Raw genomic sequence first — 56,395 nt, 5'->3', positions numbered from 1 at the left:
CGCCTTTCTGACTTGGGGGCATTCGGTTGTTCACGAGCGGCAGGCCCGGGTGGTTCACCAGGATTTTCCCGATTTGGCCGTGCGCAAACTTCGGCGAGCGTCGTCGATACTGGGGAAAACAGCCGACCGGGAGGGGATCAGATGGACGCTTGGGACGCGATCTGCGCGCGCCGCAATGTGCGCGAGTATCAGCCGCGCGCGATCACCGACGAGGACCTCACCCGGATCGCCGAAGCCGGCTGGCGCGCGCCGTCGGCCAAAAACCGTCAGCCCTGGGACTTCGTCATCGTCACCGACCGCGCCCAGCTGCAGGAGCTGTCCACGGTCTGGCGGGGCGCCGGCCACATCGCGGCGGCGCCGGCCGCGATCGCGATCGTGGCGCCGGTGCCGCCCGACGAGCGCCGGGTGGTCACCGACAACTACGACATCGGCCAGGCCACCATGGCGATGATGATCGCGGCCACGGACCTGGGGATCGGGACCGGTCACTCGTCGGTGGGGGATCAGGAGAAAGCACGCGCCATCCTGGGCGTTCCCGACGATCACCTGGTGGCTTTCCTGCTCGGGGTGGGCTATCCCGCCGATCGTCCGCTGCGCCCGATCCGCACCCCGAATCGCCGGCCGTTTTCCGAGGTCGTGCATCGCGGCCGGTGGTGAGAGCGTGAAAAACCCTCGGCGACTTGCTCAGTCGTAAGCTGAGGGGCGTGCATGACCATCAGGGCGATTACGGGGTCGACGGGTCCTTTCACAAAGTCTCGGCACGAACCCAGGCGATAGGCATCGGCGCCCAGGCCGCCGCCCTGGCCGTGTGGGCGGGGATCAGCTGGGCGCGCGGGAAGCGGCTCAGGGCGGCGCTGGCCGCGGCGTCGAGCGCCGGCATCGCGGGGAACGCGCTCCTGTACATGTACGCGACGCGGTCCGGGAAATTCGTTGTGTGGGACCGGGTTCTGCGCGATCTGCGGCTCGCCGGCGACGAGACGGTGCTCGACCTCGGGTGTGGGCGTGGCGCGGTGCTGCTGGCCGCGGCCAAGCGGTTGCCGCGGGGCCGCGCGATCGGTGTCGATCTGTGGCAGGCGGACCAGACGGACAACTCGCGGCAGGCCACGCTGGCCAACACGGTCGCCGAAGGCGTCGCCGATCGCGTCGAGGTGCACACCGCCGACATGACCGCGCTGCCGCTGGCCGACGAGAGCGTCGATGTGGTCGTGAGCAACCTGGCCATCCACAACATCGACGGCCACGCCGGCCGGCGACAGGCGCTCGACGAAGCCGTGCGCGTGCTGCGGCCGGGCGGCCGGCTCGCGATCGCGGACCTGTGGGAGACGCGTCAGCACGCCGAGCGGCTGCGCGAACTGGGCTGGCGCAATGTGCGGCGGCGCAACCTCGGCTGGCGGATGTGGTACGGCGGCCCGTGGTTCTCCACGCGGCTGGTCACCGCGACCAAACCGGGCTGAGCGCCGGCGTGCATGCTGGGAGCCATGACGAGAAGCGAACTCACCGAACAGATCGTCGTCGCGCGCCTGGCGAAGGGGCTGACGTGGCAACAGCTGGCCGACGCCGTCGACAGGCCGGTGGTGTGGACCACGGCGGCGCTGCTCGGACAGCACCCGATCCCGGTCGAGCAGGCCAAGGTCCTGGCCGAGATGCTCGGCCTCGACGAGTCGGCGGTGCCCGTGCTGGCCGCGGCGCCCATGCGGGGTGGCCTGCCCACCTCGGTGCCGACCGACCCGACCGTCTACCGCTTCTACGAGGCGCTGCAGGTGTACGGCGGCGCCCTCAAGGAGCTGATTGCCGAACAGTTCGGCGACGGGATCATGAGCGCGATCAACTTCAGCGTCGACGTGCAGAAGATGTCGCACCCGTCCGGTGACCGCGTCGTGGTCACGTTCGACGGGAAATTCCTTCCCTACCAATGGGTTTCGTCGGAGCAATAGATGGGACCCGAGGCAGACGACCCGAAGCCCGTTGATCTCGTGCTTTCCGGCGGGGGCGTCAAATTCATCGGTCTGGTGGGCGCGATCGTCGCGCTGATGGATGCCGGGTATTCGATCAAACGGGTGTCCGGCGTCTCGGCCGGTTCGGTGGTCGCGGCGATCCTGGCGGCCGGCTCCAACGACGGTCAACTGACCGGCGCGCAGGTCAAGGAGCTCGCCTTCTCGGTCCCCCTGCGTAAGTGGCGCGACGCCGGGCCCGTCCCCTACCTCGGGGCGGCCTGGGGGCTGGTCACCGATTCGAGCATGTACCGCGGCGACGTGGCCCACGACTGGATTCGCAGCGAGTTGAAGAACTTCGGGGTCACCTGCTTCGGCGATCTGCACCTCGACGACGACGGCCTGCTCGACGGGCGGCGCGACAAGCTGGTGGTCACCGTCGCCGACCTGACCGCGGCCCAGCTGGTGCGGTTCCCGTGGGACTATCGACGGCTCTACGGCCTGGACCCCGACGAGCAGCCGGTGGCCGACGCGGTGCGCGCCTCGATGGCGATTCCGTTCTTTTACCGCCCGCTCAAGCTCACCGGCGCCGACGGCACGACGTCCACCCTCGTCGACGGCGGCGTGCTGTCGAATTTCCCCATCGACACCTTCGACCGGCCCGACGGCAGGGCGCCGCGCTGGCCGACGTTCGGGGTCACGGTCCTGCCGAGGCTCACCGAAGGCATCGGCGCCGTGATGCCGGCGCTGAAACCGTTGCGCTTCTTCGAACAGACGGCGTTGCTGGAAAGCCTGGTCACCACCATGCTGGCCGGCCACGACCAGACCCATCTCAGCCAACCGTGGGTCGCGGCGCGCGCGATCCCGGTCGAATCGACCGATGTCGGCGTGCTCGACTTCGACATCTCGAGGGGCCGCCTCGAAGAGCTGTACCAGAGCGGCTATGCCGCGGCGCAGGCGTTCCTGTCGACGTGGGACTGGCCGGCATATCTGGACCGGTTCCGGGTAAACCGTCGCCCCGCCGGGTGAAGTGACGGCTCGGCGCGCACGTGCCAGACTGGCGGCGAGGAGGCGAGACGAACGCGGTGGCCGCTGATGGTGGCCACCGCGTTCGCCGTTTCAGTTCATCAACACTTGCGGCGAAAGCTCTTTGAGCATCGCGTTGGCCCAGCGCATCTGGCGCAGGGTCTCGGGATGACAGCGCGAGGCCAGGCCCAGCAGTTCGGAATCCTTGGCCGCCTGGGCGCCCTGGGCCAGCAGCTCCCAATCCAGCGACACCCCCGCCGACAGCCGGTGAATCCGGCGCAGGTCGGCGAGCAGCACCAGGCCCGGCTCCGGCCGGTGCCGCAGCAGCCCGCTGAGCCGGGATTGCCAAAAACCCGTGATCGCGCCGGTGCGGGGATCGGCGGACAGGTGCAGGCCGTAATGGCGGCCGTGCTGCGCCAGTTCGGCGAGGTGATGGCGTGACCACCCGGCCAGGTCCTGCGCCAGGTGGCAGACGTCCTGGTCGCTGTGGTGTCGCGCGGCGACCACGTTGAGTTCGTGGGCCAGTTTGCGTTCGGAGCGGTGCAGTTCGCGCAGCGCCATTTTGAGCTTCACGCCTGACCCCCCATCGGCAGGGCTTCGGCAACCGCCGCGGGCGGCGCGGCAGCGGCGCCGTTCCCACCTACTCGCCGCACCCGGCTTTTCCGCAGCCGGGCGGCGGCCGTCTTGTAGATCGGCTGCTTGGACACCGGATCCCAATCGGTCATCGTGAGCTCGTTACCGGCCCGGTGATGACCGCCTGCTCCGGTGTCCCAGTAGCCGTAATGGAAGGGCACGAACAGCACGCCGTCGCGGATGCCGCAGATGCGCGCGGGGCCCATGACGCAGCCGCGCGGCGTGCTCACCTCGACCAGCTCACCCTCCGCGATGCCCAGCCGGCGCGCGTCGCCCGGCGACACCTCGACCCACACCTCGGGTGCGGCCTGCTGAAGTTGCTGTGCCCGTGCGGTTTTCGTGCGGGTGTGGAAGTGGTAGACGGTGCGGCCGGTGATCAACGCGAACGGGAACTCCGGGCTGGTCGGCTCATGGGGAGGGACGTATTCGGCCGCCTTGATGATCGCCCTGCCGTAGGGGTTCATCGAGCGGTATTCGTCGGGCTGCAGCGGGGCGCCCGTGATCAGGTCCTTGCCGTACGCCTCGCAATAGTCGGGTTTCGCCCAGAACTTCGCGTCGGCGTAGAGCCGTTCGGTGCCGTCGGGATGTTCGGCGTTGCAGGGCCATTGGATGCCGCTGCCGCCGCGCAGCTTCTCGTAACTCAAGCCGGTGTAGTCGCACGGCCGGCCCGCGCTGCATTTCTTCCACGCCTCGAACGCCGACTCGGCATCGGTCCAGGGCGGGAAGGGTTGACCGTCCTTGTCGCGGAAGTCCATCCGGCGCGCGTAGTCCAGGAAGATGTCGAGGTCCGAGCGCGCGGAACCCGGTGCCTGGACCGCCTTTTCGGACAGGTGCACGGTGCGGTCGGCATTGGTGAACGTGCCGGTCTTCTCGGCCCACGCCGCGGCGGGCAACACGACGTCGGCCAGCGCGGCGGTTTCGGTCAGGAAGATGTCCTGCACGACGAGGAAGAGTCGCTCCTGGGAGAAGATGTCGCGGATGCGGGCCAGCTCCGGCAGCGACACCAGAGGATTGGTGGCGGTGACCCACAACATCCGCAGCGTCCCCTCCTCGGCGAAGCGGAACATCTGCATGGCGTGCGTGGGCGGGGCGTAGTGCGGAATCTGCAGGGGCTCGAGGTTCCACAACTCGGCCAACTCGGCGACGTGAGAGTCGTTGGACCAGTTGCGGAAACCGGCCAGATCCCCGTCGGCGCCGCATTCGCGGGTGTTCTCCGCCGTCGGCTGCCCGTTCATCTGCAGCACGCCGCAGCCGGGCTTGCCGAGCATGCCGCGCACCAGGTGAATGTTGTTGACCTGCACGGCCGCCGCGGTGGCCTGGTGCGACTGGTAGAAGCCCTGCAGCACGGTGGACAGCAGCCGCTGCGCCGTGCCCAGCAGCCGGGCGGCATGCCGGATGTCCTCGGCGGGCACGCCGCAGATCTCGGCGACCCGCTCGGGTCCGAACCCTTCGACGCGGCCGCGCAGCTCGTCGAAACCCACTGTGTGCGAGTCGATGTAGTCCTGGTCGATCCAGCCGTTGCCGACGATCTCGTGCAGCAGCCCGTTCATCAACGCGACGTTGGTGCCCGGCAACGGCGCCAGGTGGACGGTGGCGCGCCGGGCGACCGGCGTCAGCCGCGGGTCGACGCAGACGATCGCCGGCGGCGCGCCGCCGTCCAGCCGGTCCAGCATCCGCGCCCACAGCACGGTCTGCGTCTCGGCGACGTTGTGCCCGAACAACGCGATGACGTCGGCATGGTCGACATCGGTGTAGGACCCCGGCTGGCCGTCGCAGCCGAACGATTCCTTCAGCGCCTCGGCCGCCGTCGCGGTGCACAGCCGGGTGTTGCCGTCGACGTGGTTGGTGCCGATCGCCCCGTGCGCGATGGCGCCCTGCGTGTAGTAGGCCTCGAGGAACAACTGCCCGGAGGTGTAGAAGCCGATCGAGCTGGGGCCGTAGCCGTCGAGCAGCCGCTTGCTGCGGTCGACGATCCGCCGCATCGCGGTGTCCCAGTCGCACGGCTTGAGCTCGCCGTGCTCCCTGATCATCGGGGTGGTGAGCCGGTCGGCGGAGGCGTTGGCCTGCCAGCCGAACAAATCCTTGGGGTCGAGCCGGCCATGGTTGACCCGGTCGACGGCGCGCCCGCGCACGCCCACGATCCGGCCGTCCTTGACGGCGATGTCCAGACCGTCGCCGTTGGAGTGCAGCACCGCCGCCGATTGCACCCAGCGATCCACCGACTCGGCGGTGATCCCGTCGGCCAGGTAGGTGTCGACTCGGTCCGGCCATCGGGTGCCCGGCTCATATGGGGTGCGCGTGCCCCAGGGGTCCGCGATGCGATCAATAGCCACAGGCCAGGACTTCCCCGGCAGCGGGCCGCGAAACCACCTGGGCCCGGCGCGCTCAGCGGCTCAGAGCCCGAATTCGGCTTCGATCCCGTCGATTCCGGCGCGGATGGCGGCCAGGGCGTCGGCGCGAGTGCGCAACTTGGTGGCGGCATGCGCGCGCTGATTGAGGCCGGCGAATTCGGTGGCGGCTTCCTCGGCGCGGTCCAGCACCATCTCGGGCAGCACGATCTCATCGATAAAGCCTGCGGCAAGGGCGGTTTCACCGAAAAACGTCTTGGCCAACCCCGCGGCCTGCTGATACCCCGACGGCGTCAGCCGCAGCTTCATGATCTCCAGCGCGGCGTAGGGGATGACCATCCCGATCGCGACCTCGTTGGCCTGGATGTTGTAGGCGTGGGCGGCCACCCGGTGATCGCCCGCCGACAACAGGAACGCCCCCATCGCGATCGCGTGGCCGGTGCACGCCATCACCACCGGCTTCGGAAACGACAGGAGCCGGTAGGCCAACTCGAACCCGCCCCGCAGCATGTCGATCGCGGGCTGCACCTCGCCGGAGGTGAGAATCTTCAGGTCGAAGCCGCCGCTGAACACCCGCTCATTGCCGGTGATCACCAGCGCCCCGGCGTTGTCCCGCTCCGCCTGGTCGATCGCGTCGCCCAGGGCCTGCTGCATGGTCGGGCCCAGCGCGTTGACCTTGCCGTCGTCCATCCTGATGACGGCGATGGAGTCCTTGGTGCTGTAGTGGACCGGGGCGGTCATGGGTGCTCCTGCTCCTCGCCGTCAGGCGGACTGGTTGTGGTGTCTGCCCAGATCGTCTTCGGCGTTACTCCAGCGCAGGCTCACATCGGTGGGTTCGTCGAGTTGGCGGGTGCGCCATCGGTCTTGGGTTTCCCGAACCGCGGCGTTGATCCGTTCGATCTCGCTGCGGAAGACCTCGGGCCGGGTCTCCTTGCTGGCGTAGTGGAAATAGGTCAGCAGGCCGCGCAGCAGCTCCAGCTTTTCCTTCTCCCGCTTGGCGAGGTCATGGGTGGTCATCAACTCGATGCGCTGCACGGGTGGCAGGGCGTCCCAGTCCAGCACCACCTCGGTGTGCAGCGGCGAACGCTCGCGTTGCCAGAGTCGCCGCCGCGGCTGGGCGGGGCGGTCGTAGTAGCTGACGGTCCCGGTGAAACGCGATTCGATGCCGCTGCCGATTTCGGCGCGGTCGAGCGCCGAGTCCCACACCAGGCGCCATTCCTGGCCGGGCGCCAGCACGGGCAGCTCACGGGGCAGACGCAGTTCGACGACGTCGGCGTAGCCGTCGGTGGCGCTTTCGTATTCGGCCACCGTCGGGGGATTGACGAACGAGAACTCGATGTCATAGGCGGCGGTCTGGCCGAAATTGCGGACCACGAGCTCGATCACGTGCCAGTCGGCGGGATGCGGTTCCATGAACACCCCGACGTGCGGGCGGGTTTGCTCCGCCGCCGCGCGGCGATTGCGGCTGATCTGGCGGTTGGTGAAGACCAGGGTGACGACGGCGAGGGCGATCGCCGCCCACGCTGCCCACGCTATCCAGGTGCTGGACCCGACGTGCGTGACCCCATGCCAGCTGTCCTGGATCCAACCCATGGCATACACCCTCCGCTTATATCACAGGGCAGGACGCCGAATGGTCACCATCGAGCGATCAGCCACCCATCAGCATTCGCCATTGGTCAAGGTCTGCCGCCCGGTACACATAGTTGGACCGCTTGACGTCCGACAGCGCGGCACTGGGCTCAGCCGAATACCAATGCCCCGGAAACACCGTCGGGTCACCGGGAAGGGTCGCGAGCCGCTGCAGGCTGCGGTACATCTCGTCGGAGTCGCCGCCGGGGAAGTCGGTGCGCCCGCAGCCCTCCAAGAACAACGTGTCACCGGCGACCAGGCGGCCGTCGAGCAGAAAACACTGGCTGCCCGGGGTGTGGCCGGGGGTGTGCAGCAACTCGATCTCGATGTCGCCGATGCTGACCTTGTCGTGGTTCTCGTGCGCGGTCAGGTCGCCCAGACCGATCCCGGTGACGCGCGAAACCCACAGCGCCTCATGGGTATTGACGTGCACCGGCACGGGTGCCCGTTCCAGCAGTTCGGCCAGGCCCTGCAGCGAGAAGCCCATCATCGATCCGCCCACGTGGTCGGGGTGGTGGTGGGTCACCAGCACCCCGGACAGGCGCATGCCGTCGGCCTCGAGCGTGTCGAGCAGGTCACCGGCGGCGTAGGCCGGGTCGACGACCACGCAATCCCCGGTTTGCCGGTCGCCGATCAGGTACGCGAAGTTGCGCATCTGCGTCGCGAACATGTCGCCGGCGGCGAAGTCGCGGCCGGAGAGCAGTTGACGGAAGTACAGCCGGTCATCTGACACGTGACCAGACTAGGACGCGGATCGCGGCGGGCCGCGGGTAGTCCGCCGCCGCTTCGTTCGCGCCGCCCGGGTTCGGCGCGACACCGCTTCTGAGCACCGGGTTGGGCTCGTTTCCAGTGGGTATGGTTGGCGCATGAAGAAGAAGGTCGAGATCGAGGTCGACCTCGATCTGGTCGATGAGGCGATCCAACGCTTCCGTGTCGCCGACGCGCGCGAGGCAGTCAATCTCGCGTTGCGCACCCTGCTTCGTGAGGGCGCTGCCGCCGAAGAGGACGCCGAGTACGACGAGTTCAGCGACCTCAACGCGTGGCAGCCCCGCCGCTCCGGCGAGAGCGGGTGAGCTGCGGTACTCGTGGTTTGGTGCCGCTGCGAGCCAGGTTGTACCCTCTTTTAGGCCCGCGCGACTGATCGCTTCGGGTGAACGGCCCCCTTAGCTCAGTCGGTAGAGCGTTTCCATGGTAAGGAAAAGGTCAACGGTTCGATTCCGTTAGGGGGCTCGGCGGACGCCGAGCAGGCGTGGCGGCCCCGACCCCAAAACGGGGTGGCCAGAGGCGATGTAGCTCAGTCGGTTAGAGCGAACGACTCATAATCGTTAGGTCGCCGGTTCGAGTCCGGCCATCGCTACAACAGAACAGCACCAGATCTTTTCAAGAATCGAGAGAGAACCGTCATGGCGTCCAGTACCGACGTACGGCCGAAGATCACCTTGGCATGCGAGGTGTGCAAGCACCGCAACTACATCACCAAGAAAAACCGCCGGAACGACCCGGACCGACTGGAGCTGAAGAAGTTCTGCCCCAACTGCGGTAAGCACCAGGCGCATCGGGAGACACGCTAGCGGCGCCCCGCCAGCGTTTATTCCGACTGACTAGGTAGTTTAAGAATCGTGGCGTTAACCGAAAGCATCGTCGGGATGCACTACCGCTACCCCGATCATTACGAGGTGGAGCGGGAGAAGGTCCGCGAGTACGCGGTCGCCGTGAAACACGACGACCCGGCGTTTTTCGAGGAGAAGGCGGCGGCCGAACTCGGCTACAAGGGGCTGCCGGCCCCCCTGACCTTCGTCTGCGTGTTCGGCTACATGGCGCAGACGGCGTTCTTCAAGCACGCCAACGTCGCCGTCCAGGACGCCCAGATCGTTCAGGTCGACCAGGTCCTGAAATTCTTCGCGCCACTCGTCGCCGGGGACAAGCTCTACTGCGACGTCTACGTGGACTCGGTGCGCGTGTCGCACGGCACCCAGATCATCGTCACCAAGAATGTCATCACCAACGCTGCCGGTGACGTCGTGCAAGAGACCTACACGACCCTGGCGGGCCGTGCCGGCGAAGATGGAGAAGAGGGATTTACTGATGCCACTGCGTGAGTTCAGCTCCGTGAAGGTGGGTGACCAGCTTCCGGAGAAGACCTACCCGCTGACCCGGCAGGATCTGGTCAATTACGCGGGCGTATCTGGCGACTTGAACCCCATCCACTGGGACGACGAAATGGCCAAGGTCGTCGGCCTGGACACCGCGATCGCGCACGGCATGCTGACCATGGGCATCGGCGGCGGCTACGTCACCGCCTGGATCGGTGACCCCGGCGCGGTGACCGAGTACAACGTGCGGTTCACCGCCGTGGTGCCGGTGCCCAACGACGGCAAGGGCGCCGAGCTGGTCTTCAGCGGCCGGGTGAAGTCGGCGGACCCGGAGACCAAGTCAGTGACCATCGCGCTCACGGCCACCACCGGCGGCAAGAAGATCTTCGGCAGGGCGATCGCGTCCGCGACACTCGCGTAGGCCCATGGCGCTCAAGACAGACATCAGGGGGATGATCTGGCGCTACCCTGACTACTTCGTCGTGGGGCGGGAACAACTCCGTCAGTTCGCGCTGGCCATCAAAAACCGTCACCCGGCCCACTACGACGAAGACGCCGCCGCCGATCTCGGCCACGACGCGATCGTCGCGCCGCTGACCTTCGGGACCATCTTCGCCAAGCTGGTTCAGCTGGATTTCTTCCGGCACGTCGACATCGGCATGGAGACGCTGGTGATCGTCCAGGTCGATCAGCGGTTCGTGTTCACCAAGCCGATCAAGGCCGGCGACAAGCTGTGGGCCCGCATGGACATCGTTTCGGTGGACGAGCGGTTCGGCGCCGACATCGTCGTCACCAAGAACATCTGCACCAACGAGCACGACGAGGTGGTCCTGGAGGCATACACCACGCTGATGGGTCAGTACGCCGACAACTCCGCGAACCTGCGCTGGGATCCGGACTCCGGCCAGGTCGTCAGAACGGCGTAATTAGTATCTGACTCCTCGTCCGATGTACACTCGGACCTCGGGGTTTTCCCAGCACCAGCGCGCTTTCCGTGAGTCGAGCAATCGGAAGGCGCGCGTGTCATGTAAGCCCCGGTAGGTAAGCGCAGGTTGGCCTGCCAACCGCGAAGGGGCGTAGCTCAACTGGCAGAGCAGCGGTCTCCAAAACCGCAGGTTGCAGGTTCAAGTCCTGTCGCCCCTGCTGAAGACGGACGGGACACCGGATTCGAGCGTCTGGTGACGACGCAGGCCCGCGGCCTGAGGAGGAACCGGACACCAGGACTGTGCCATGGTGGACACTGGAAGACGTGCCGCCACCGATGGGACGGCTCTCGGGGTACTAGCAAACAAAGGAGCGTGCGGTGAGCGACGAAGGCGACGTTGCCAACGACGCCGCAAGCGACGGCACTGACACCACGGACGGCCGCGCGAGCGGCGTCCGGACGGCGGTGGTGGCGCGGCCACAGCGCCCAACCGGTAAGCGGTCCCGCCAGAAGGCGGCCGACGCCGGCGAGGACGCCGACGCCGGGTCGCCGGACGAACTCGAGGTCTCCGGCAAGGAAAAGGCCAAGAAGGGCGCCTCCAAGTCCGGCGGGGCCAAGAAAGCGGCCAAGCTGAAGAAGTCCGCGGACAGTCGGGCCAACCCGTTCGTGCTCGTCTACAACTACCTCAAGCAGGTCGTTGCGGAGATGCGGAAGGTCATCTGGCCCAACCGCAAGCAGATGCTCACGTACACCTCCGTCGTGCTGGCCTTCCTGGCCTTCATGGTGGCGCTGGTCGGCCTGGCGGATTTCGGCCTGACCAAGCTGGTGCTGTTGGTGTTCGGCTGAGCGAGCGACGCCGCTTTCAAAAGTGACGCCGCCTTCAAAGTGACAGAGAGGACTCACACCGTGACTACCTTCGACGGTGACCCGTCCGCGGGTGACGCGGTCGACCTGAAAGAGACCACCGAAGCCTCCGAAGCCGCCGAGGCTTCCGCGGCTGCTGAGGTTTCGGGCGACGCGGCCACCTCGGCGGATTCCGGGGCCACCGACGCGACCACGGACGAGACCACCGACACCGCCGGGGCGCCCGACGAGCCGGCCGAAGAGGCCGACCCGGCCGTCGCGCTCAAGGCGGAACTGCGCAGCAAGCCCGGCGACTGGTATGTCATCCACTCCTACGCGGGATACGAGAACAAGGTCAAAGCCAACCTCGAAACGCGTGTGCAGAACCTCGACGTCGGGGACTACATCTTCCAGGTGGAGGTGCCCACCGAAGAGGTCACCGAGATCAAGAACGGCCAGCGCAAACAGGTCAATCGCAAGGTGCTGCCCGGCTACATCCTGGTGCGCATGGACTTGACCGACGACTCCTGGGCCGCGGTGCGCAACACCCCCGGGGTCACCGGGTTCGTCGGGGCGACCTCGCGACCGTCGGCCCTGACGCTCGACGACGTGGTCAAGTTCCTGCTGCCGCGCGGCGCGACGAAGAAGGCCGCCAAGGGCGCGGCGGCCACCGCCACCGCCGCCGAGGCCGGCGGGCTGGAACGTCCGACCATCGAGGTCGACTACGAGGTCGGCGAATCGGTGACGGTCATGGACGGGCCGTTCGCGACGCTGCCCGCCACGATCAGCGAGGTCAACGGCGAGCAGCAGAAGCTCAAGGTGCTGGTGTCGATCTTCGGCCGCGAAACGCCGGTCGAACTGACCTTCAGCCAAGTCTCCAAGCTCTAAACCGGCGCATCCGCCGGGCACAAACCAGGAAGGAACGAACAACATCTCATGGCCCCGAAGAAGAAAGTCGTCGGGCTGATCAAGCTTCAGATCCAGGCGGGGCAGGCCAACCCGGCGCCGCCGGTCGGGCCCGCGCTCGGTCAGCACGGCGTCAACATCATGGAGTTCTGCAAGGCGTACAACGCCGCCACGGAGAACCAGCGCGGTCAGGTCATCCCGGTCGAGATCACGGTCTACGAGGACCGCAGCTTCACCTTCGCGCTCAAGACCCCGCCCGCCGCCAAGCTGTTGCTCAAGGCCGCCGGTGTCGGCAAGGGCTCGGCCGAGCCGCACAAGACCAAGGTCGCCAAGGTCAGCTGGGATCAGGTCAAGGAGATCGCCGAGACCAAGAAGGCCGACCTGAACGCCAACGACATCGACGCGGCCGCCAAGATCATCGCCGGCACCGCCCGGTCGATGGGCATCACCGTCGAGTAGTACCCCGCATCACCCCGTGGGAGGGCTGGCTTCGGCTCGGTAACCACGACCCAACACCAGATTGGATGAATCAATGAGCAAGAACAGCAAGGCATACCGCGCCGCCGCCGAGAAGGTGGACCGCAACAGCCTGTACTCCCCGCTGGAGGCGGCCAAGCTCGCCAAGGAAACGTCGTCGAGCAAGCAGGACGCCACCGTCGAGGTGGCGATCCGGCTGGGCGTCGACCCGCGCAAGGCGGACCAGATGGTCCGCGGCACGGTGAACCTGCCGCACGGCACCGGCAAGACCGCCCGGGTCGCGGTGTTCGCGGTCGGCGGCAAGGCCGAGCAGGCGCAGGCCGCCGGCGCCGATATCGTCGGCAGCGACGACCTGATCGAGAAGATCCAGGGCGGCTGGCTGGAATTCGACGCCGCGATCGCGACCCCGGACCAGATGGCCAAGGTCGGTCGCATCGCGCGGGTGCTCGGCCCGCGAGGCCTGATGCCGAACCCCAAGACCGGCACCGTCACCCCCGACGTCGCCAAGGCCGTGGCCGACATCAAGGGCGGCAAGATCAACTTCCGCATCGACAAGCAGGCCAACCTGCACTTCGTCATCGGCAAGGCCTCCTTCGACGAGAAGTCCCTGGCCGAGAACTACGGCGCCGCGCTCGACGAGGTGCTGCGGCTCAAGCCGTCCGCGTCGAAGGGCCGCTACCTGAAGAAGATCACGGTGTCGACGACGACGGGCCCGGGCATTCCGGTGGACCCGGCGGTCACCCGCAACTTCTCCGAGGCCTGAGTTTTTCTCGCGGGTGAGCGTCAGCCCCCGCACTCGGCGATGCGGCGACGCAGGAACGCCCGGCCCGGCTCAGACCCGTTGGACTCCAACGCCGTTCGGTACCAGGTGAGCGCATCGGCCGGTCGGCCCGCGCGGCGCAACAGGTCGGCGCGCACGGTCGCGACGAGGTTCGAGCGGGCGAGCCGCGGATCGCCCGCCACGGCGTCCAGGGCCGCCAGCCCGGCGTCGGGACCGTCGCGAAACCCGATCGCCAGCGCGCGATTGGCGGCCACCACCGGCGAACCGGTGATCTGCCACAGCCGGTCATAGGCCGAGCAGATGGCGCTCCAGTCCGTGTGCTCCCAGGACGGGGCCGTGGCATGCAGGGCGGCGATCACCGCCTGGGGCAGATAGGCGCCCGTCGAACCCTGGGCCCGCCGCAACCGCTCGAGCCCGCGGGCGATGCGGGCGCGGTCCCACCGGCGGCGGTCCTGATCCTCGAGCGGCACCAGCATCCCGGACCCGTCCACCCGGGTCGCGCGTCGCGAATCGTGCAGCAGCATCAGGGCGGACAGCGCGTGCGCCTCCGGCTCGGAGGGCAGCAGCGCGCACAGCTCGCCGCCCAGCCGGATCCCTTCGTCGCACAGGTCGTCACGGATGGCCGACGGGCCCGCGGTCGACCAGTAGCCCTCGGTGAACACCGAATACACGCAACCCAGCACGTGCGGGGTGCGCTCGGGCAGCAGCTCGGCGGGCGGGACGCGCAGCGGGATGTTGGCGTGCCGAACCTTGTTCTTGGCGCGCGTGATTCGCTGGCCGATCGCCGCCTCGGTCTGCAACAGAGCGCGGGCGATTTCGACGACGGTCAGGCCGGACACCAGCCGCAGCGTCAGCGCCAGTTGCGATTGCCGGTCCAGCGCCGGGTGCGCGCAGGTGAACATCATCCGCAACTCGTCATCGCGAACCGGATGCGGGTCGGTGTGCTCGGTGCGTGCCCTGATGTCGTCCAGCACGGCGGCCAATTCCTTTCCGGGGCGCACGGATTCGCGGCGCAGGCGATCGCGGGCGCGGTTACGGCCGACGGTCACCAGCCAACCGCCCGGGTTGACGGGTACCCCGTCGCGCGGCCAGGTGCGCAGCGCTTCGGCGCAGGCCTCCTGGACGGCGTCCTCGGCGACGGTGAGGTCACCCGACCACCGCGCGAGCGCGGCCACGGCCGGGCCCCACTCCCGGCGGAAGACGCCGTCCAGGTCGGCCATCTGCCTACAGGCCGGAGACCCCCGCCAGCTGGCGCAGGTGCACTGCCGAGGCGGGGATCATCGAGCCGATCTTGACGGCCTCGTCACGGTCGGCGGCGCTCAACAGGTAGATCCCGGTGGCGATTTCGGCGCCCTCCGCGTACGGCCCGTCGGTGATGAGGACCTCGCCGTCGCGCACCCGCACGGTCGTCGCCGTGGTCCGGTCGTGCAGCGCGGCGCCGCCGATCACGTGATCGCCGGCGGCGGCGTGCAGATCGACGTGCTTGGCCGCCACCGCCTCCCACTCCGGGGTGCCCGGTGTGTGCGCGGATTCGGGGGGCTCCAGCAGCAGTGCGAGCCAGTCGTTGCCGGTGAGCGCGCGGGACGGCTCGACGGCGTGGACCACCGGCCACAGCTCCACCGCCCCGAACGCGGCGACCGGGACGTCGCGCGCCAGCGCAAGCGCCTCGTCGAGGTTTTCGGCTTCGAAGATGTAATAGCCGCATGCCACCTCGGCGGCCTCGGCGAAGGGGCCGTCGGTGACCGTCGGCGCGTCGGGACCGCCGGTGATGGCCACTGCGGCCGCGGCGGGCGCCAGCGCGTCACCGGCCTTGATCGCCGGCCCGGCCTTGGCGTGAAAGGTCTCGAATGCCGCCATCGCGGCGGCGGCATCGTCGGGCGTACGGTCCTGCTCCTTGCTGATCAACAAGGCGAAGTACTGCATGGTCGTCACCTCCGGTAAGTGAGCGAAGCCGTCTGCTCCACTCTCTACCTACTCGACGAACCGCGCAGCGCCGATCCGACAGGCGCCGCGGAATTCAGGCGGCCGCGCCGGGCTTGAGGTAGGTCACCAGGCTGACGTCGAGCATCTCCTCGGTGAAGTAGTGCTCGCAGCCGCGCAGGTATTTGATGTAGCGGTTGTAGACCTCTTCGGAAGTGACCTCGATGGCCTTGTCCCGGTTCGACTCGAGCGTGTCACCCCAGATGTGCAGGGTCTTGATGTAGTGCGGCCGCAACGAAAGAGGTTCGGGCACAACGAAACCGGCCTTCTCGCCGTGATCGACCATCATCTGGGTGGAGGGCAGCCGGCCGCCGGGGAAGATCTCGGTGACGATGAACTTGATGAACCGCGCCGTCTCGAAGCTCAGCTTCTTGCCCCGCGCGGCCAGGTCGTACGGGTGGTAGCTGACGCTGCTCTGGACGGTCATGCGGCCGTCGGCGGGCATGATCTCGTAGGTCCGCTTGAAGAAGTCGTCGTAGTTCTCGTGGCCGAAGTGCTCGAAGGCCTCGATCGACACGATGCGGTCGACCGGCTCGGAGAAGTCCTCCCAGTTCTGCAGCCGCACCTCCCGCGAGCGACCGGTGTCGATGGACCCGAGCAACGCCTCGGCGCGGGCGTGCTGGTTCTTGGACAGCGTCAGGCCGATGACGTTGACGTCGAACCGCTCGACGGCGCGCTTCATGGTGCTGCCCCACCCGCAGCCGATGTCGAGCAGGGTCATGCCGGGCTTGAGGTCAAGCTTGTCGAGGTTGAGGTCGATCTTCGCGTACTGGGCCTCTTCCAGGGTCATGTCGTCGCGCTCGAAGTAGGCGCAACTGTAGATCCGCGACGGATCCTGGAACAGGCCGAAGAACTCGTCGGAGACGTCGTAATGCGCCTGAATGTCTTCCGAGCGCGTCCGCGTCTTCGTCGGGCCAGTCGGTTGCTCAGCCATTTTCGTCCTGTTCTCCTGGATGACGTTCGCTGCCCCTGGTTGCGCGCGCATCGAGGCGTCCGGTTGAGCAGCAACGATACCCAACGGCGAGGCATCGTCTCCTAAGGGTGCGAGCGCGCGTCGCGGGCCCGACCGCGCAGCCAAACTCTACTTTCCGCCGACGCTACTTGGTGAGCGTGTACTGGGCCACGTTGGAGATCCCTTTGCGGAAGAGGTTCGCGCAGCCCGTCAGGTAGCGCATGAACCGGTCGTAGACCTCTTGGGACTGCAGGGCGATCGCGCGCTCGCGATTGGCCTCGAGGTTGGCCGCCCACGTGTCCAGCGTCCGGGCGTAGTGCGGCTGCAGGTATTGCGCCTGCTCGAGGGTGAACCCGCTGGCTCGCGAAAGGTCGACGATGTCGGCTTCGCCGCACATCTGCCCGCCGGGAAAGATTTCCTTGCCGAGGAAGTGCAGGAAACGCAGGTCCGACATCGTGATTTTGATGCCGACTTCTTTCCAGTGCGATTGCGGGTAGGTGAAGATGCTGTGCATCAGCATCCGGCTGTCGTTGGGGAGGGTTTCGTAGGCCCAGTCCCAGAACGCGGGCCAGCGTTCCTTTTTGAACGCGTCGAAGGCCTCGAAGCTGATGATCCGGTCGACGTGCTCGTCGAACTCTTCCCACCCCTGCAGCCGGGCCTCGGCCCGCCGCGTCGTCGGGATCTCGGCCAGCCTGGCCTTGGTGCGCGCGTAGTGGTTGCGGCTGAGCGTGATGCCGATGACATTCACGTCGTATTTCTCCAGCGCCCGGACCACGGCCCCACCCCAGCCGCACCCGACGTCGAGCACCGTCATGCCCGGCTCCAGGTTCAGCTTGTCCAGCCCCAGGTCCAGCTTGGCGAGCTGCGCCTCGGCCAGCGTCATGTCATCGTCTTTGAAATAGGCGCAGGTGTACACCATGTTGGGGTCGAGGAACAACGCGAAGAAGTCGTCCGAAATGTCGTAGGTCGCCTGCGACTCTTCGTAATACGGCTCCAGCTTGACCATCGCTACACCCATCCTCCTTCGACAACCGTACAACCCGCCGCCTTGGACTGAAAATGCGGGGAAACGTTTCGGCAGAATGCTTTTTGGCTCAGCACGCCCTAGCGAAATTGTTTGTCAGCACGCCGACCACCTGGTCCCACAACTGCTGTGGCAGATCATGACCCATCCCGTCGAATAACACCAATCGGGCGCCGTCGATGGCGCGGGCCACCGCGCGGCCCCCGAAGGGCCGCATCAACTTGTCCGCCCGGCCGTGGATCACCACGGTGGGAGCGACGGTGCCCCGGTTGTAGCGCCGCAGGCTCCCGCTGCCCAGCACGGCGGCGAAGTGCCGCGCCACGCCCTGCGGGTAGTAGTTGCGGTCGTACCCCTCGGCGGCCTCGGCGCGGGCCTGTTCGTCGGGCACCCGGTAGCGCGGGCTTCCGATGATCTTGCCGACGCGCACCGCGTTGTCGATGATCACCTCCCGCGGCGAGTCCGGCGGCGGCCCTTTCAGCAGCGCCAGCAACGCGCGCGGCGCCGGCGGCGGCAGCAGGGCCGCGTTGTTGCTGGAGAAGATGATCGCCAGGGTTCGGGTCCGCTCGCGGAAGCGCGCGGCGAAGATCTGGGCGATCATGCCGCCCATCGACGCGCCGACGACGTGGGCGCGCTCGATGCCCAGGTGATCGAGCACGGCCGCGGCGTCGTCGGCCATGTCCTCGAGCTTGTAGACCGCGTTGCTGGGCAGGCCCAGCCAGGACCGGGCCAACCGCGTGGCCAGCGGCTGCCCCGAGCTGCCGTACCGGGTCTTGCTGGACAGGCCGACGTCGCGGTTGTCGTACCGGATGACGCGCAGACCCCGGTCGACCAGCTTTTCGCAGAACGCGGTGCGCCACAACACCAGCTGGGCTCCCAGTCCCATGATCAGCAGGACGGGCGGGTCGTCGACGTCGCCCATGTCCTCGTAGTACAGCTTCAGGTCGCCTGATAGGGCGTATCCCGTGCGCACCTGCACCGCGGCGCTCCTAAACCTCGACGTCGGAGGAGTGTTCGCGGCTGACTTCGACCATGAAGTTCGCGAAATACCCGGTCAATTGCGGATCCGACATCATTTGCCATTTCGGCGCCAGCAGCTTCATGTAGCGCTCGACGTAGAGGAACTGTTTGCCGATCAGCACCAGCTCGCGGGGCAGCTTGACGTCGTAGGCGTCGGCCAGGGCGGACAGCTGCCGGCCGATGTCGGCATACGACATGTCGCCCAGCGTCTGCATGGTCAGCGGGGTGGCGAACTTTTCCAGGTCCTTGGCGGCCTCGGCTTCGGGCTTCATGGTGCCGACCGCGCCCATCAGCACCACGATCTTGCCCGCCGCGGCGTGGTCCTTCTTGACCAGCAGCGCGTACACCAATTCGCGCAGCAGCCAGCGGGTCCGGGGATCGATGCGGCCCATGATGCCGAAGTCGAAGAACACGATGCGGCCCTGGTCGTCCACATAGAGGTTGCCCGCGTGCAGGTCGCCGTGGAACAGCCCGTGCCTCAGCCCGCCTTCGAATAGCGAGAACAGCAGCGCCTTCACCAGCTCGACGCCGTCGAAACCGGCCTTGCGGATGGCGGCGACGTCGTCGATGCGGATGCCCGACACCCGCTCCATCGTCAGCACCCGGTCGCTGGTGAAGTCCCAATACACCTGCGGCACCCGGATGTTGCGGCCCAGCGGGGAGGTGTGCAGGTGCGACACCCACGCCTCCATCGACTGCGCCTCCAGCCGGAAATTGAGCTCCTCGGCCAGGTTGTCCGAGAAGTCGGCGACGACGTCCTGCGCGGACAGCCGCCGGCCCAGCTTGGCCACCTCGACGGCCTGGGCGAAGCGTTTGAGGATCTGCAGGTCGGCGGCGACCCGGCGGCGGATGCCCGGCCGCTGGATCTTGACGACGACCTCCTCGCCGCTGTGCAGGGTCGCGTAGTGCACCTGGGCGATGGAGGCCGACGCGAACGGCTCCTCGTCCCAGCTGGCGAACAGTTCGGACGGGTCGGCGCCGAGCTCCTCGATGAACAGCTTGTGTACCTCGCCGGAGTCGGCGGGGGGCACCCGGTCCAGCAGGCCGCGGAACTCCCGGGACAGCGACTCGCCGAACGCGCCCGGGCTCGACGCGATGATCTGCCCGAACTTGACGTACGTCGGTCCCAGGTCGGCGAAGGTCTGGGGGAGTTGCTTGATCACCTTCTGCTGCCACGGGCCCCTGCCCGGCAGCTTGGTGACGATGCGAGCGGCGGAGCGGGTGACCTGCCAACCGGTCACCGCTACCCGGGCCGCTTCGACCGGCAACGGCACCCGGTCGAGCTTGGCCACCTCTCGATGTTTGGTAGAGCTCATTCCAGCAGTCTGCCAAACCGGTGCTGGCAAGTCCCAATCTCTACCGGGGGCGATCCCCACCCCGCCACGGCTGCACCCACCCCTGGATCGCCCAGCCTTCGAGCCCGGCGATCAGCTCGTACATGGTGGCGCCGTCGATCGCCTCCCGGATGATGTCGGCATGCCCGGCGTGCCGGGCCAGCTCGTTGATCACGTGCAGGATCACCCAGCGCACCGACCAGGCCCGCTGGTCCTTGGGGAACCACGGGATGTCCCGCGGGACGGGCACCGCGGCATCGAGGTCCGCGGTCTCGACCAGCCGAAGCGATTCCGCGTTCTGGGCCTCGAAGGCGCGCAGCATCCCGTCCAGCGTCTCGTCGGCCCGCATCACGTGCTGGTCGGCGAACTCCTTGCTGATCTGCTCGAACGGGCGGGTGTCTTTCGGCGGCGCGTCCGGCGCGGCGGCGACGCGCGCCATCCAGCTGCGCTGCATCCCGGTGGCGTGCTTGACCAGCCCGCCGATCGACAGCGCGCTGACCGAGGGCGTCGAGCGGGCCTGTTCGTCGGTGAGGCCGTACGACACGGCGAAATACGCGCTCTGGTGGAACGCGAGGAATTCGCGCAGGGCGCTGCGTTCGTCGGCCACCGGCGGGGCGAGGGCGGGCATTGTCAATCCATCCTGTTGTGAACGTAAAGGTCGCGCAGACAAGCGATTTCGGCGCCATGGTGGATCGCTTCCCGATTGATGTGCAAGTCCAGCTCGCTCAGCGGGTAGTCGGCGTACGGCCCTTCGGCCGCGCCGCAGCGGCGGGTCAGGTCGGCGGCGGACAGCGACCGTACACCGTTGATCCACACCGCGTACGTCTCGTCCAGTTGCCGCAGGGCGGTGGCGGCGGTGGTGGCGTAGTTCCAACTCTGGTAATCGGCGGACGGTCCACCGAAATGATGATGGGCACGCATCGCGAACACACCGACAATGACGTGCGCCATGCGCCACGCGATCGTGGTGAACGGCGCCGGGCTGGGCGCCGGGAACGCGAAGTCGATCGACCCGTCCGGGTGCACGGTCCAGCAGTGGGGCACCGGCTGCCAAAAGTACTCGTCGTCGGTCATGCCGCCCAGGCGAGGGCGCAACTGGTTGCGCCAGTGCCAGTCGAGCTGGTCGGCCAGTTGGGTGGTCAGATCCGCCATGGCACCGAGCTTTCCACCAATGGGACAGGTTCGTGGTCAGGCGACGGGTTTCTCGGTTCGCCGCGCCGCCGTAAAGTGCGGGGATGCAGCTGGTTTCGGCGGAGTCCACGGAGCTTTTCGTCGGGCCGCCGGAAGACCCGCTGCAGCTGGCGCGCGTCACCGTCGCCGGGGTGCGCGAGCCGACGCGGGTCCGCATCGACGGGGACGGCCTGAGCGGGGAGGCGGTCGCCGATATCGGCGACGGGCTCGTCGAGGTCCCGGTCACCGTGGACCGCCCGGTCGTCGGCGAACGCCGGTCGGCGCGGGTGCACGCCGGCCGCGCGCACCTGCCGTTCGACTTCACGGTCGCCGAGCCCGGCTGGACCATGTTCATGGTCAGTCATTTCCACTACGACCCGGTGTGGTGGAACACCCAGGGCGCCTACACCAGCGAATGGACCGAGGACCCGCCAGGGCGTGCCCGGCAGACCAACGGCTTCGGACTCGTGCACGCCCATCTGGAGATGGCGCGCCGGGAGCCCGAGTACAAGTTCGTGCTCGCCGAGGTGGATTACCTCAAGCCGTATTGGGACACCCGGCCCGAGGACCGCGCCGACCTGCGCCGGTTCATCGCGCAGGGCCGCGTCGAGGTGATGGGCGGCACCTACAACGAACCCAACACCAACCTCACCAGCCCGGAAACAACCATCCGAAACCTGGTGCACGGCATGGGTTTTCAGCGCCACGTCCTGGGTGCTGACCCGGCGACCGCGTGGCAGCTGGACGTGTTCGGCCACGACCCGCAGTTCCCGGGGCTGGCCGCCGACGCCGGGCTGACGTCGAGTTCGTGGGCCCGGGGACCGCATCACCAGTGGGGTCCGGCGCACAGCGACGGCGGTCTGGGCGGCATGCAGTTCTGCAGCGAGTTCGAGTGGATCTCCCCGTCGGGCCGCGGCCTGCTCACCCACTACATGCCCGCGCATTACTCGGCCGGGTGGTGGATGGACTCCGCCGCGTCGCTCAGTGAGGCCTCCGACGCCACCTACGAGTTGTTCGATCAGCTCAAAACGGTGGCGCTGACCCGCAACGTGCTGCTGCCCGTCGGCACCGACTACACCCCGCCCAACACGTGGGTCACCGCGATCCATCGCGACTGGGCGGCCCGCTACACCTGGCCGCGATTCGTGTGCGCGCTGCCGCGCGAGTTCTTCGCGGCGGTGCGCGCCGAGCTGGCGCACGGGCGCGGCGCGCCCCGGGAACCGTCGCCGCAGACCCGGGACATGAACCCGATCTACACGGGCAAGGACGTGTCCTACATCGACACCAAACAAGCCAACCGGGCCGCCGAGCACGCCGTGCTGGCGGCCGAGCGGTTCGCGGTCTTCGCGGCGCTGATGACCGGCGCCGACTACCCGCATGCGGCCTTGGCCAAGGCGTGGGTGCAGCTGGCCTACGGCGCGCACCACGACGCGATTACCGGCTCGGAATCCGACCAGGTCTACCTCGACCTGTTGACCGGCTGGCGCGACGCGTGGGAGCTGGGCCGCGCGGCCCGGGACACGTCGCTGGCGCTTTTGTCCGGGGCGATCGACGGCGACGTCGTCGTGTGGAACCCGCTGGCCCACCGGCGCACCGACGTCGTCACCGCCCGGGTCGATCCGCCGCTGCGCGCGGGCGTGCGGGTGCTGGACGCCGACGGCGCCGAGGTGCCCGCCCTGGTCGAGCACGACGGGAGCTCGGTCAGCTGGCTGGCCCGCGACGTCGGGTCGCTGGGCTGGCGGGCCTACCGGCTGGTTCCCACCGACAACCGGGCGCCCGGCTGGGAGCCGGTGCCGGGAGCGGTGATCGCCAACGAGCACTACCGGGTCGAGGTCGACGCGGCCCGCGGCGGGGCGGTCGCGTCGCTGATCGGCTTGTCCGGCCAGGGGGACCGCGAGCTGATCGCCGACGGGCGGGTCGGCAACGAGCTCGCCGTCTACGAGGAATACCCGTCGCACCCGACGCAGGGCGAGGGCCCGTGGCATCTGCTGCCCAAGGGCCCGGTGGTGTGCTCGTCGGAAGCGCCGGCGCGGGTGCAGGCCTTTCACGGGCCCCTCGGTCAGCGGGTGGTGGTGCGCGGCCGGATCGGCACGCTGCTGCGTTACACCCAGACCCTGACGCTGTGGCGCGGCGTCGCGCGGGTCGACTGCCGCACCACGATCGACGACTTCACCGGCGCCGATCAGCTGGTGCGGCTGCGCTGGCCGTGCCCGGTGCCGGGCGCCATGCCGGTCAGCGACGTGGGCGACGCCGTCGTCGGCCGGGGTTTCGCCCTGCTGCACGACGGGTCGCGCGCCGTGGACGCCGCCCGGCACCTCTGGACGTTGGACAACCCGGCGTACGGCTGGTTCGGCCTGTCCTCGGCGGCCCGGGTCCGGGTGTCGGGGGCCGGCGCGCGGGCGATCTCGGTCGCCGAGGTGGTGTCGCCGGCGGAGACGGTGTCCGGGCCGCTGGCGCGCGAGTTGATGGTGGCGCTGGTCCGCGCCGGAGTCACGGCCACCTGCAGCGCCGCGGATAAGCCGCGCTACGGCCACCTCGCGGTGGATTCCAACCTGCCCGACGTGCGGATCGCGCTGGGCGGCCCGGGCCGCAACGCCTTCGCCGCCGCGGTGCTGGACCACGCCGATCCGGTGTACGCCAAAGAGCTGGACCGCCAGCTGGCGGCGACCGGCCGGGCGCGGGTGTGGGTGCCGGCCGAGGCGCCGCTGGCCGCGGTGTGGGTGCCGGGCGCCGACCTCCGTCCGCTGGGGGCGCTGCCGGTGCTGGTGATCGACGGCCGCGACGAGGAGGACCTGCGGGCCGAGATCGCCGCGCTGGCCGAGGACCTCGGCGATGCCGAGATCGTCGTCGCGCAGCAGCCCGCGTCGGGAACCGACGCGTTCGACGACCGCACCGTCGCCCTGCTCAACCGGGGGGTGCCCAGCTTCGCCGTCGACACCGAGGGCACCCTGCACACCGCTCTGATGCGCTCGTGCACCGGCTGGCCGTCGGGCATCTGGATCGACGACCCGCGCCGCACCGCGCCGGACGGCTCCAACTTCCAGCTGCAGCACTGGACCCACGACTTCGACTACGCGCTGGTCAGCGGCGACGGCGACTGGCGGCGCGCGGACATCCCCACCCGCAGCGCGCAGTTCTCGCAGCCGCTGCTCGCCGTCGCCGGGGGCCGGCGGCCCGGTGCGCTGCCGCCCGCGGGTGCACTGCTGCGCGTCGAGCCCGCCGACTCGGTCCACCTGGCTGCCCTCAAGGCGGCCGGCAACCCGTTGACCGCGGGCAGCGCCGCGCCGCTCGACCCGAACGCGGTCGCCCTGCGGTTGGTGGAAACGACCGGGGCGGGCGCGCGCGTGGTCCTCGGCTCGGACGTCGCGGCGTTCGGCGACCTGCGGCGCGCCGATCTTCTCGAGACTCCCGCCGAGCGGCTGGATTCGGTCGACCTGCACGGCTACCAGGTGGCGACCGTGCTGGCCCGGATCGAGCTGCCCGCGACGCCGTCGGGCCCCGCCGCGCTGGCGCCGTACGCCGAGGCCGCCCAGCCGCTCTACGCCCGTTATTGGCTGCACAACCGGGGCCCCGCACCGCTCGGCGGCCTGCCGGCGGTCGCCCACCTGCACCCGCCGCTGGTCAACGCGCAGCCCGGCGGCGAGGTGGCGCTGCGCGTCACCGCGGTCAGCGACTGCAGCGACGCCACGCTGCGCGGCGGGGTTGTGCTCGCGTGCCCCGACGGCTGGTCGGCCGCGCCCGCCGAGCTGCCCTTCACCCTGGGCAGCGGCGGCCACCTGGAGGCCGACGTGGTGGTGTCGATCCCGCCGGGGGCGGAACCGGGCCTCTACCCGGTCCGGGCCGAGTTGCGCCTCACCGGGGAGGAGATCCCCGCCGCCTGGCGGCAGGGGGTCGAGGACGTGTGCGTGGTCGCGGTGGGCGGCGCACCGGTGGACCCCGGCGAGCTGGTCTACCTTGCCGACGGGCCCACCGAGGTCACGCTGCGGCCGGGCGAAGCGGGCGACCTGACCGTCACCGTCGGCACCCACGCCCGGGCCGACCTGGCGCTCGAGGCGCACCTGATCAGCCCCTGGGGCACGTGGGAATGGATGGGCCCCGCCGCGATCGGCGCGGTCCTGCCCGCCCGCGGCACCGTCGACCTCGGCTTCCGAGTGGCCCCGCCGGCCTGGCTGGAACCCGGCGAGTGGTGGGCGCTGGTGCGCATCGGCTGCGCCGGGCGGCTGGTCTACTCGCCCGCGGCGCGGGTGACGGTGACATGAGCGGGCACCCGATCGCGACCGTCGCCGGCATCCCCGTGTCGTCCGGCGAGATCGACGCGGCCGAAACGCGGCTGCGGGCCGCGCGGGGGGCGGGCGCGCTGCCGACCGCCGGCACCAGCGAGGGCCGCCAACTGCGGCGCTGGCTGACCCAGCTCATCGTGACCGAACGGGTGGTCGCCGCCGAGGCGGCCGCGCGCGGGCTGAGCTCGCGCGCAGCGCCCCCCGAGGCGGAGCTGCTGCCCGACGTGACCGCGCGGCTGGAGATCGGCAGCGTCGCCGCGGCCGTGCTGGCCGATCCGCTCGCCCGGGCTCTGTTCGCCGACGTCACCGCCGCGGTGACCGTCACCGACGACGAGGTGGCCGCCTATCACGCCCGCAACCCGCTGCGGTTCGCCGCGGCCGCGCAGGGTGAAAACGGCTGGCGCACAACGGTGTCGGTCGCTCCACCGCTGGACGAGGTGCGGCCGGTGATCGCCGAGCATCTGCGCGGCGCCGCGCGGCGGCGCGCCTTCCGGCTGTGGCTGCACGCGCGCCGCGCCGAGCTGGTGCGGCTCGCGCCGGGCTACGAGCATCCCGGCGACCCGCGCCAACCCGACAACACCCACCGGCACTGAGCGCCATGGCCACCCTCTGTCTGGACATCGGCGGCACCAAAATCGCGGCCGCACTGGCCGATTCGGGCGGCGCGCTGATGTACACCGCGATCCGCCCCACCCCGGCCGCGGCCGCCGCCGGCGACGTGTGGGCCGTCGTCGAGGCGATGATCGCCGACGCGGTGCGGGCCGCCGAGGGCCCGATCACCGCCGTCGGCATCGGCTCGGCCGGGCCGATCGACCTGCACACCGGGTCGGTCAGCCCGATCAACATCGCGGGCTGGGACCGTTTCCCGCTGCGCGACAGGGTCGCCGCCGCGGTGCCCGGGGTGCCGGTGGTGCTGGGCGGCGACGGCCTGTGCATGGCGTTGGGGGAGCACTGGATCGGCGCGGGCCGCAGCGCGGGTCCCGACGCCCGATTCCTGCTGGGCATGGTGGTCTCCACCGGGGTGGGCGGCGGCCTGGTGCTCGACGGCGTCCCCTACGCCGGGCGCACCGGCAACGCCGGTCACGTCGGGCACATCGTGGTCGAACTGGACGGGCCGCCGTGCGCCTGCGGCGGCCGCGGCTGCGTGGAGACGGTGGCGTCCGGGCCGTGGATGGTGCGCTGGGCGCGGGATAACGGGTGGGCGGCGCCGCCCGGCGCGGGCGCCAGGGACCTGGCCGCCGCGGCGGCGGCCGGAGACCCGTTGGCCCAGCGGGCCTTTCGCCGATCGGCGAACGCGCTCGCCGCGATGATCGCCTCGGTCGGCGCGGTCTGCGATCTGGACCTCGTCGTGATCGGGGGAGGGGTGTCCAAATCCGGGTCGCTGCTCTTCGACCCGCTGCGGGCGAAGCTGGCCGACTACGCCGGGCTGGGCTTCCTGTCCGGGCTGCGTGTGGTGCCCGGCGAGCTGGGCGGTGCGGCCGGTCTGATCGGCGCGGCCCGGCTCGCGGCCCTCGGCTGACGCAGGCCGCCGGAGGCGGCTCCTTACGCTGACTGGCATGAACCACAGCATCGACGCGCTCGCGGTCGTGATCACCGGCCTGTTGGTGGGCGTGGAGCTGGCGGTCGCGGTGTTCTTCAACCCGCTCATCGCGCGGCTGCCCGACGACGCCTTCCGGGCGGCCCGCGGCGGCGCCGCCCGGGCGCTGGGCACGACGATGCCGTTCTGGTACGCGCTGAGCCTGTTGCTGTTGGCGGCGCTCGCCATCAAGGAGCGGGGCGCGTCGCGCGACTGGCTGTACGGCGTCGCCGGCGGCCTGATGGCGTTGGTCGTCCTGCTGACGGTCATCCTGCTGCTGCCGATCAACAACCGCATCGCCAAATGGCCGGCCACCGGTGAGCTCTCGCGCGACCTCGCGGCCCGGTGGGATCGGCTGCACCGGCTGCGGGTGGCCCTGCTGGTGGCGGTGTTCGTCCTGCTGGCCCTCGGCGTCACCCGAGCCGGCGGCTGAGTCGCCGTTTTGGCTGACCGCGCAGGCCACGCTATTGTGTTAGCCGTTCCACCGAAGACCGTCGGTCACCGAGCAATCGGTTGAAGGTCCGGGAGTATCCCGGCGGCCCACGCAGGAGGACGAGGCATCAGCGCCGGCTCGCGCCGGCGTGTTTGTACGCCCCGGCCGCTTCCTGCGCCGGGGCGTTCGTCGTTTTTCGGGGAATCGAGACGACACGTCGCATGACTTCACTTCAGGAGGTAGGCATGGCCAGGGCTGACAAGGCCACCGCCGTCGCGGACATCGCCGAGCAGTTCAAGGAATCGACCGCGGCCCTGGTCACCGAGTACCGCGGTCTGACGGTCGCCAATCTGGCCGAGCTGCGGCGCTCGCTGGGCGCGTCGGCCACCTACTCGGTGGCCAAGAACACGCTGGTCAAGCGGGCTGCTTCGGAAGCCGGGCTCGACGGCCTCGACGAACTCTTCGCCGGCCCGACGGCCATCGCGTTCATCACCGGCGAGCCGGTCGACGCCGCCAAGGCCATCAAGACCTTCGCCAAGGAGCACAAGGCGCTGGTCATCAAGGGCGGCTACATGGACGGCCGCGCGCTGACCGTCGCCGAAGTCGAGCGCATCGCCGACCTCGAGTCGCGCGAGGTGCTGCTGGCCAAGCTGGCCGGCGCGATGAAGGGCAACCTCGCCAAGGCGGCCGGGCTGTTCAACGCCCCGGCGTCGCAGGTCGCCCGGCTCGCGGCCGCGTTGCAAGAGAAGAAAACCGCAGAGGGACCAGCAGCTTCCGCCGAGCCCGCCGCCGCGGAGCCCGCCCCGGAAGCAGCCTCCGAAGCACCCGCTGAGGCTGCGGAAACCCCGGCCGAAGCCGAATAAAAACCCAACCCGGAACCTGGAAAAACAAGGAAGGACCCACACCCATGGCAAAGATGTCTACTGACGACCTGCTCGACGCGTTCAAGGAAATGACGCTGCTGGAGCTCTCGGACTTCGTCAAGAAGTTCGAGGAGACCTTCGAGGTCACCGCGGCCGCCCCGGTCGCCGTTGCCGCGGCCGGCCCGGCCGCCGGTGGTGCGCCCGCCGAGGCCGCCGAGGAGCAGTCGGAATTCGACGTGATCCTCGAGTCCGCCGGCGACAAGAAGATCGGCGTCATCAAGGTGGTCCGCGAGATCGTCTCCGGCTTGGGCCTCAAGGAGGCCAAGGACCTGGTCGACGGCGCGCCCAAGCCGCTGCTGGAGAAGGTCGCCAAGGAGGCCGCCGACGAGGCCAAGACCAAGCTCGAGGCCGCCGGCGCCACCGTCACCGTCAAGTAAGTCAGGCGCGCGTAAACCCCCGGGGTCACCACCCCGGGGGTTTCGTGTGCTCAGTGGGCGTCCCTCGCCGTCTGCAGCGAGCGCGCCACCCGCTCGGGTGCATCCCCAAGGGCCACAAGCAGGTTCGACGTCATCGAACCCAGCACCGGGACGACGGCCGAGCTGTCCTGGCCGTAATAGCCGGCCAGCTCCAGCATGACGAAGCCGTGGATCGACGCCCAGAACTGGGCGGCTATCGCCACCACCGCCGCGTCGTCATCGGCCGCGCCGGCACCGATGCGCCCGGCCTGCACGCATCGGTGCACCGCGCGCACGACGTGCGCGAAACTGGGGTAGCCGCGCTCGATCTCGCCGATCGTCAGCGTCAGGACGTTGTGGGCGGGCGCGTTGATGCCGTGCGCGCTGGTGCTGCCGAACATCAGCCGGTACATGTGCGGGCGCTTGATCGCGTAGCGCCGGTAGGCGGCGCCGATGACGAACAGGTCGGCGACCGGGTCGCCGGTCTCGGGTGCGGCCAGCGCGGCGTCGAACTGCCGCAGGCCCTCCTCGGCCACCTCCGCGATCAGCCCACCCATCCCGCCGAAGTGCGTGTACAGCGCCATCGTCGAGGTGCCCGCGGCGCCGGCCACCTTGCGGGTCTGCAGCGCGTCGGGGCCGTGTTCGTGCAGCAGGTCGACCGCCGCGAACAGCATGTCCTGGCGAACGCTGCGCTGAACGTCTGAAGTCATCGTTGCCATCTTCTCATCGGGGGCGTACGGTGCCAATAACGCTGAAATAACAATGTTATAGGAGTTCAGCCATGGCGACCACGACAACCGCCAAGCCCGCCAATCCCTACCTCGAAGACGTCCTGGCGCCGGTGAGCGCGGAGGTCACCGCCACCGACCTCGAGGTCACCGGGTGCATCCCCGAATACCTCGACGGGCGCTACCTGCGCAACGGGCCGAACCCGGTTGCCGAGGTGGACCCGGCGGTCTACCACTGGTTCAGCGGCGACGGCATGGTGCACGGGGTGGCGCTGCGCGGGGGCGAGGCCCGCTGGTACCGCAACCGGTGGGTGCGCACCGCCCACGTCTGCGCCGCTCTCGGCGAGCCCGCGCCCGCCGGGCTGGACCCGCGGGCGGGCATGCTCTCCGTCGGCCCCAACACCAATGTGCTCAGCCACGCCGGACACACGCTCGCGCTCGTCGAGGGCGGCGGGGCGAATTACCGCCTGACCGACGAGCTGGACACCGAGGGGCCCTGCGACTTCGACGGAGGCCTGTTCGGCGGATACACCGCCCACCCGCACGCCGACCCGCGGACCGGCGAATTGCACGCGGTGTCCTACTCGTTCACCCGCGGGCGCACGGTGCAGTACTCGGTCATCGATACCCAGGGCCGGGCCCGGCGCACCGTCGACATCGAGGTGGGCGGGTCGCCGATGATGCACGACTTCTCGCTGACCGACAAGTACGTGGTGATCTACGACCTGCCGGTCACGTTCGACGCCGTCCAGGTGATGCCGGCGAACGTGCCCCGCTGGCTGAGTTTGCCGGCCCGGCTGGTGATGCAGTCGCTCATCGGGCGCGTGCGGCTGCCCAGCCCGATGACGATGGCGATCAATCGGAATCGGCAGCCGATCAATCGGATGCCCTACCGGTGGGATGACAACTACCCGGCGCGCATCGGGGTGATGCCGCGAGAGGGCGGTAACCGCGACGTGCGCTGGTTCGACATCGAGCCCTGCTACGTCTACCACCCGCTCAACGCCTACTCCGAGATGCGCGGCGGGGCAGAGGTTTTGGTGCTCGACGTGGTGCGCTACTCGCGGATGTTCGACCGTGACCTGCGCGGTCCCGGCGACAGCCGGCCGACGCTGGACCGCTGGACCGTCAACCTGGCCACCGGGGCGGTGACCAGCGAACGCCGCGACGAGCGCCCGCAGGAGTTCCCGCGGATCAACCAGAGCTTGCTGGGCGGGCGGCACCGGTTCGGCTACACCATCGGGACCGACGGCGGGTACCTGTCGGGCGGGGAATCCGAGATGTCCACCGCCGTGTACAAGCACGACTACGCGAGCGGCTCCAGCACCACGGCCCCCCTCGATGCCGGACTTTTGTTGGGCGAGATGTGTTTTGTGCCCGGCCCCGCGGCGCGCGCCGAGGACGACGGCGTCCTGATGGGCTTCGGGTATCACCGCGACCGCGCCGAAGGGCAGCTGGTGTTACTGGACGCGCAGACGCTCGAGCACGTCGCCACCGTGCATCTGCCGCAGCGGGTGCCGATGGGATTCCACGGCAATTGGGCGCCCGCTGGCTAACACGTGCGTCAAATAAGTTGCGCCATGGGGGCTTCCGCCTGATCTCGGGAAGGCCAATTTTTCCCCGCTGTGTTCCGCAACCCTGATGCCGTGTGGCAGCAGTGCGCTACAGTGACTCATGCCACACAAAAGGGCAGGTGGCAGGCACGAGTGTCGACGGAAGGATTTCCCATGGGCGTCGCAATCGAGGTGAATGGACTTACCAAGTCCTTCGGTTCCTCGAGAATCTGGGAAGACGTGACGTTGGAAATCCCCGCCGGGGAGGTCAGCGTCCTGCTGGGACCGTCGGGTACCGGCAAATCGGTTTTCCTGAAGTCATTGATCGGGCTGTTGCGCCCGGAGCGCGGCTCGGTCGTCATCGACGGCACGGACATCCTGCAGTGTTCGGCCAAGGAGCTCTACGAGATCCGCACGCTGTTCGGCGTGATGTTCCAGGACGGCGCGCTGTTCGGTTCGATGAACCTCTTCGACAACGCGGCCTTCCCGCTGCGCGAGCACACCAAGAAGAAGGAAGGCGAGATCCGTGACATCGTCATGGAGAAGCTGACCCTGGTCGGGCTCGGCGGCGACGAGAAGAAGTTCCCCGGTGAGATCTCCGGCGGTATGCGCAAGCGCGCCAGCCTGGCCCGCGCGCTGGTGATGGACCCGCAGATCATCCTGTGCGACGAGCCCGACTCCGGTCTGGACCCGGTTCGTACCGCCTACCTGAGCCAGCTGATCCTCGACATCAACGCCCAGATCGACGCCACGGTGTTGATCGTGACGCACAACATCAACATCGCCCGCACCGTGCCGGACAACATGGGCATGCTGTTTCGCCGCAAGCTGGTCATGTTCGGCCCGCGCGAGGTGCTGCTGACCAGCGACGAGCCGGTCGTGCGGCAGTTCCTCAACGGGCGCCGCATCGGGCCGATCGGCATGTCCGAGGAAAAGGACGAGGCGACCATGGCCGAAGAGCAGGCGATGATCGACGCCGGTCACCACGCCGGCGGTGTCGAGGAGATCGAGGGTGTGCCGCCGCAGATCGTCGCGACACCGGGGATGCCCGAGCGCAAGGCCGTCGCGCGGCGCCAGGCCCGGGTGCGCGAGATCCTGCACACGCTGCCCAAGAACGCTCAGGCGGCCATCCTCGACGACCTCGAGGGCACTCACAGGTTCCGCGCGAACGAGTTCGGCGGCTAGGGCGCCCGCGCCGGCGGGTTCCGCGCTAACTCCGCGTAACACTCCCGGCCCGCCCTCTTGACGACGGGCTCCAAACGAGCCAGTCTGTTGGGCAGCATGTACCTGAACTGTCCGAGGGAAGTCGAGATCGCCAGCCAGCGCCGATGTCCTTGGACCCCCAGGGCTGGGAAGTTGAGGAATGCGCAGTCCTGCGCTATTGTTGGACGTTGCGCTGGCTACCTCCTGCCCACCTCACCCGCCACCTGACACCGTGGTCTAAGCCTGAGCCCCCTTACGTGGCTTAGTTCTTTAGTTGCGCGTGAGACCCGGACAGATCGTTCGCCGGCCGAACCGACACAATTTCGCGGCGAGCTGGCCGGTGGTCCCGGCCTTCGTGAGTCGCACGAGGTGCTGGAAGGATGCATCTTGGCTGATTTCCGCCAGAGCAAGACGGATCGCCCACAAAATTCCTCTAACGGAAGTTCGTCGAACGGCTCCGTGCCCGGAGCGCCTAACCGAGTTTCCTTCGCCAAGCTCCGCGAGCCCCTCGAGGTTCCGGGCCTGCTTGACGTGCAGATCGACTCCTTCGAGTGGTTGATCGGCGCGCCGCGCTGGCGTGAGGCCGCCGCCGCCCGTGACGGGGGCAAGCCGGGGGTCACCCCGGTGGGCGGCCTGGAAGAGGTGCTCTTGGAGCTCTCGCCCATCGAGGACTTCTCCGGCTCGATGTCGCTGTCGTTCTCCGACCCGCGCTTCGACGAGGTCAAGGCCCCGGTCGACGAGTGCAAAGACAAGGACATGACGTACGCGGCCCCGCTGTTCGTCACGGCCGAGTTCATCAACAACAACACCGGCGAGATCAAGAGCCAGACGGTGTTCATGGGTGACTTCCCGATGATGACCGAGAAGGGCACCTTCATCATCAACGGCACCGAGCGCGTCGTGGTCAGCCAGCTGGTCCGCTCGCCCGGTGTGTACTTCGACGAGACCATCGACAAGTCGACCGAGAAGCTGCTGCACAGCGTCAAGGTGATCCCCAGCCGCGGCGCGTGGCTCGAGTTCGACGTCGACAAGCGCGACACCGTCGGCGTGCGCATCGACCGCAAGCGCCGCCAGCCGGTCACCGTGCTGCTCAAGGCGCTGGGCTGGAGCAACGAGCAGATCACCGAGCGCTTCGGCTTCTCCGAGATCATGATGTCGACGCTGGAGAAGGACAACACCGCCGGCACCGACGAGGCGCTGCTGGACATCTACCGCAAGCTGCGTCCGGGCGAGCCGCCGACCAAGGAGTCCGCGCAGACCCTGCTGGAGAACCTGTTCTTCAAGGAGAAGCGCTACGACCTGGCCCGTGTCGGCCGCTACAAGGTCAACAAGAAGCTCGGCCTGCACGCCGGCGAGCCGATCACCAGCTCGACGCTGACCGAGGAAGACGTCGTCGCGACCATCGAATACCTGGTGCGCCTGCACGAGGGTCAGCCGACGATGACCGTCCCCGGCGGCATCGAGGTGCCGGTGGAGACCGACGACATCGACCACTTCGGTAACCGCCGCCTGCGCACCGTCGGTGAGCTGATCCAGAACCAGATCCGGGTCGGCATGTCGCGGATGGAGCGCGTCGTCCGCGAGCGGATGACCACGCAGGACGTCGAGGCCATCACGCCGCAGACGCTGATTAACATCCGGCCGGTCGTCGCCGCGATCAAGGAGTTCTTCGGCACCAGCCAGCTGAGCCAGTTCATGGACCAGAACAACCCGCTGTCCGGGCTGACCCACAAGCGCCGCCTCTCGGCGCTGGGCCCCGGCGGTCTGTCCCGTGAGCGCGCCGGCCTGGAGGTCCGTGACGTCCACCCGTCGCACTACGGCCGCATGTGCCCGATCGAGACCCCGGAGGGTCCCAACATCGGTCTGATCGGCTCGCTGTCGGTGTACGCGCGGGTGAACCCGTTCGGCTTCATCGAGACCCCGTACCGCAAGGTGGTCGACGGTGTGGTCACCGACGAGATCCACTACCTGACGGCCGACGAGGAGGACCGCCACGTCGTGGCGCAGGCGAACTCGCCGATCGACGGCAAGGGCCGGTTCGAGGAGTCGCGCGTCCTGGTCCGCCGGAAGGCGGGCGAGGTCGAGTACGTGCCGTCGTCCGAGGTGGACTACATGGACGTGTCGCCGCGCCAGATGGTGTCGGTGGCCACCGCGATGATCCCGTTCCTCGAGCACGACGACGCCAACCGTGCCCTGATGGGCGCCAACATGCAGCGCCAGGCGGTTCCGCTGGTGCGCAGCGAGGCGCCGCTGGTGGGCACCGGCATGGAGCTGCGCGCGGCGATCGACGCCGGCGATGTCGTCGTCGCGGAGAAGGCCGGGGTGATCGAGGAGGTCTCCGCCGACTACATCACCGTGATGGCCGACGACGGCACCCGCCACACCTACCGGATGCGCAAGTTCGAGCGGTCCAACCACGGCACCTGCGCCAACCAGTCGCCGATCGTCGACGCGGGTGACCGCGTCGAGGCCGGCCAGGTGATCGCCGACGGTCCCTGCACCGAGAACGGCGAGATGGCGCTGGGCAAGAACCTGCTCGTGGCGATCATGCCGTGGGAGGGCCACAACTACGAGGACGCGATCATCCTCTCCAACCGGCTGGTCGAGGAGGACGTGCTCACCTCGATCCACATCGAGGAACACGAGATCGACGCCCGCGACACCAAGCTGGGCGCCGAGGAGATCACCCGGGACATCCCGAACGTCTCCGACGAGGTGCTGGCCGACCTCGACGAGCGCGGCATCGTGCGCATCGGTGCCGAGGTTCGCGACGGCGACATCCTGGTCGGCAAGGTGACCCCGAAGGGTGAAACCGAGCTGACGCCGGAGGAGCGGCTGCTGCGGGCGATCTTCGGTGAGAAGGCCCGCGAGGTCCGCGACACCTCGCTCAAGGTGCCGCACGGCGAGTCCGGGAAGGTCATCGGCATCCGGGTGTTCTCCCGCGAGGACGACGACGAGCTGCCGGCCGGTGTCAACGAGCTGGTGCGCGTCTACGTGGCCCAGAAGCGGAAGATCTCCGACGGCGACAAGCTGGCCGGACGGCACGGCAACAAGGGCGTGATCGGCAAGATCCTGCCGCAGGAGGACATGCCGTTCCTGCCGGACGGCACGCCGGTGGACATCATCCTGAACACCCACGGGGTGCCGCGACGGATGAACATCGGCCAGATCCTGGAGACCCACCTCGGTTGGGTCGCCAAGTCCGGCTGGAACATCGACGGTTCACCCGACTGGGCGGTGAACCTGCCCGAGGAGCTGCGGCACGCGCAGCCGGATCAGATCGTGTCGACGCCGGTGTTCGACGGCGCCAAGGAGGAGGAGCTGCAGGGCATGCTGTCCTGCACGCTGCCCAACCGCGACGGCGAGGTCATGGTGGACGGCGACGGCAAGTCGGTGCTGTTCGACGGCCGCAGCGGCGAGCCGTTCCCGTACCCGGTGACCGTCGGCTACATGTACATCATGAAGCTGCACCACCTGGTGGACGACAAGATCCACGCCCGCTCCACCGGCCCGTACTCGATGATCACCCAGCAGCCGCTGGGCGGTAAGGCGCAGTTCGGTGGCCAGCGCTTCGGTGAGATGGAGTGCTGGGCCATGCAGGCCTACGGCGCGGCGTACACGCTGCAGGAGCTGTTGACCATCAAGTCCGACGACACCGTCGGCCGGGTCAAGGTGTACGAGGCGATCGTCAAGGGCGAGAACATCCCGGAGCCGGGCATCCCCGAATCCTTCAAGGTGTTGCTCAAGGAACTGCAGTCGCTGTGCCTCAACGTGGAGGTGCTCTCCTCGGACGGCGCGGCGATCGAGTTGCGCGAAGGCGAGGACGAGGACCTCGAACGGGCCGCGGCGAACCTGGGAATCAACTTGTCCCGCAACGAATCTGCGTCCGTTGAGGACCTCGCCTAACAAACGTTTTCAGTTACTAAACCCGCAAGGGGAAAGGGAGTTACGTGCTCGACGTCAACTTCTTCGATGAACTCCGAATCGGTCTGGCCACCGCGGAGGACATCAGGCAATGGTCTTACGGCGAGGTCAAGAAGCCGGAGACGATCAACTACCGCACGCTGAAGCCCGAGAAGGACGGCCTGTTCTGCGAGAAGATCTTCGGACCGACTCGCGACTGGGAGTGCTACTGCGGCAAGTACAAGCGGGTCCGGTTCAAGGGCATCATCTGTGAGCGCTGCGGCGTCGAGGTGACCCGCGCCAAGGTGCGTCGCGAGCGGATGGGCCACATCGAGCTGGCCGCGCCCGTCACGCACATCTGGTACTTCAAGGGCGTGCCGTCGCGGCTGGGGTACCTGCTCGACCTGGCGCCGAAGGATCTCGAGAAGATCATCTACTTCGCCGCCTACGTCATCACCTCGGTCGACGAGGAGATGCGCCACAACGAGCTCTCGACGCTCGAGGCCGAAATGATGGTGGAGCGCAAGGCCATTGAGGACCAGCGCGACGCCGACCTGGAGGCCCGCGCCCAAAAGCTCGAGGCCGACCTGGCCGAGCTGGAGGCCGAGGGCGCGAAAGCGGACGCACGGCGGAAGGTTCGGGACGGTGGCGAGCGTGAGATGCGTCAGCTGCGCGACCGGGCCCAGCGTGAGCTGGACCGGCTCGAGGAGATCTGGACGACCTTCACCAAGCTGGCCCCCAAGCAGCTGATCGTCGACGAGAACCTCTACCGCGAGCTGATCGACCGCTTCGGCGAGTACTTCACCGGCGCCATGGGTGCGGAGTCGATCCAGAAGCTGATCGAGAACTTCGACATCGACGCCGAGGCCGAGATCCTGCGTGACGTCATCCGGAACGGCAAGGGGCAGAAGAAAATTCGCGCCCTCAAGCGGCTCAAGGTGGTCGCCGCCTTCCAGCAGTCGGGCAACTCCCCGATGGGCATGGTGCTCGACGCGGTCCCGGTGATTCCGCCGGAACTGCGCCCGATGGTTCAGCTCGACGGTGGCCGGTTCGCCACCAGCGACCTCAACGACCTGTACCGCCGCGTGATCAACCGGAACAACCGCCTCAAGAGGCTGATCGACCTCGGCGCGCCCGAGATCATCGTCAACAACGAGAAGCGGATGTTGCAGGAGTCCGTGGACGCGTTGTTCGACAACGGCCGTCGCGGCCGCCCGGTCACCGGGCCGGGTAACCGCCCGCTGAAGTCGCTGAGTGATCTGCTCAAGGGTAAGCAGGGCCGGTTCCGGCAGAACCTGCTCGGTAAGCGCGTCGACTACTCGGGCCGTTCGGTCATCGTGGTCGGTCCGCAGCTCAAGCTGCACCAGTGCGGTCTGCCCAAGCTGATGGCGCTGGAGCTGTTCAAGCCGTTCGTGATGAAGCGGCTGGTCGACCTCAACCACGCGCAGAACATCAAGAGCGCCAAGCGCATGGTGGAGCGTCAGCGTCCCCAGGTGTGGGATGTCCTCGAAGAGGTCATCGCCGAGCACCCGGTGCTGCTGAACCGCGCCCCCACCCTGCACCGGCTGGGCATTCAGGCCTTCGAGCCAATGCTGGTGGAAGGCAAGGCAATTCAGCTGCACCCGCTGGTGTGTGAGGCGTTCAACGCCGACTTCGACGGTGACCAGATGGCGGTGCACCTGCCGCTGTCCGCCGAGGCGCAGGCCGAGGCCCGCATCCTGATGCTGTCGAGTAACAACATCCTGTCGCCCGCGTCGGGCCGTCCGCTGGCCATGCCGCGTCTGGACATGGTGACCGGTCTGTACTACCTGACCACCGAGGTCGACGCTGCCTTGGGCGAATACAAGGCGGCCGCCAAGGATGAGCCCGAGGTCGGGGTGTACTCCTCGCCGGCCGAGGCGATCATGGCTTCCGACCGCGGCGTGCTGTCGGTGCGGGCCAAGATCAAGGTGCGGCTGACCCAGCTGCGCCCGCCCGCCGAGATCGAGGCCGAGCTGTTCGGCGCCAACGGCTGGCAGCCGGGGGACGCCTGGATGGCCGAGACCACGTTGGGCCGGGTGCTGTTCAACGAGCTGCTGCCGGTGGGCTATCCGTTCGTGAACAAGCAGATGCACAAGAAGGTGCAGGCCGCGATCATCAACGACCTGGCCGAGCGCTACCCGATGATCGTGGTCGCGCAGACCGTGGACAAGCTCAAGGACGCCGGCTTCTACTGGGCGACCCGCAGCGGCGTCACCGTGTCGATGGCCGACGTGCTCGTGCCGCCGCGCAAGAAGGAGATCCTCGACCAGTACGAGGAGCGGGCCGAAAAGGTCGAAAAGCAGTTCCAGCGTGGTGCTTTGAACCACGACGAGCGCAACGAGGCGCTGGTGGAGATCTGGAAGGAAGCCACCGACGAGGTCGGTCAGGCGCTGCGTGAGCACTACCCGGCCGACAACCCGATCATCACGATCGTCGACTCGGGCGCCACGGGTAACTTCACCCAGACCCGAACGCTGGCCGGCATGAAGGGTCTGGTGACCAACCCGAAGGGTGAGTTCATCCCGCGTCCGGTCAAGTCGTCGTTCCGCGAGGGCCTGACCGTGCTGGAGTACTTCATCAACACCCACGGCGCCCGAAAGGGCTTGGCGGACACCGCGTTGCGTACCGCCGACTCCGGGTACCTGACCCGTCGTCTGGTGGACGTGAGCCAGGACGTCATCGTCCGCGAGCACGACTGCGAGACCGAGCGCGGCATCATCGTCGAGCTGGCCGAGCGCCAGCCCGACGGCACCCTGATCCGCGACCCGTACATCGAAACCTCGGCGTACGCACGGACTTTGGGCGCCGACGCGGTCGACGAGGCGGGCAACGTGGTCGTGGCGCGCGGTGAGGACCTGGGTGACCCGTCGATCGAGGCCCTGCTGGCCGCGGGTATCACGCAGATCAAGGTGCGCTCGGTGCTGACGTGCACCACCGGCACCGGGGTGTGCGCGACCTGTTACGGGCGGTCCATGGCCACCGGAAAGCTGGTCGACATCGGCGAGGCCGTCGGTATCGTCGCGGCCCAGTCCATCGGTGAGCCCGGCACCCAGCTGACCATGCGGACGTTCCACCAGGGTGGTGTCGGTGAGGACATCACCGGCGGTCTGCCCCGGGTGCAGGAGCTGTTCGAGGCCCGCATCCCGCGCGGTAAGGCGCCGATCGCCGACGTCACCGGGCGGGTCCGCCTCGAGGAAGGTGAGCGCTTCTACAAGATCACCATCGTTCCCGACGACGGGAGCGAGGAGGTCGTGTACGACAAGCTCTCCAAGCGGCAGCGGCTGCGGGTGTTCAAGCACGAAGACGGTTCCGAGCGGGTGCTCTCCGACAACGACCACGTCGAGGTGGGCCAGCAGCTGATGGAAGGCTCGGCCGACCCGCACGAGGTGCTGCGCGTGCAGGGCCCCCGCGAGGTGCAGATCCACCTGGTCCGCGAGGTCCAGGAGGTCTACCGCGCGCAGGGTGTGTCGATCCACGACAAGCACATCGAGGTGATCGTCCGCCAGATGCTGCGCCGCGTCACCATCATCGATTCGGGCTCGACGGAGTTCCTGCCCGGCTCGCTGATCGACCGTGCGGAGTTCGAGGCGGAGAACCGCCGGGTGGTGGCCGAGGGCGGCGAACCCGCCGCCGGCCGTCCGGTGCTGATGGGCATCACGAAGGCGTCGCTGGCCACCGACTCGTGGCTGTCGGCGGCGTCGTTCCAGGAGACCACGCGAGTGCTGACCGATGCGGCGATCAACTGCCGCAGCGACAAGCTCAACGGTCTGAAGGAGAACGTGATCATCGGAAAGCTGATCCCGGCCGGTACCGGCATCAACCGCTACCGCAACATCCAGGTGCAGCCGACCGAGGAGGCCCGGGCCGCCGCGTACACGATCCCGTCCTACGAGGATCAGTACTACAGCCCGGACTTCGGCCAGGCCACCGGCGCCGCGGTGCCGCTGGACGACTACGGCTACAGCGACTACCGCTAGTCCGACGACGAAAAAGCCCCGGGTTTCGCCCGGGGCTTTTTCGTTGCGACGAGTGTGCGGCTAGCTTCACCTTCGGACTCGAGTGTGCGGCCAGCCGTACTCTCGCCGGCGTCGTCACCCCTCACTACACTGGCCACCGTGCTCATCGGTTCGCATGTCCACCAAGACGACCCGCTGGCCGCCGCGCAGGCTGACGGCGCCGACGTGGTGCAGTTCTTCCTCGGCAACCCGCAAAGCTGGAAGAAGCCCAAGCCGCGTGACGACGCCGAGGCGCTGAAGGCGTCGACTATTCCGCTCTATGTCCACGCGCCGTACCTGATCAACGTGGCGTCGGCCAACAACCGCATCCGCATCCCGTCGCGCAAGATTCTGCAGGACACCTGCGACGCGGCCGCGGCGATCAACGCGACGGCGGTGATCGTGCACGGCGGCCACGCCGACGACAACGACATGGACGCCGGCTTCGAGCGGTGGGTCAAGGCCCTGGACTACCTGGAAACCGACGTGCAGGTCTACCTGGAGAACACCGCCGGCGGCGACCACGCGATGGCCCGCCACTTCGACACCATCGGCCGGCTGTGGGATCACATCGGCGACAAGGGAATTGGCTTCTGCCTGGACACCTGTCACGCCTGGGCCGCGGGCGAGCAGCTGATCGACGCGGTCGACCGGATCAAGGCGCTGACCGGCCGCATCGACCTGGTGCACTGCAACGACTCCAGGGACGCGGCGGGCTCGGGCGCCGACCGGCACGCCAACTTCGGCACCGGGCAGATCGATCCCGAACTGCTCGCCGCGGTGGTCAAGGCCGCCGGCGCGCCGGTCATCTGCGAAACCGCCGACGAGGGCCGCAAGGACGACATCGCGTTCCTGCGCGAGAAAACAAGCGGCTGAGGGCGGGCCGGCGTTTACCTTTGATCCATGCTGCGCCGCCTGCCCGCGATCTTGGGTGTTGTCCTGGTGGTCGCGGGCTGCTTCCCGGGATTCGCCCACCTGCCGTCGGGCTTCGTCACCGGCACCAGCGTCCACCACCTCAAGGTCGGCGATCTCGATCGCAGCTATCGGCTGTACAAGCCCGCGGGAGTGCCGGACTCGGCCCCGCTGGTGGTCATGATGCACGGCGTGTCGGGCAGCGCCAGGGAAGCCGAAAGAGACTACCGGTGGGACGGATTGGCCGATGCGGGCAAGTTCGTCGTCGCCTACCCGGATGGCCTCGACCACGCCTGGAACGTCGACGGGCAGACCTGCTGCGGCCGGTCTGGACGCGAGGGCGTCGACGACGTCGGTTTCATCAGGGCGGCCGTCGCTGACGTCGCCAAGAACGTCGGCATCGACACCGCCAAGGTCTACGCCACCGGCATGAGCAACGGCGGCATCATGTCCTACACGCTGGCGTGCACCACCGAGATCTTCGCGGCGATCGGCCCGGTCGCGGGCACGCAGCTGAACGCGTGCCGGTCGCCGCGTCCGATGTCGGTCATGCACATTCACGGCACGGCCGATCAGCTGGTGCCCTACGGCGGCGGGCCGGGGTACAGCGTGATCAACGGACCGCCGGTGCCGAACGTGAATGCGTTCTGGCGCAACGTCGATCAGTGCGGCGCCCCATCCACCGCCACCGACGGCCTGATTACCACGTCGACCGCGGGGTGCGCCGAGGGGCGCGGAGTCGTGCTCGTCACGGTGGACCGGGGCGACCACGAGTGGCCGGACTTCGCGACGCGAGAGCTGTGGGACTTCTTCGCCGCCCACCCCCGCTGATCATTACACCTCTTGTGCGACTGTCGGAAAAATGTAACATTGGTGGCATGTCGGATACCCACGTCGTCACCAACCAGGTCCCGCCCCTGGAGGACCACAACCCCGCCACTTCGGCGGTGCTCACCGAGGCCCTGATCCGCGAGGGCGGCGAGTGGGGCCTGGACGAGGTGAACGAGGTCGGCGCGCTGTCGGCCAGCCGCGAAGCGCAGCGATGGGGCGAGCTCGCCGACCGCAACCGGCCCATCCTGCACACCCACGACCGCAACGGCCACCGCGTCGACGAGGTCGAATACGACCCGGCGTACCACGAACTGATGCGCGCGGCGATCTCCCACGGTATGCACGCCGCGCCCTGGGCCGACGATCGGCCCGGCGCGCACGTCGTCCGGGCCGCCAAGACCTCGGTGTGGACGGTCGAGCCGGGGCACATCTGTCCGATCTCGATGACGTATGCCGTGGTGCCCGCGCTGCGCTACAACCCCGAGCTGGCCAGTATCTACGAGCCGTTGCTGACTACCCGCGAATACGACCCGGACCTCAAGCCGGCCACCAGCAAACCGGGCATCACCGCGGGCATGTCGATGACCGAGAAGCAGGGCGGCTCCGACGTGCGCGCCGGCACCACCCAGGCCACCCCGAACGCCGACGGGACCTACAGCCTGACCGGCCACAAGTGGTTCACCTCGGCGCCGATGTGCGACATCTTCCTGGTGCTCGCGCAGGCACCACAAGGGCTTTCGTGCTTCATGCTGCCGCGCGTGCTGCCCGACGGCACCCGCAACCGGATGTTCTTGCAGCGGCTCAAGGACAAACTGGGCAACCACGCCAACGCGTCCAGCGAGGTCGAATACGACGGCGCGATCGCCTGGCTGGTGGGGGAGGAGGGCCGCGGTGTGCCGACCATCATCGAGATGGTCAACCTCACCCGGCTGGACTGCACCCTGGGCAGCGCCACCAGCATGCGCACCGGTCTGACCCGCGCCATCTACCATGCCCAGCACCGAAAGGCCTTCGGCGCCTACCTCATTGACCAGCCGCTGATGCGCAACGTGCTGGCCGACCTGGCCGTCGAGGCCGAGGCGGCCACCATGGTCGCGATGCGGATGGCCGGCGCCACCGACAGGGCCGTGCGCGGCGACGAGACCGAGGCGCTGCTGCGCCGAATCGGACTGGCCGCCAGCAAGTACTGGGTGTGCAAGCGCTCCACCCCGCACGCCGCCGAGGCGCTGGAATGCCTGGGCGGCAACGGCTACGTCGAGGACTCCGGCATGCCGCGGCTGTACCGGGAGGCGCCGCTGATGGGCATCTGGGAGGGCTCGGGCAACGTCAGCGCGCTGGATACGTTGCGCGCCATGGCGACTCGCCCCGAATGCGTCGACGTGCTGTTCGACGAGATCGCCGAGAGCGCGGGTCAGGACCCGCGCCTGGGCAACCATGTCGGGCGGCTGCGCGCCGACCTGGCCGACCTGGAGACCATCGCCTACCGCGGCCGCAAGGTCGCCGAGGACATCTGCCTGGCGCTGCAGGGCTCGCTGCTGGTGCGCCACGGGCACCCGGCCGTCGCCGAGGCATTCCTGACGACCCGGCTCGACCGCCGGTGGGGCGGCGCGTTCGGCACCATGCCGGACGGGCTCGACCTCGCGCCGATCCTCGAGCGTGCTCTAGTAAAGGGATGACGCACGCGATCAGGCCGGTCGACTTCGACAACCTCAAGACGATGACCTATGAGGTCACCGATCGGGTTGCGCGCATCACGTTCAACCGGCCCGACAAGGGCAACGCGATCGTCGCGGACACGCCGCTGGAACTCTCGGCGCTGGTCGAGCGGGCCGATCTCGACCCCCACGTCCATGTCATCTTGGTGTCCGGTCGCGGCGAGGGGTTCTGCGCCGGATTCGACCTGAGCGCCTACGCCGACCGCACGGGATCGGCCGGCGGCACCGGCGCGTACGCGGGTACCGTGCTGGACGGAAAGACCCAGGCGGTCAACCATCTGGCAGATCAGCCGTGGGACCCGATGATCGACTACCAGATGATGAGCCGCTTCGTGCGGGGCTTTTCCAGCCTGATGCACGCCGACAAGCCCACGGTGGTCAAGATCCACGGGTACTGCGTGGCCGGGGGCACCGACATCGCGCTGCATGCCGACCAGGTGATCGCCGCCGCCGACGCCAAGATCGGGTACCCGCCGACCCGGGTGTGGGGCGTGCCGGCCGCCGGACTGTGGGCGCACCGCCTCGGCGATCAGCGCGCCAAACGGCTGCTGTTCACCGGCGATTGCATCACCGGCGCCCAGGCCGCCGAGTGGGGATGGGCGGTCGAGGCACCGGATCCCGCGGACCTCGACGAGCGTACCGAGCGGCTGGTCGAGCGGATCGCCGCGGTGCCGGTCAACCAGCTGATCATGGTCAAGCTCGCACTGAATTCCGCTCTGCTGCAACAGGGTGTGGCCACCAGCAGGATGGTCAGCACGGTGTTCGACGGCGTCGCCCGGCACACGCCCGAGGGCCACGCGTTCGTCGCCGACGCGGTCGAGCACGGATTCCGCGAGGCGGTGCGGCATCGCGACGAACCGTTCGGCGACCACGGCCGCCGGGCGTCCGGAGTGTAGCCATGCCGGACATGACGGCCCGGTCGGTGGTGCTCAGCGTGTTGCTCGGCGCCCACCCGGCGCACGCCCGCGCCAGCGAATTGGTCAGGCTCACTTCCGATTTCGGCATCAAGGAGTCGACGCTGCGAGTGGCGCTGACCCGGATGGTCGGTGCGGGCGACCTGGTCCGCAACGCCGACGGCTACCGGCTCTCGGATCGACTGCTCGCCCGCCAGCGGCGCCAGGACGATGCCATCGACCCGCGCGTGCGGCCCTGGCGCGGGGAGTGGATCACGCTCATCGTGACCAGCGTGGGAGACGACGCCCGCACCCGCGCCGCGCTGCGAACGGCCATGCACGACAAGCGCTTCGGAGAGTTGCGCGAGGGGGTGTGGATGCGTCCGGACAACATCGACGCGCAGCTCGGCCCCGACGTCACGGCCAGGGTCCGGGTGCTGTGGGCGCGCGACGGTGACCCCGCCGAGCTGGCCGCGCGGCTGTGGGACCTGCCCGGCTGGGCGCAGGTCGGGCACCGGTTGCTCGACGAAATGGCCGCCGCGCCGGACATTCCCGGCCGATTCGTGGTGGCCGCGGCGACGGTCCGGCACCTGCTCACCGACCCGGTCCTGCCCGACGAACTGCTGCCGGCCGACTGGCCCGGGGCCCGGCTGCGGGCGGCCTACCACGACTTCGCCGCTGAGCTGCTGCAGCGGCGCGAACCACTAGGTGCGGAGGCGAGATGAGCGATCCGGTGCGCGTCGAGCGCAACGGCCAGGTGACCACGGTGATCATCGACCGGCCGGGGGCGCGTAACGCGGTCAACGGCCCGACGGCGGCCGCGCTGTACGCGGCCTTCGAGGAGTTCGACCGCGATGACACGGCGTCGGTGGCGGTACTGTGGGGTGACGGCGGAACCTTTTGCGCCGGAGCCGATTTGAAGGCTTTCGGAACACCCGAGGCCAACGCCGTGCACCGGACGGGCCCGGGCCCGATGGGGCCGACGCGGATGGTGCTGTCCAAGCCCGTCATCGCCGCGGTCAGCGGCTACGCCGTCGCCGGCGGTCTCGAGCTGGCCATCTGGTGTGATCTGCGGGTGGTCGAGGAGGACGCCGTGTTCGGGGTGTTCTGCCGGCGCTGGGGCGTCCCCTTGATCGACGGGGGAACCGTGCGGTTGCCGAGGCTGATCGGCCACAGCCGCGCGATGGACATGATCCTCACCGGTCGCGCCGTGTCCGCCGACGAAGCCCAGGCCATCGGCCTGGCTAATCGTGTGGTCCCCAAGGGCCAATCACGCCCGGCCGCAGAGGAATTGGCGGCGCGACTGGCGGCGTTGCCGCAGCAGTGCCTGCGCTCGGATCGGCTCTCGGCGCTACACCAATGGGGGGCAACGGAATCCGAGGCGCTCGATTTCGAGTTCGCCAGCATCTCCCGGGTGGCCGCGGAGGCGAACGAGGGGGCCGGGCGGTTCGCCGCGGGCGCGGGACGGCACGGCGCGTCCGCCGATTGAGGGCAACTCGGCCGGTCAGCTGCCCTTGTTGATCGTGTTGCCCGAGCCGAGGTTGTCGACCTTGGGATCACCGTCTTTGTAGGTGATGGTGTTGTTCATCCCGAGCACGGTGATGCGCGTCTCGACCTTGTCGAACGTGATCTTGTTGTTGGTGCCGCCGATGTTCGCCGTCGCGCAGGTGCCCGTGACGGTCAGTGTGTTGTCCGAACCGGCCACGTTCAGCGATTTCCCGCTGGCGCAGTCGAGGTTGGTGGTGGTGCCCATCGACCCGTAGTTCACCGTGTTCCCGATCTCGATGGACGCGGTGGTGCTCGCCCCGCTCGATCCCGTCGTCGGCGCGGCACCGGCACTCGTCGTCGGGCTGCTCTTCGTGGTGGTCGTGGTGGAGGAGCCGGCCGGCGGGTTGGCGGTCGAACTGCAGCCGGCCAGCATCAGGGCCGCGGCGGCCGGCGCCAAGGCGAATGCGGCCAGTCGGCGGCGGTGCTCGAAGGTATGGACACGCATCGCTTTTCGTTTCCCTCTCGTTGTTTGATCCCGGTCGGTGTGGTGCCTCAGCCCGGCACCTGCTGGAGCCGGTTGGTCATGCCCAATTCGCGGCCGCGGTCCCACAGGGCCGGCTGACCGCCCTTGTAGAGCACGGTCTGGTCGTGGCCGTACACCGTGATGTCATGCGAAACCGAGTCGGCGATAACCACATTCGACGAACCCATCACCGTCACGGCGTAGCAGTTGCCCAGCGCGGTCACGGTGAGGAACGTGCCGTTGACCAACAGCGTGGCGTCGTTGCAGTCGACCGTCTGCTCCATGTCCTCCCCGATGACATGGGTGTCGCCGTTCTTGGCCTGCGCAAGCCCCGGCGTGGCAACGAAGCCGGCGAGGACGGCGATGGCGCAGGTGGCCAGCGACCCGGCGACAGTTGTCCACTTCACTGCGGGCCCCCTTTTGGACGGGACGTCGGCTCGAATGAGCCAAGCATGACATTACGTGCATTTGCCTGCCCGATGGCAGGTTTTATCTTCCTTTGCCGGACGCTCATGCCCCTCCGGGAGATTAATGTCTGAACGGGCGTCAACTAGAGTCATTAGTTAACCGCAACCCGTTCCCGCGATCGAAGGGCGACCGCCATGGCAGCTCAACCGGAATCGCCGTCGGCGGCCGGGCGCCAACGCGCGGGACGGCCCGGTTCGCGCCCGACCAAGCTCAGCCGGGAAGGGATCATCGACGGCGCGCTGACGTTCCTGGATCGCGAGGGCTGGGACGCCCTGACCATCAACGCGCTCGCTACGCAGCTGGGCACCAAGGGGCCGTCGCTGTACAACCACGTGGACAGCCTGGAGGACTTGCGCCGCTCGGTGCGGATTCGGGTGATCGACGACATCATCACGATGCTCAACCGGGTGGGCGAGGGCCGCGCCCGCGACGACGCGGTGCTCGTCATGGCGGGCGCGTACCGCAGCTATGCCCACCATCACCCGGGTCGCTACTCGGCCTTCACCCGGATGCCGCTGGGTGGAGAAGACGCCGAGTACGCGGCGGCGACCCGCGGCGCGGCCGCACCGGTGATCGCCGTGCTGTCCTCCTACGGTCTCGACGGCGCCGAAGCCTTCCATGCGGCGCTGGAGTTCTGGTCCGCGATGCACGGATTCGTGTTGCTCGAGATGACCGGTGTCATGGACGACATCGATACCGACGCGCTGTTCTCCGACATGGTGCTGCGCCTGGCGGCGGGCCTGGAACGGCGCACCGCCCCCGACGGCGCCAGGGGCTAGCCCCACCGCGGTGCGAGCAGGTCCGCCGCTTTGACCTGCAAGACGGGCGGCGGGTATTGTGGTTCCTCGTGCCTGGCGGCTTACGGCGCCTAACCGTAAGGAAGTGAATGCCGGGCGAATTCGCGTGTCCACGATGCATCGGACTCAAGTCCGGTGCGCAGCGCATGCGACACACCCGGCCGCGGGGTGACGCGGACGGACATAACTGCAGTACACAGACTTGAAGACGCCAGAAGTATGCCGAACACGAACAGAGAAAGCCGGTAGATGCCAACCATTCAGCAGCTGGTCCGCAAGGGTCGCCGGGACAAGGTCGCCAAGGTCAAGACCGCGGCCCTCAAGGGCAGCCCGCAGCGCCGTGGCGTGTGCACCCGCGTGTACACCACCACTCCGAAGAAGCCGAACTCCGCGCTTCGGAAGGTCGCCCGCGTGAAGCTGACGAGCCAGGTTGAGGTGACGGCCTACATCCCCGGCGAAGGGCACAACCTGCAGGAGCACTCGATGGTGCTGGTGCGTGGTGGCCGGGTGAAGGACCTGCCCGGTGTCCGGTACAAGATCATCCGCGGTTCGCTCGACACCCAGGGCGTCAAGAACCGCAAGCAGGCTCGCAGCCGTTACGGCGCCAAGAAGGAGAAGAGCTGATGCCGCGCAAGGGGCCCGCGCCGAAGCGCCCGTTGGTCAATGACCCGGTCTACGGGTCGCAGCTGGTCACCCAGCTGGTGAACAAAGTCCTGCTGCAGGGGAAGAAATCGCTCGCCGAGCGCATTGTTTATGGTGCGCTCGAACAAGCTCGGGACAAGACGGGCACCGATCCCGTGATCACGCTCAAGCGTGCTCTCGACAACGTCAAGCCCGCCCTGGAGGTGCGCAGCCGCCGCGTCGGTGGTGCCACCTACCAGGTGCCGGTCGAGGTGCGTCCGGATCGGTCCACCACGCTGGCGCTGCGCTGGCTCGTCAGCTTCTCGCGGCAACGCCGGGAGAAGACCATGGTCGAGCGCCTGGCAAACGAGATCCTGGATGCCAGCAACGGTCTGGGGGCCGCCGTCAAGCGACGCGAGGACACCCACAAGATGGCCGAGGCCAACCGCGCCTTCGCGCACTACCGCTGGTAGGTCTCTGCGGCCCGCGCGCCGGGGCGCTGGCCTGACCGCGAACGACAGCAACTAAGCAATCGAAAGAGTGGGAAGACTTCTGTGGCACAGAAGGACGTGCTGACCGACCTCACCAAGGTCCGCAACATCGGCATCATGGCGCACATCGACGCCGGCAAGACGACGACGACCGAGCGCATCCTCTACTACACCGGTATCAGCTACAAGATCGGTGAGGTGCACGACGGCGCCGCCACCATGGACTGGATGGAGCAGGAGCAGGAGCGGGGGATCACTATCACCTCCGCGGCCACCACCTGTTTCTGGAAAGACAACCAGATCAACATCATCGACACCCCCGGGCACGTCGACTTCACCGTGGAAGTCGAGCGCTCGCTCCGTGTTCTCGATGGCGCCGTCGCCGTGTTCGACGGCAAGGAGGGCGTCGAGCCGCAGTCCGAACAGGTCTGGCGGCAGGCCGACAAGTACGACGTCCCGCGCATCTGCTTCGTCAACAAGATGGACAAGATCGGGGCCGACTTCTACTTCTCCGTCCGCACCATGGAGGAGCGCCTCGGCGCCAACGTCATCCCGATTCAGCTGCCCGTCGGCTCCGAGGGCGACTTCGAGGGCATCGTCGACCTGGTCGAGATGAACGCCAAGGTGTGGCGCGGCGAGACGAAGCTGGGCGAAACCTACGACACCATCGACATCCCGGCCGAATTGTCCGAGAAGGTCGAGGAGTACCGCACCAAGCTGCTCGAGGCGGTCGCCGAGACCGACGAGGCGCTGCTGGAGAAGTACCTCGGCGGCGAGGAACTCACGGTCGAGGAGATCAAGGGCGCCATCCGCAAGCTGACCATCAGCTCGGAGGCCTACCCGGTGTTGTGCGGCAGCGCGTTCAAGAACAAGGGCGTGCAGCCCATGCTGGACGCCGTCATCGACTACCTGCCCTCGCCGTTGGACGTGCCGCCGGCCGTCGGCCACGCGCCGGGCAAGGAGGACGAAGAGGTCACCCGCAAGCCGTCGACCGACGAGCCGTTCTCCGCGCTGGCGTTCAAGGTCGCCACGCACCCGTTCTTCGGCAAGCTGACCTACGTCCGGGTGTACTCCGGCAAGGTCGACTCCGGCAGCCAGGTCATCAACGCCACCAAGGGCAAGAAGGAGCGGCTGGGCAAGCTGTTCCAGATGCACTCCAACAAGGAGAACCCGGTGGAGACGGCCTCGGCGGGTCACATCTACGCGGTGATCGGGCTCAAGGACACCACCACCGGTGACACCCTGAGCGACCCGAACCAGCAGGTCGTGCTGGAATCGATGACCTTCCCCGACCCGGTGATCGAGGTGGCCATCGAGCCCAAGACCAAGAGCGACCAGGAGAAGCTGAGCCTGTCGATCCAGAAGCTCGCCGAGGAGGACCCGACCTTCAAGGTCCACCAGGACGCGGAGACCGGCCAGACCGTGATCGGTGGGATGGGCGAGTTGCACCTGGACATCCTGGTGGACCGGATGCGCCGCGAGTTCAAGGTCGAGGCCAACGTCGGCAAGCCGCAGGTCGCCTACAAGGAGACCATCAAGCGGACGGTGGAAAAGGTCGAGTTCACCCACAAGAAGCAGACCGGTGGTTCCGGCCAGTTCGCCAAGGTGCTGATCAGCCTCGAGCCGTTCCACGGCGAGGACGGCGCGACCTACGAGTTCGAGAACAAGGTCACCGGTGGGCGCATCCCGCGCGAGTACATCCCGTCGGTGGACGCCGGTGCGCAGGACGCCATGCAATACGGCGTGCTGGCCGGCTACCCGCTGGTCAACTTGAAGGTCACCCTGCTGGACGGGGCCTTCCACGAGGTCGACTCGTCGGAGATGGCCTTCAAGATCGCCGGTTCGCAGGTGCTGAAAAAGGCTGCGGCGCAAGCCCAGCCAGTCATCCTGGAACCGATCATGGCCGTCGAGGTCACCACGCCCGAGGACTACATGGGCGACGTGATCGGCGACCTGAACTCCCGCCGTGGCCAGATCCAGGCCATGGAGGAGCGGAGCGGTGCGCGCGTCGTCAAAGCGCATGTGCCGCTGTCGGAGATGTTCGGCTACGTCGGCGACCTGCGGTCCAAGACCCAAGGCCGGGCGAACTACTCCATGGTCTTCGACTCGTACGCCGAAGTGCCGGCGAACGTGTCAAAGGAGATCATCGCGAAGGCGACGGGCCAGTAAACATCGGCGACGGAGTAATCTTGCCGGGTCATTGGAATGCCTTGGGCGCGGCACAACTGAAAACACCAACACTGCTTTAACAAGCACCAACTAGTCCAGGAGGACACAGAAGTGGCGAAGGCGAAGTTCGAGCGGACGAAGCCGCACGTCAACATCGGGACCATCGGTCACGTTGACCACGGCAAGACCACGCTGACCGCGGCTATCACCAAGGTTCTGCACGACAAGTTCCCGGACCTGAACGAGTCCCGCGCGTTCGACCAGATCGACAACGCGCCCGAGGAGCGTCAGCGCGGTATCACCATCAACATCTCCCACGTGGAGTACCAGACCGACAAGCGTCACTACGCGCACGTCGACGCCCCGGGTCACGCCGACTACATCAAGAACATGATCACCGGTGCGGCCCAGATGGACGGCGCGATCCTGGTGGTCGCCGCCACCGACGGGCCGATGCCGCAGACGCGTGAGCACGTGCTGCTCGCCCGCCAGGTCGGCGTGCCCTACATCCTGGTCGCCCTGAACAAGGCCGACATGGTCGACGACGAGGAGCTGCTCGAGCTCGTCGAGATGGAGGTCCGCGAGCTGCTGGCCGCCCAGGAGTTCGACGAGGACGCCCCGGTGGTGCGGGTCTCCGCGCTGAAGGCGCTCGAGGGCGACGCCAAGTGGGTGGAGTCCGTCGAGCAGCTGATGGAGGCCGTCGACGAGTCGATCCCGGACCCGGTCCGCGAGACCGAGAAGCCGTTCCTGATGCCGGTGGAGGACGTCTTCACCATCACCGGGCGTGGCACCGTGGTCACCGGTCGTGTCGAGCGCGGTGTGATCAACGTGAACGAGGAAGTCGAGATCGTCGGCATCCGCCCGACCAGCACCAAGACCACGGTCACCGGTGTGGAGATGTTCCGCAAGCTGCTCGACCAGGGTCAGGCCGGTGACAACGTCGGACTGCTGCTGCGTGGTATCAAGCGTGAGGACGTCGAGCGCGGCCAGGTCGTGACCAAGCCCGGCACCACCACGCCGCACACCGAGTTCGAGGGCCAGGTCTACATCCTGTCCAAGGACGAGGGCGGCCGGCACACGCCGTTCTTCAACAACTACCGTCCGCAGTTCTACTTCCGCACCACCGACGTGACCGGTGTGGTGACGCTGCCGGAGGGCACCGAGATGGTGATGCCCGGCGACAACACCAACATCTCGGTGAAGCTGATCCAGCCCGTCGCCATGGACGACGGTCTGCGGTTCGCGATCCGCGAGGGTGGCCGCACCGTCGGCGCCGGCCGGGTCGTCAAGATCATCAAGTAGTTCGCTACTGAGTCAGTACTGAGTCAGTTCAAAGCCCGGATTGCCAACTCGGCAATCCGGGCTTTGTCCGCTGTGCGCATCGTCGGGCCCGACCGGCGCGGAAATGGTGCGCACGCCGCGCGCCCTGCACTAGGATTTCGGCATAGTTCTCGGTGACCGTGAGGCGTGGCGGGGAGGTGCCGATGTCGTTCGTTCAAGCGACTCCCGAATTCGTCGCGGCTGCCGCGACGGACCTGGCCAGCATCGGGACGACGATCACCTCCGCCAACACGGCGGCGATGGGGCCGACGTCGGCGGTGCTCGCCCCGGGCGCCGACGAGGTGTCGGCGAGTATCGCCGCCCTGTTCGACGCCCACTCCCAGGTCTATCAGGCGCTCAGCGCCCAGGCGGCCGCGTTCCACAGCCAGTTCGTGCAGCTGATGAACGGCGGCGCGATGCAGTACGCCGCCGCCGAGGCGGCGAACGCGACGCCGCTGCAGACCGCGGCGGGGCCCGCGTCGATGGCCGCGCAGGTGCCGACGATGACGGCCGGCGCCATGGGTGCCTCCGCCCCGACCGCGCCCGCGGGGCCCCTGGCGGCGGCGGTGGCCCCCGCGGCCGCCGCACCGGTACCGGCCGGCACACCGGTCGCCGCGGCGCCGGTGGGTTCGGCGACGTTGGCCTCGGCCACCGCACCGGCCGGGCCGGCGCGCGTGGCGACGCCGGCCTACGCACCGGCCGGTTCCCCGAGCACCGTCCCGCCCGCGGCGTCGGCACCGGCCGGCACGGCCGCCGCGCCGATGCAACCCGAGGTGGCGCCGCAGGCCTCCCCGGCCACGACGCTGCCGGTGTCGCCGCGCACGGCGCCGCATTCCCCGGCGCCGCACTCCACCGCGGCGTCACAGTCGGCGGCGCCGCCGGTGCGCCGGGTGCCGATCGTCCCGCCCGAGCAGCTCACGTGATGGCGGCGGCCCGCCGGTAGACGACCGAAACCGGTTTGCGCGTATCGCGTTCGCGGTGAGACCCCGGGCGCTAATCTGACACAAATCCCCAGCAAGCCGAGGAGGGGCAAGTGTTAGCGCGCTACCTGAAGGCACAGTTGGTCGTTTTGCTGTGCGGAGGCCTCGTCGGGCCGATTTTCTTGGTCGTGTACTTCGTCATGGGGCTCGACAACCTGCTGCAGTGGATGTTCTACGTCGGCCTGCTCATCACCGTGGCCGACGTGTTGATCGCGCTCGCGCTGGCGAACTACGGCGCCAAGTCGTCGGCGAAGGCGGCCGCGCTCGAGCAGAGCGGCGTGCTGGCGCTCGCCCAGATCACCGGCATCACCGAAACGGGCACGTGGGTCAACAACCAGCAGGTCGTCAAGGTGCACCTGCACATCGCCGGCCCCGGCCTGCTGCCGTTCGACAGCGAAGACCGCGTGATCGCCAGCGTCACCCGGCTGGGCAACCTCAACGCCCGCAAGGTGGTGGTGCTGGTCAACCCGACCACCAACGAATACCGGATCGACTGGGAGCGAAGCGCATTGGTCAACGGGCTGATGCCCGCGCAGTTCACGGTGGCCGAGGACAACCGGACCTACGACCTGAGCGGCCAGGCGGGCCCGCTGATGGAGATCCTGCAGATCCTCAAGGCCAACAACATTCCGCTGAACCGGATGGTCGACATCCGGTCGAACCCGGCGCTGCGCGGGCAGATCCAGGCGGTGGTGCGCCGGGCCGCCGAACAGCAGGCGCCGGCCGCCCAACCGGCGGCGGCGGGTGCGCCGTCGGCGGTCGTCACGCCGCCCGAACCCTCGATCGCCGCGCGGCTGCAGGAGCTGAACGATCTGCGCGCCAGCGGCGCGCTCACCGACGAGGAATACAACAGCCGGCGCGCACAGATCATCGCCGAAATCTGAGGCTCGTCCGCCGGGCCGGCGGGTGAATTAGAACACGTTTCAATTGCGCTGCTAGCCTGGCTTGGTCTATCGGCGGTCGAAAGGGTTACACGTGGCTGGACAGGCCGGATCACTGCACGGGCGGGTGGCATTCATCACCGGGGCCGCCCGCGGCCAGGGACGGTCGCACGCGGTGCGGCTGGCCGCCGAGGGCGCCGACATCATCGCGCTCGACATCTGCGCGCCGGCGTCCGCCAGCGTGACCTACCCGCCCGCCACCCGCGAGGACCTCGACGAGACCGCGCGCCTGGTGGAGGGGCAGGGACGCAAGATCCTGACCCGCGTCCTCGACGTGCGCGACGACGCCGCGCTGCGGCAGTTGGTGGCCGACGGGATGGAACAGTTCGGCCGGCTCGACATCGTGGTCGCCAACGCCGGAGTGCTGAGCTGGGGCCGCATTTGGGAGCTCACCGACGAGCAGTGGGACGCGGTGATCGGCGTCAACCTGACCGGCACCTGGCGCACGCTGCGCGCCACCGTGCCCGCGATGATCGAGGCGGGCAACGGCGGTTCCATCGTGGTGGTCAGCTCGTCGGCGGGACTCAAGGCCACACCGGGCAACGGCCACTACTCGGCCAGCAAACACGGGCTCACCGCGCTCACCAACACCCTCGCGATCGAGCTCGGCGAATATGGGATCCGGGTCAACTCGATCCATCCGTACTCGGTCGAAACCCCGATGATCGAGCCCGAAGCGATGATGGAGATCTTCGCCGCCCATCCCAGCTTCGTGCATAGCTTCCCCCCAATGCCGGTGCAGCCCAACGGCTTCATGACCGCCGACGAAGTCGCCGACGTCGTGGCGTGGCTCGCCGGCGACGGGTCGGGCACACTCACCGGCACGCAGATCCCCGTGGATAAGGGTGCCCTAAAGTACTGACCGGCCATCGTGCTAAGAACTCCACGTGAGTAGTGACGAAAGCGCCACCAACGGAATCGTGATCGTCGGCGGCGGATTGGCCGCCGCGCGCACCGCCGAGCAGCTGCGCAAATCGGAGTATTCCGGGCCCATCACGCTCGTCAGCGACGAGGTGCACCTGCCGTATGACCGCCCGCCGCTGTCCAAAGAGGTGCTGCGCAAAGAGGTCGACGACACCGCGCTCAAACCGCGCGAGTGGTACGACGAGAACGACGTCACCCTGCGCCTGGGGTCGGCCGCGAAAAGCCTGGACACCGCGGCGCAGACGGTGACGCTCGCCGACGGAACGACGCTGCGCTACGACGAACTCGTCATCGCCACCGGGCTGGTCCCGCGACGCATCCCGGCGATCCCCGACCTCGAGGGCATCCGGGTGCTGCGGTCGTTCGACGAGAGCCTGGCGCTGCGCGAGCACGCGTCCTCGGCCCAGCGCGCCGTCGTCATCGGGGCCGGTTTTATCGGCTGCGAGGTGGCGGCCAGCCTGCGCAGCCTGGGGGTGGACGTGGTGCTGGTGGAGCCCCAGCCCACTCCGCTGGCCGCGGTGCTCGGCGAGCAGATCGGCGAGCTGGTGGCCCGGCTGCACCGCGCCGAGGGCGTCGACGTCCGGCTCGGCGTCGGCGTGGCGGAGGTGCGCGGTGACACGCATGTCGAAGCGGTCGTGTTGACCGACGGCACCGAATTGGCGGCCGACCTGGTGGTGATCGGCATCGGGTCGCGGCCGGCGACCGAATGGCTCGAGGGCAGCGGCGTCACCGTCGACAACGGCGTCATCTGCGACGAGGCCGGACGCACCAGCGCGCCGAACGTGTGGGCGCTCGGCGATGTCGCGTCGTGGCGTGACACGACGGGACACCAAGGGCGCGTGGAACATTGGAGCAATGTCGCCGATCAGGCCCGCGCCGTGGTGCCCGCGATGCTGGGACAGGATGTGCCCCCGGTGGTGGTCGTCCCCTACTTCTGGAGCGACCAATACGACGTCAAGATCCAGTGCCTCGGCGAGCCGGAGGCCGACGACGTCGTCCACGTCGTCGAGGACGACGGCCGCAAGTTCCTGGCCTACTACGAACGCGACGGGGCCCTGGTCGGCGTGGTCGGCGGCGGGATGCCCGGCAAGGTCATGAAGGTCCGCGCCAAAATCGCTGCGGCCGTCCCCATTTCGGAAATACTGGGCTGAGCCGCGCCTTTTGACTAGCCGACGGCGGCCGCGTAGCGGTCGCCGGTGTTCTCGGTGTTCCGGATGACCGTCGCGAGTTGCTCGGCGAT

The 56,395-nt window shown here is 68.3% G+C and carries 54 protein-coding genes, 3 tRNA genes and 1 pseudogene (1 of these 58 cut by a window edge); 41 read left to right on the top strand and 17 right to left on the bottom strand.

Going from position 1 to position 56,395, the window contains the following annotated elements; translation table 11 throughout:
- The first annotated feature begins 141 nt into the window (after nucleotides 1-141).
- From AC0KS4_RS21150 to AC0KS4_RS21135, 4 genes are read left to right on the top strand one after another with little or no spacing between them, the layout of a single operon-like run.
- Nucleotides 142-657, top strand: a complete 516-nt coding sequence (locus AC0KS4_RS21150) for a nitroreductase family protein (protein ID WP_225328340.1) — start codon at nucleotides 142-144, stop codon at nucleotides 655-657.
- A gap of 47 nt (nucleotides 658-704) precedes the next feature.
- The gene (locus AC0KS4_RS21145; RefSeq protein WP_238956863.1) at nucleotides 705-1,454 is read left to right on the top strand and encodes a class I SAM-dependent methyltransferase; all 750 of its coding nucleotides are present in this window, start codon (nucleotides 705-707) and stop codon (nucleotides 1,452-1,454) included.
- 24 nt (nucleotides 1,455-1,478) lie between these two features.
- On the top strand, nucleotides 1,479-1,934 hold the full coding sequence (cynS, locus tag AC0KS4_RS21140; RefSeq protein ID WP_472408530.1) for a cyanase: 456 nt from the start codon (nucleotides 1,479-1,481) through the stop codon (nucleotides 1,932-1,934).
- On the top strand, nucleotides 1,935-2,960 hold the full coding sequence (locus tag AC0KS4_RS21135) for a patatin-like phospholipase family protein (protein ID WP_238956861.1): 1,026 nt from the start codon (nucleotides 1,935-1,937) through the stop codon (nucleotides 2,958-2,960).
- Nucleotides 2,961-3,050: 90 nt separating this feature from the next.
- On the opposite strand, the gene AC0KS4_RS21130 is transcribed toward AC0KS4_RS21135, so the two are convergent.
- From AC0KS4_RS21130 to AC0KS4_RS21110, 5 genes and pseudogenes are all read right to left on the bottom strand, one after another.
- Nucleotides 3,051-3,530 (bottom strand): hypothetical protein, encoded by a 480-nt coding sequence (locus AC0KS4_RS21130; RefSeq protein WP_225328336.1) that lies wholly within the window; start codon nucleotides 3,528-3,530, stop codon nucleotides 3,051-3,053.
- Nucleotides 3,527-5,923 carry a molybdopterin oxidoreductase family protein gene (locus tag AC0KS4_RS21125; protein ID WP_238956860.1) on the bottom strand — a complete coding sequence of 799 codons (2,397 nt, stop codon included), beginning with the start codon at nucleotides 5,921-5,923 and terminating at the stop codon, nucleotides 3,527-3,529. The genes AC0KS4_RS21130 and AC0KS4_RS21125 overlap by 4 nt, the downstream gene beginning before the upstream one ends.
- 60 nt (nucleotides 5,924-5,983) lie before the next feature.
- Nucleotides 5,984-6,679: a crotonase/enoyl-CoA hydratase family protein gene (locus tag AC0KS4_RS21120; protein ID WP_238956859.1), complete on the bottom strand. Its 696-nt coding sequence runs from the start codon at nucleotides 6,677-6,679 to the stop codon at nucleotides 5,984-5,986.
- A 13-nt stretch (nucleotides 6,680-6,692) separates the two neighbouring features.
- Nucleotides 6,693-7,531: pseudogene (locus tag AC0KS4_RS21115) on the bottom strand (hypothetical protein); the annotation flags it as partial.
- A 58-nt stretch (nucleotides 7,532-7,589) separates the two neighbouring features.
- Nucleotides 7,590-8,303 carry an MBL fold metallo-hydrolase gene (locus AC0KS4_RS21110; protein WP_238956858.1) on the bottom strand — a complete coding sequence of 238 codons (714 nt, stop codon included), beginning with the start codon at nucleotides 8,301-8,303 and terminating at the stop codon, nucleotides 7,590-7,592.
- Nucleotides 8,304-8,436: 133 nt separating this feature from the next.
- Between AC0KS4_RS21110 and AC0KS4_RS21105 the strand changes: the two genes are divergently transcribed.
- The 12 genes from AC0KS4_RS21105 to rplA all read left to right on the top strand — a co-directional run bounded on the left by AC0KS4_RS21105 (nucleotide 8,437) and on the right by rplA (nucleotide 13,577).
- Nucleotides 8,437-8,643 carry a type II toxin-antitoxin system VapB family antitoxin gene (locus tag AC0KS4_RS21105; protein ID WP_225328332.1) on the top strand — a complete coding sequence of 69 codons (207 nt, stop codon included), beginning with the start codon at nucleotides 8,437-8,439 and terminating at the stop codon, nucleotides 8,641-8,643.
- An 84-nt stretch (nucleotides 8,644-8,727) separates the two neighbouring features.
- Nucleotides 8,728-8,800: transfer RNA gene (locus AC0KS4_RS21100), tRNA-Thr, on the top strand.
- A 53-nt stretch (nucleotides 8,801-8,853) separates the two neighbouring features.
- Nucleotides 8,854-8,927, top strand: a tRNA-Met gene (locus AC0KS4_RS21095).
- A 46-nt stretch (nucleotides 8,928-8,973) separates the two neighbouring features.
- Complete coding sequence (rpmG, locus tag AC0KS4_RS21090; RefSeq protein ID WP_003898538.1) at nucleotides 8,974-9,141, top strand: 50S ribosomal protein L33; 168 nt, start codon at nucleotides 8,974-8,976, stop codon at nucleotides 9,139-9,141.
- A gap of 48 nt (nucleotides 9,142-9,189) precedes the next feature.
- Nucleotides 9,190-9,669 (top strand): (3R)-hydroxyacyl-ACP dehydratase subunit HadA, encoded by a 480-nt coding sequence (hadA, locus tag AC0KS4_RS21085; RefSeq protein ID WP_225328331.1) that lies wholly within the window; start codon nucleotides 9,190-9,192, stop codon nucleotides 9,667-9,669.
- On the top strand, nucleotides 9,656-10,084 hold the full coding sequence (gene hadB / locus AC0KS4_RS21080) for a (3R)-hydroxyacyl-ACP dehydratase subunit HadB (protein WP_067170032.1): 429 nt from the start codon (nucleotides 9,656-9,658) through the stop codon (nucleotides 10,082-10,084). Before hadA ends, hadB begins: the two co-directional genes overlap by 14 nt.
- A gap of 4 nt (nucleotides 10,085-10,088) precedes the next feature.
- On the top strand, nucleotides 10,089-10,589 hold the full coding sequence (gene hadC, locus AC0KS4_RS21075) for a (3R)-hydroxyacyl-ACP dehydratase subunit HadC (RefSeq protein ID WP_238956857.1): 501 nt from the start codon (nucleotides 10,089-10,091) through the stop codon (nucleotides 10,587-10,589).
- A 144-nt stretch (nucleotides 10,590-10,733) separates the two neighbouring features.
- Nucleotides 10,734-10,806 (top strand) — tRNA-Trp (locus AC0KS4_RS21070).
- A 160-nt stretch (nucleotides 10,807-10,966) separates the two neighbouring features.
- Nucleotides 10,967-11,434 (top strand): preprotein translocase subunit SecE, encoded by a 468-nt coding sequence (secE, locus tag AC0KS4_RS21065; protein ID WP_238956856.1) that lies wholly within the window; start codon nucleotides 10,967-10,969, stop codon nucleotides 11,432-11,434.
- A 60-nt stretch (nucleotides 11,435-11,494) separates the two neighbouring features.
- A complete protein-coding gene (gene nusG / locus AC0KS4_RS21060) occupies nucleotides 11,495-12,319 on the top strand; it encodes a transcription termination/antitermination protein NusG (protein WP_225328328.1) in 825 nt (274 codons plus the stop codon).
- Between the two features lie 48 nt (nucleotides 12,320-12,367).
- Nucleotides 12,368-12,796: a 50S ribosomal protein L11 gene (rplK, locus tag AC0KS4_RS21055; protein WP_007767860.1), complete on the top strand. Its 429-nt coding sequence runs from the start codon at nucleotides 12,368-12,370 to the stop codon at nucleotides 12,794-12,796.
- A gap of 73 nt (nucleotides 12,797-12,869) precedes the next feature.
- Nucleotides 12,870-13,577, top strand: coding sequence for a 50S ribosomal protein L1 (rplA, locus tag AC0KS4_RS21050; protein ID WP_238956855.1), 708 nt, complete (start codon nucleotides 12,870-12,872; stop codon nucleotides 13,575-13,577).
- Between the two features lie 20 nt (nucleotides 13,578-13,597).
- Here the strand turns inward: rplA and AC0KS4_RS21045 are convergent, their stop codons facing one another.
- The 8 genes from AC0KS4_RS21045 to AC0KS4_RS21010 form a co-directional block, all read right to left on the bottom strand.
- Nucleotides 13,598-14,815: an RNA polymerase sigma factor gene (locus tag AC0KS4_RS21045; protein WP_238956854.1), complete on the bottom strand. Its 1,218-nt coding sequence runs from the start codon at nucleotides 14,813-14,815 to the stop codon at nucleotides 13,598-13,600.
- A 4-nt stretch (nucleotides 14,816-14,819) separates the two neighbouring features.
- A complete protein-coding gene (locus tag AC0KS4_RS21040) occupies nucleotides 14,820-15,518 on the bottom strand; it encodes a YciI family protein (protein WP_225328325.1) in 699 nt (232 codons plus the stop codon).
- Between the two features lie 94 nt (nucleotides 15,519-15,612).
- Nucleotides 15,613-16,509 carry a hydroxymycolate synthase MmaA4 gene (gene mmaA4, locus AC0KS4_RS21035; protein WP_225328324.1) on the bottom strand — a complete coding sequence of 299 codons (897 nt, stop codon included), beginning with the start codon at nucleotides 16,507-16,509 and terminating at the stop codon, nucleotides 15,613-15,615.
- Between the two features lie 163 nt (nucleotides 16,510-16,672).
- Entirely contained in the window at nucleotides 16,673-17,533 is an 861-nt protein-coding gene (locus AC0KS4_RS21030) for a cyclopropane mycolic acid synthase family methyltransferase (protein WP_225328323.1), read from the bottom strand.
- Nucleotides 17,534-17,621: 88 nt separating this feature from the next.
- The gene (locus tag AC0KS4_RS21025) at nucleotides 17,622-18,470 is read right to left on the bottom strand and encodes an alpha/beta fold hydrolase (protein WP_255641914.1); all 849 of its coding nucleotides are present in this window, start codon (nucleotides 18,468-18,470) and stop codon (nucleotides 17,622-17,624) included.
- Between the two features lie 67 nt (nucleotides 18,471-18,537).
- Complete coding sequence (locus tag AC0KS4_RS21020) at nucleotides 18,538-19,884, bottom strand: ABC1 kinase family protein (RefSeq protein WP_238956853.1); 1,347 nt, start codon at nucleotides 19,882-19,884, stop codon at nucleotides 18,538-18,540.
- A gap of 40 nt (nucleotides 19,885-19,924) precedes the next feature.
- Nucleotides 19,925-20,509: a DinB family protein gene (locus AC0KS4_RS21015; RefSeq protein ID WP_238957390.1), complete on the bottom strand. Its 585-nt coding sequence runs from the start codon at nucleotides 20,507-20,509 to the stop codon at nucleotides 19,925-19,927.
- A 23-nt stretch (nucleotides 20,510-20,532) separates the two neighbouring features.
- The gene (locus tag AC0KS4_RS21010) at nucleotides 20,533-21,054 is read right to left on the bottom strand and encodes a DinB family protein (RefSeq protein WP_225328320.1); all 522 of its coding nucleotides are present in this window, start codon (nucleotides 21,052-21,054) and stop codon (nucleotides 20,533-20,535) included.
- An 83-nt stretch (nucleotides 21,055-21,137) separates the two neighbouring features.
- On the opposite strand from AC0KS4_RS21010, the gene AC0KS4_RS21005 reads away from it, so the two are divergent.
- The 6 genes from AC0KS4_RS21005 to rplL all read left to right on the top strand — a co-directional run bounded on the left by AC0KS4_RS21005 (nucleotide 21,138) and on the right by rplL (nucleotide 28,661).
- Entirely contained in the window at nucleotides 21,138-25,331 is a 4,194-nt protein-coding gene (locus AC0KS4_RS21005) for a glycoside hydrolase family 38 N-terminal domain-containing protein (protein ID WP_238956852.1), read from the top strand.
- Nucleotides 25,328-25,945, top strand: coding sequence for a DUF7158 domain-containing protein (locus AC0KS4_RS21000; RefSeq protein WP_225328318.1), 618 nt, complete (start codon nucleotides 25,328-25,330; stop codon nucleotides 25,943-25,945). The genes AC0KS4_RS21005 and AC0KS4_RS21000 overlap by 4 nt, the downstream gene beginning before the upstream one ends.
- A gap of 5 nt (nucleotides 25,946-25,950) precedes the next feature.
- Nucleotides 25,951-26,871 carry an ROK family protein gene (locus AC0KS4_RS20995; RefSeq protein ID WP_225328317.1) on the top strand — a complete coding sequence of 307 codons (921 nt, stop codon included), beginning with the start codon at nucleotides 25,951-25,953 and terminating at the stop codon, nucleotides 26,869-26,871.
- Between the two features lie 37 nt (nucleotides 26,872-26,908).
- Nucleotides 26,909-27,361 carry an anthrone oxygenase family protein gene (locus AC0KS4_RS20990; protein ID WP_225328316.1) on the top strand — a complete coding sequence of 151 codons (453 nt, stop codon included), beginning with the start codon at nucleotides 26,909-26,911 and terminating at the stop codon, nucleotides 27,359-27,361.
- Nucleotides 27,362-27,606: 245 nt separating this feature from the next.
- Nucleotides 27,607-28,224, top strand: a complete 618-nt coding sequence (gene rplJ, locus AC0KS4_RS20985) for a 50S ribosomal protein L10 (RefSeq protein ID WP_238956851.1) — start codon at nucleotides 27,607-27,609, stop codon at nucleotides 28,222-28,224.
- A gap of 44 nt (nucleotides 28,225-28,268) precedes the next feature.
- A complete protein-coding gene (rplL, locus tag AC0KS4_RS20980) occupies nucleotides 28,269-28,661 on the top strand; it encodes a 50S ribosomal protein L7/L12 (RefSeq protein ID WP_008260886.1) in 393 nt (130 codons plus the stop codon).
- Between the two features lie 50 nt (nucleotides 28,662-28,711).
- Here rplL and AC0KS4_RS20975 read toward each other — a convergent pair whose 3' ends face one another.
- Nucleotides 28,712-29,398, bottom strand: coding sequence for a TetR/AcrR family transcriptional regulator (locus AC0KS4_RS20975; protein ID WP_238956850.1), 687 nt, complete (start codon nucleotides 29,396-29,398; stop codon nucleotides 28,712-28,714).
- Nucleotides 29,399-29,460: 62 nt separating this feature from the next.
- Between AC0KS4_RS20975 and AC0KS4_RS20970 the strand changes: the two genes are divergently transcribed.
- From AC0KS4_RS20970 to AC0KS4_RS20925, 10 genes are all read left to right on the top strand, one after another.
- Nucleotides 29,461-30,963, top strand: coding sequence for a carotenoid oxygenase family protein (locus tag AC0KS4_RS20970; RefSeq protein ID WP_238956849.1), 1,503 nt, complete (start codon nucleotides 29,461-29,463; stop codon nucleotides 30,961-30,963).
- Nucleotides 30,964-31,134: 171 nt separating this feature from the next.
- Nucleotides 31,135-32,145: an ABC transporter ATP-binding protein gene (locus tag AC0KS4_RS20965; RefSeq protein WP_225328312.1), complete on the top strand. Its 1,011-nt coding sequence runs from the start codon at nucleotides 31,135-31,137 to the stop codon at nucleotides 32,143-32,145.
- A 405-nt stretch (nucleotides 32,146-32,550) separates the two neighbouring features.
- Nucleotides 32,551-36,069: a DNA-directed RNA polymerase subunit beta gene (rpoB, locus tag AC0KS4_RS20960; protein WP_238956848.1), complete on the top strand. Its 3,519-nt coding sequence runs from the start codon at nucleotides 32,551-32,553 to the stop codon at nucleotides 36,067-36,069.
- Nucleotides 36,070-36,113: 44 nt separating this feature from the next.
- Complete coding sequence (locus AC0KS4_RS20955; protein WP_238956847.1) at nucleotides 36,114-40,064, top strand: DNA-directed RNA polymerase subunit beta'; 3,951 nt, start codon at nucleotides 36,114-36,116, stop codon at nucleotides 40,062-40,064.
- A 138-nt stretch (nucleotides 40,065-40,202) separates the two neighbouring features.
- A complete protein-coding gene (locus AC0KS4_RS20950) occupies nucleotides 40,203-40,958 on the top strand; it encodes a deoxyribonuclease IV (RefSeq protein WP_238956846.1) in 756 nt (251 codons plus the stop codon).
- A 27-nt stretch (nucleotides 40,959-40,985) separates the two neighbouring features.
- Nucleotides 40,986-41,825: a CE1 family esterase gene (locus tag AC0KS4_RS20945; RefSeq protein WP_238956845.1), complete on the top strand. Its 840-nt coding sequence runs from the start codon at nucleotides 40,986-40,988 to the stop codon at nucleotides 41,823-41,825.
- Between the two features lie 47 nt (nucleotides 41,826-41,872).
- Entirely contained in the window at nucleotides 41,873-43,501 is a 1,629-nt protein-coding gene (locus AC0KS4_RS20940) for an acyl-CoA dehydrogenase family protein (RefSeq protein WP_238956844.1), read from the top strand.
- Nucleotides 43,498-44,436, top strand: a complete 939-nt coding sequence (locus tag AC0KS4_RS20935) for a crotonase/enoyl-CoA hydratase family protein (RefSeq protein ID WP_238956843.1) — start codon at nucleotides 43,498-43,500, stop codon at nucleotides 44,434-44,436. The genes AC0KS4_RS20940 and AC0KS4_RS20935 overlap by 4 nt, the downstream gene beginning before the upstream one ends.
- 2 nt (nucleotides 44,437-44,438) lie before the next feature.
- On the top strand, nucleotides 44,439-45,158 hold the full coding sequence (locus AC0KS4_RS20930; RefSeq protein ID WP_238956842.1) for a PaaX family transcriptional regulator C-terminal domain-containing protein: 720 nt from the start codon (nucleotides 44,439-44,441) through the stop codon (nucleotides 45,156-45,158).
- Entirely contained in the window at nucleotides 45,155-45,922 is a 768-nt protein-coding gene (locus tag AC0KS4_RS20925) for a crotonase/enoyl-CoA hydratase family protein (protein WP_238956841.1), read from the top strand. Before AC0KS4_RS20930 ends, AC0KS4_RS20925 begins: the two co-directional genes overlap by 4 nt.
- A gap of 15 nt (nucleotides 45,923-45,937) precedes the next feature.
- Here the strand turns inward: AC0KS4_RS20925 and AC0KS4_RS20920 are convergent, their stop codons facing one another.
- A complete protein-coding gene (locus AC0KS4_RS20920; protein WP_238956840.1) occupies nucleotides 45,938-46,426 on the bottom strand; it encodes a DUF3060 domain-containing protein in 489 nt (162 codons plus the stop codon).
- Between the two features lie 47 nt (nucleotides 46,427-46,473).
- Nucleotides 46,474-46,851 carry a DUF3060 domain-containing protein gene (locus AC0KS4_RS20915; protein WP_225328302.1) on the bottom strand — a complete coding sequence of 126 codons (378 nt, stop codon included), beginning with the start codon at nucleotides 46,849-46,851 and terminating at the stop codon, nucleotides 46,474-46,476.
- A gap of 195 nt (nucleotides 46,852-47,046) precedes the next feature.
- Here AC0KS4_RS20915 and AC0KS4_RS20910 point away from each other — a divergent pair, with 195 nt between their 5' ends.
- The 9 genes from AC0KS4_RS20910 to AC0KS4_RS20870 all read left to right on the top strand — a co-directional run bounded on the left by AC0KS4_RS20910 (nucleotide 47,047) and on the right by AC0KS4_RS20870 (nucleotide 56,306).
- Nucleotides 47,047-47,691, top strand: a complete 645-nt coding sequence (locus AC0KS4_RS20910) for a TetR/AcrR family transcriptional regulator (RefSeq protein ID WP_225328301.1) — start codon at nucleotides 47,047-47,049, stop codon at nucleotides 47,689-47,691.
- 267 nt (nucleotides 47,692-47,958) lie between these two features.
- Nucleotides 47,959-48,333 (top strand): 30S ribosomal protein S12, encoded by a 375-nt coding sequence (gene rpsL, locus AC0KS4_RS20905; RefSeq protein ID WP_007767794.1) that lies wholly within the window; start codon nucleotides 47,959-47,961, stop codon nucleotides 48,331-48,333.
- Complete coding sequence (gene rpsG, locus AC0KS4_RS20900) at nucleotides 48,333-48,803, top strand: 30S ribosomal protein S7 (protein ID WP_008260850.1); 471 nt, start codon at nucleotides 48,333-48,335, stop codon at nucleotides 48,801-48,803. The genes rpsL and rpsG overlap by 1 nt, the downstream gene beginning before the upstream one ends.
- Before the next feature lie 81 nt (nucleotides 48,804-48,884).
- Entirely contained in the window at nucleotides 48,885-50,990 is a 2,106-nt protein-coding gene (gene fusA / locus AC0KS4_RS20895; protein WP_238956839.1) for an elongation factor G, read from the top strand.
- 111 nt (nucleotides 50,991-51,101) lie between these two features.
- Nucleotides 51,102-52,292, top strand: a complete 1,191-nt coding sequence (gene tuf, locus AC0KS4_RS20890; protein ID WP_083065829.1) for an elongation factor Tu — start codon at nucleotides 51,102-51,104, stop codon at nucleotides 52,290-52,292.
- A gap of 182 nt (nucleotides 52,293-52,474) precedes the next feature.
- Nucleotides 52,475-53,233: a PE family protein gene (locus AC0KS4_RS20885; protein WP_275254205.1), complete on the top strand. Its 759-nt coding sequence runs from the start codon at nucleotides 52,475-52,477 to the stop codon at nucleotides 53,231-53,233.
- 110 nt (nucleotides 53,234-53,343) lie between these two features.
- Nucleotides 53,344-54,174: an SHOCT domain-containing protein gene (locus AC0KS4_RS20880; protein ID WP_238956838.1), complete on the top strand. Its 831-nt coding sequence runs from the start codon at nucleotides 53,344-53,346 to the stop codon at nucleotides 54,172-54,174.
- A 91-nt stretch (nucleotides 54,175-54,265) separates the two neighbouring features.
- Nucleotides 54,266-55,093, top strand: a complete 828-nt coding sequence (locus AC0KS4_RS20875; RefSeq protein ID WP_238956837.1) for a mycofactocin-coupled SDR family oxidoreductase — start codon at nucleotides 54,266-54,268, stop codon at nucleotides 55,091-55,093.
- Between the two features lie 25 nt (nucleotides 55,094-55,118).
- Complete coding sequence (locus tag AC0KS4_RS20870; RefSeq protein ID WP_238956836.1) at nucleotides 55,119-56,306, top strand: FAD-dependent oxidoreductase; 1,188 nt, start codon at nucleotides 55,119-55,121, stop codon at nucleotides 56,304-56,306.
- 14 nt (nucleotides 56,307-56,320) lie between these two features.
- On the opposite strand, the gene AC0KS4_RS20865 is transcribed toward AC0KS4_RS20870, so the two are convergent.
- A protein-coding gene (locus tag AC0KS4_RS20865) for an inositol monophosphatase family protein (RefSeq protein WP_238956835.1) crosses the window boundary here: on the bottom strand, nucleotides 56,321-56,395 show its 3' portion. 753 nt of this gene lie beyond the right edge of the window; 75 of the gene's 828 nt are visible here — the last part of the coding sequence; its start codon lies beyond the right edge, outside the window; it ends in the stop codon at nucleotides 56,321-56,323.

This window comes from Mycobacterium sp. NTMscope_MAC_12, from assembly GCF_976985675.1.
Note: the sequence above shows the minus strand (reverse complement) of the source record. Positions and strands in the feature narration are given on the sequence as shown.

Excerpts from the sequence above, each read along its gene's own strand:
- rplA (WP_238956855.1), top strand. The coding sequence starts at position 12,870 with ATGAGCAAGAACAGCAAGGCATACCGCGCCGCCGCCGAGAAGGTGGAC.
- AC0KS4_RS20885 (WP_275254205.1), top strand. The coding sequence starts at position 52,475 with ATGTCGTTCGTTCAAGCGACTCCCGAATTCGTCGCGGCTGCCGCGACG.
- AC0KS4_RS21030 (WP_225328323.1), bottom strand. The coding sequence starts at position 17,533 with ATGGTCAAGCTGGAGCCGTATTACGAAGAGTCGCAGGCGACCTACGAC.
- AC0KS4_RS20940 (WP_238956844.1), top strand. The coding sequence starts at position 41,873 with ATGTCGGATACCCACGTCGTCACCAACCAGGTCCCGCCCCTGGAGGAC.
- AC0KS4_RS21135 (WP_238956861.1), top strand. The coding sequence starts at position 1,935 with ATGGGACCCGAGGCAGACGACCCGAAGCCCGTTGATCTCGTGCTTTCC.
- AC0KS4_RS21005 (WP_238956852.1), top strand. The coding sequence starts at position 21,138 with ATGCAGCTGGTTTCGGCGGAGTCCACGGAGCTTTTCGTCGGGCCGCCG.
- AC0KS4_RS20995 (WP_225328317.1), top strand. The coding sequence starts at position 25,951 with ATGGCCACCCTCTGTCTGGACATCGGCGGCACCAAAATCGCGGCCGCA.
- cynS (WP_472408530.1), top strand. The coding sequence starts at position 1,479 with ATGACGAGAAGCGAACTCACCGAACAGATCGTCGTCGCGCGCCTGGCG.
- mmaA4 (WP_225328324.1), bottom strand. The coding sequence starts at position 16,509 with ATGGCTGAGCAACCGACTGGCCCGACGAAGACGCGGACGCGCTCGGAA.
- AC0KS4_RS20925 (WP_238956841.1), top strand. The coding sequence starts at position 45,155 with ATGAGCGATCCGGTGCGCGTCGAGCGCAACGGCCAGGTGACCACGGTG.
- AC0KS4_RS21000 (WP_225328318.1), top strand. The coding sequence starts at position 25,328 with ATGAGCGGGCACCCGATCGCGACCGTCGCCGGCATCCCCGTGTCGTCC.
- rpsL (WP_007767794.1), top strand. The coding sequence starts at position 47,959 with ATGCCAACCATTCAGCAGCTGGTCCGCAAGGGTCGCCGGGACAAGGTC.
- AC0KS4_RS21120 (WP_238956859.1), bottom strand. The coding sequence starts at position 6,679 with ATGACCGCCCCGGTCCACTACAGCACCAAGGACTCCATCGCCGTCATC.
- rplK (WP_007767860.1), top strand. The coding sequence starts at position 12,368 with ATGGCCCCGAAGAAGAAAGTCGTCGGGCTGATCAAGCTTCAGATCCAG.
- AC0KS4_RS21040 (WP_225328325.1), bottom strand. The coding sequence starts at position 15,518 with ATGCAGTACTTCGCCTTGTTGATCAGCAAGGAGCAGGACCGTACGCCC.
- AC0KS4_RS20945 (WP_238956845.1), top strand. The coding sequence starts at position 40,986 with ATGCTGCGCCGCCTGCCCGCGATCTTGGGTGTTGTCCTGGTGGTCGCG.
- rplJ (WP_238956851.1), top strand. The coding sequence starts at position 27,607 with ATGGCCAGGGCTGACAAGGCCACCGCCGTCGCGGACATCGCCGAGCAG.
- AC0KS4_RS20935 (WP_238956843.1), top strand. The coding sequence starts at position 43,498 with ATGACGCACGCGATCAGGCCGGTCGACTTCGACAACCTCAAGACGATG.
- AC0KS4_RS21045 (WP_238956854.1), bottom strand. The coding sequence starts at position 14,815 with ATGGCCGACCTGGACGGCGTCTTCCGCCGGGAGTGGGGCCCGGCCGTG.
- rpmG (WP_003898538.1), top strand. The coding sequence starts at position 8,974 with ATGGCGTCCAGTACCGACGTACGGCCGAAGATCACCTTGGCATGCGAG.
- AC0KS4_RS20975 (WP_238956850.1), bottom strand. The coding sequence starts at position 29,398 with ATGGCAACGATGACTTCAGACGTTCAGCGCAGCGTTCGCCAGGACATG.
- AC0KS4_RS21010 (WP_225328320.1), bottom strand. The coding sequence starts at position 21,054 with ATGGCGGATCTGACCACCCAACTGGCCGACCAGCTCGACTGGCACTGG.
- AC0KS4_RS21105 (WP_225328332.1), top strand. The coding sequence starts at position 8,437 with ATGAAGAAGAAGGTCGAGATCGAGGTCGACCTCGATCTGGTCGATGAG.
- AC0KS4_RS20990 (WP_225328316.1), top strand. The coding sequence starts at position 26,909 with ATGAACCACAGCATCGACGCGCTCGCGGTCGTGATCACCGGCCTGTTG.
- AC0KS4_RS20910 (WP_225328301.1), top strand. The coding sequence starts at position 47,047 with ATGGCAGCTCAACCGGAATCGCCGTCGGCGGCCGGGCGCCAACGCGCG.
- hadC (WP_238956857.1), top strand. The coding sequence starts at position 10,089 with ATGGCGCTCAAGACAGACATCAGGGGGATGATCTGGCGCTACCCTGAC.
- AC0KS4_RS20965 (WP_225328312.1), top strand. The coding sequence starts at position 31,135 with ATGGGCGTCGCAATCGAGGTGAATGGACTTACCAAGTCCTTCGGTTCC.
- hadB (WP_067170032.1), top strand. The coding sequence starts at position 9,656 with ATGCCACTGCGTGAGTTCAGCTCCGTGAAGGTGGGTGACCAGCTTCCG.
- rplL (WP_008260886.1), top strand. The coding sequence starts at position 28,269 with ATGGCAAAGATGTCTACTGACGACCTGCTCGACGCGTTCAAGGAAATG.
- AC0KS4_RS20970 (WP_238956849.1), top strand. The coding sequence starts at position 29,461 with ATGGCGACCACGACAACCGCCAAGCCCGCCAATCCCTACCTCGAAGAC.
- AC0KS4_RS21150 (WP_225328340.1), top strand. The coding sequence starts at position 142 with ATGGACGCTTGGGACGCGATCTGCGCGCGCCGCAATGTGCGCGAGTAT.
- rpsG (WP_008260850.1), top strand. The coding sequence starts at position 48,333 with ATGCCGCGCAAGGGGCCCGCGCCGAAGCGCCCGTTGGTCAATGACCCG.
- AC0KS4_RS20930 (WP_238956842.1), top strand. The coding sequence starts at position 44,439 with ATGCCGGACATGACGGCCCGGTCGGTGGTGCTCAGCGTGTTGCTCGGC.
- AC0KS4_RS21020 (WP_238956853.1), bottom strand. The coding sequence starts at position 19,884 with ATGAGCTCTACCAAACATCGAGAGGTGGCCAAGCTCGACCGGGTGCCG.
- AC0KS4_RS21025 (WP_255641914.1), bottom strand. The coding sequence starts at position 18,470 with ATGGGCGACGTCGACGACCCGCCCGTCCTGCTGATCATGGGACTGGGA.
- AC0KS4_RS20920 (WP_238956840.1), bottom strand. The coding sequence starts at position 46,426 with ATGCGTGTCCATACCTTCGAGCACCGCCGCCGACTGGCCGCATTCGCC.